General features: G+C 63.8%; 50 protein-coding genes and 1 pseudogene. 10 read left to right on the top strand and 41 right to left on the bottom strand.

Annotated elements, in window-relative coordinates; genetic code table 11:
• Positions 1–453: 453 nt before the first annotated feature.
• From P5705_RS17620 to P5705_RS17610, 3 genes are all read right to left on the bottom strand, one after another.
• Complete coding sequence (locus P5705_RS17620) at positions 454–1,677, bottom strand: amidohydrolase family protein (protein WP_277462151.1); 1,224 nt, start codon at positions 1,675–1,677, stop codon at positions 454–456.
• Between the two features lie 183 nt (positions 1,678–1,860).
• Complete coding sequence (gene cynS, locus P5705_RS17615) at positions 1,861–2,331, bottom strand: cyanase (RefSeq protein WP_277462150.1); 471 nt, start codon at positions 2,329–2,331, stop codon at positions 1,861–1,863.
• A 29-nt stretch (positions 2,332–2,360) separates the two neighbouring features.
• The gene (locus P5705_RS17610; protein ID WP_277462148.1) at positions 2,361–3,020 is read right to left on the bottom strand and encodes a carbonic anhydrase; all 660 of its coding nucleotides are present in this window, start codon (positions 3,018–3,020) and stop codon (positions 2,361–2,363) included.
• Between the two features lie 110 nt (positions 3,021–3,130).
• Between P5705_RS17610 and cynR the strand changes: the two genes are divergently transcribed.
• Positions 3,131–4,021: a transcriptional regulator CynR gene (gene cynR / locus P5705_RS17605; protein WP_277462147.1), complete on the top strand. Its 891-nt coding sequence runs from the start codon at positions 3,131–3,133 to the stop codon at positions 4,019–4,021.
• Positions 4,022–4,024: 3 nt separating this feature from the next.
• Here the strand turns inward: cynR and P5705_RS17600 are convergent, their stop codons facing one another.
• Entirely contained in the window at positions 4,025–4,363 is a 339-nt protein-coding gene (locus P5705_RS17600; protein ID WP_277462146.1) for a hypothetical protein, read from the bottom strand.
• 79 nt (positions 4,364–4,442) lie between these two features.
• Positions 4,443–5,357 carry a LysR family transcriptional regulator gene (locus P5705_RS17595; protein ID WP_277462145.1) on the bottom strand — a complete coding sequence of 305 codons (915 nt, stop codon included), beginning with the start codon at positions 5,355–5,357 and terminating at the stop codon, positions 4,443–4,445.
• Positions 5,358–5,585: 228 nt separating this feature from the next.
• On the opposite strand from P5705_RS17595, the gene lysA reads away from it, so the two are divergent.
• Positions 5,586–6,815 carry a diaminopimelate decarboxylase gene (lysA, locus tag P5705_RS17590; RefSeq protein WP_277462144.1) on the top strand — a complete coding sequence of 410 codons (1,230 nt, stop codon included), beginning with the start codon at positions 5,586–5,588 and terminating at the stop codon, positions 6,813–6,815.
• Between the two features lie 86 nt (positions 6,816–6,901).
• Here the strand turns inward: lysA and P5705_RS17585 are convergent, their stop codons facing one another.
• The 14 genes from P5705_RS17585 to P5705_RS17520 form a co-directional block, all read right to left on the bottom strand.
• Entirely contained in the window at positions 6,902–7,597 is a 696-nt protein-coding gene (locus P5705_RS17585) for a response regulator (RefSeq protein WP_277462143.1), read from the bottom strand.
• Complete coding sequence (locus tag P5705_RS17580; protein ID WP_277462142.1) at positions 7,594–10,248, bottom strand: sensor histidine kinase; 2,655 nt, start codon at positions 10,246–10,248, stop codon at positions 7,594–7,596. The genes P5705_RS17585 and P5705_RS17580 overlap by 4 nt, the downstream gene beginning before the upstream one ends.
• Before the next feature lie 132 nt (positions 10,249–10,380).
• Entirely contained in the window at positions 10,381–10,938 is a 558-nt protein-coding gene (kdpC, locus tag P5705_RS17575) for a potassium-transporting ATPase subunit KdpC (RefSeq protein WP_277462141.1), read from the bottom strand.
• Positions 10,939–10,950: 12 nt separating this feature from the next.
• Positions 10,951–13,005: a potassium-transporting ATPase subunit KdpB gene (gene kdpB / locus P5705_RS17570; RefSeq protein WP_277462140.1), complete on the bottom strand. Its 2,055-nt coding sequence runs from the start codon at positions 13,003–13,005 to the stop codon at positions 10,951–10,953.
• A gap of 10 nt (positions 13,006–13,015) precedes the next feature.
• Entirely contained in the window at positions 13,016–14,710 is a 1,695-nt protein-coding gene (kdpA, locus tag P5705_RS17565; RefSeq protein WP_277462139.1) for a potassium-transporting ATPase subunit KdpA, read from the bottom strand.
• A gap of 9 nt (positions 14,711–14,719) precedes the next feature.
• Entirely contained in the window at positions 14,720–14,809 is a 90-nt protein-coding gene (gene kdpF, locus P5705_RS17560; RefSeq protein ID WP_011534724.1) for a K(+)-transporting ATPase subunit F, read from the bottom strand.
• Positions 14,810–15,011: 202 nt separating this feature from the next.
• Positions 15,012–16,064, bottom strand: a complete 1,053-nt coding sequence (locus tag P5705_RS17555) for an AI-2E family transporter (protein WP_277462138.1) — start codon at positions 16,062–16,064, stop codon at positions 15,012–15,014.
• Between the two features lie 10 nt (positions 16,065–16,074).
• Entirely contained in the window at positions 16,075–16,869 is a 795-nt protein-coding gene (locus tag P5705_RS17550) for a DUF4892 domain-containing protein (protein WP_277462137.1), read from the bottom strand.
• Between the two features lie 102 nt (positions 16,870–16,971).
• Positions 16,972–17,826 carry an alpha/beta fold hydrolase gene (locus P5705_RS17545; RefSeq protein ID WP_277462136.1) on the bottom strand — a complete coding sequence of 285 codons (855 nt, stop codon included), beginning with the start codon at positions 17,824–17,826 and terminating at the stop codon, positions 16,972–16,974.
• Entirely contained in the window at positions 17,823–18,614 is a 792-nt protein-coding gene (locus tag P5705_RS17540; RefSeq protein WP_277462135.1) for an alpha/beta fold hydrolase, read from the bottom strand. Before P5705_RS17540 ends, P5705_RS17545 begins: the two co-directional genes overlap by 4 nt.
• A 98-nt stretch (positions 18,615–18,712) precedes the next feature.
• The gene (locus tag P5705_RS17535) at positions 18,713–19,096 is read right to left on the bottom strand and encodes a hypothetical protein (protein WP_277462134.1); all 384 of its coding nucleotides are present in this window, start codon (positions 19,094–19,096) and stop codon (positions 18,713–18,715) included.
• 98 nt (positions 19,097–19,194) lie between these two features.
• Complete coding sequence (gene sixA / locus P5705_RS17530) at positions 19,195–19,653, bottom strand: phosphohistidine phosphatase SixA (protein WP_277462133.1); 459 nt, start codon at positions 19,651–19,653, stop codon at positions 19,195–19,197.
• The gene (locus tag P5705_RS17525) at positions 19,650–19,997 is read right to left on the bottom strand and encodes a DUF4389 domain-containing protein (protein ID WP_213657585.1); all 348 of its coding nucleotides are present in this window, start codon (positions 19,995–19,997) and stop codon (positions 19,650–19,652) included. Before P5705_RS17525 ends, sixA begins: the two co-directional genes overlap by 4 nt.
• Positions 19,998–20,008: 11 nt before the next feature.
• Positions 20,009–21,034 carry an NAD(P)H-dependent glycerol-3-phosphate dehydrogenase gene (locus P5705_RS17520; RefSeq protein WP_277462132.1) on the bottom strand — a complete coding sequence of 342 codons (1,026 nt, stop codon included), beginning with the start codon at positions 21,032–21,034 and terminating at the stop codon, positions 20,009–20,011.
• A 161-nt stretch (positions 21,035–21,195) separates the two neighbouring features.
• On the opposite strand from P5705_RS17520, the gene P5705_RS17515 reads away from it, so the two are divergent.
• From P5705_RS17515 to fabB, 5 genes are all read left to right on the top strand, one after another.
• The gene (locus tag P5705_RS17515; RefSeq protein ID WP_277462131.1) at positions 21,196–23,343 is read left to right on the top strand and encodes a TonB-dependent receptor plug domain-containing protein; all 2,148 of its coding nucleotides are present in this window, start codon (positions 21,196–21,198) and stop codon (positions 23,341–23,343) included.
• A complete protein-coding gene (locus P5705_RS17510) occupies positions 23,343–24,233 on the top strand; it encodes an ABC transporter substrate-binding protein (RefSeq protein WP_277462129.1) in 891 nt (296 codons plus the stop codon). Before P5705_RS17515 ends, P5705_RS17510 begins: the two co-directional genes overlap by 1 nt.
• Positions 24,230–26,158 (top strand): response regulator, encoded by a 1,929-nt coding sequence (locus tag P5705_RS17505; RefSeq protein ID WP_277462127.1) that lies wholly within the window; start codon positions 24,230–24,232, stop codon positions 26,156–26,158. The genes P5705_RS17510 and P5705_RS17505 overlap by 4 nt, the downstream gene beginning before the upstream one ends.
• Before the next feature lie 206 nt (positions 26,159–26,364).
• Positions 26,365–26,880 (top strand): 3-hydroxyacyl-[acyl-carrier-protein] dehydratase FabA, encoded by a 516-nt coding sequence (gene fabA, locus P5705_RS17500; protein ID WP_023631260.1) that lies wholly within the window; start codon positions 26,365–26,367, stop codon positions 26,878–26,880.
• 11 nt (positions 26,881–26,891) lie between these two features.
• Positions 26,892–28,109, top strand: coding sequence for a beta-ketoacyl-ACP synthase I (fabB, locus tag P5705_RS17495; protein WP_277462124.1), 1,218 nt, complete (start codon positions 26,892–26,894; stop codon positions 28,107–28,109).
• 166 nt (positions 28,110–28,275) lie between these two features.
• Here fabB and P5705_RS26460 read toward each other — a convergent pair whose 3' ends face one another.
• Complete coding sequence (locus tag P5705_RS26460) at positions 28,276–29,139, bottom strand: methyl-accepting chemotaxis protein (protein ID WP_431196956.1); 864 nt, start codon at positions 29,137–29,139, stop codon at positions 28,276–28,278.
• Positions 29,134–29,901, bottom strand: a pseudogene (locus P5705_RS26455) (MCP four helix bundle domain-containing protein); the annotation flags it as partial. The pseudogene P5705_RS26455 and the gene P5705_RS26460, both read right to left, overlap by 6 nt.
• A 262-nt stretch (positions 29,902–30,163) precedes the next feature.
• Here P5705_RS26455 and P5705_RS17485 point away from each other — a divergent pair.
• Complete coding sequence (locus P5705_RS17485; protein ID WP_277462122.1) at positions 30,164–31,027, top strand: pirin family protein; 864 nt, start codon at positions 30,164–30,166, stop codon at positions 31,025–31,027.
• A 77-nt stretch (positions 31,028–31,104) separates the two neighbouring features.
• Here the strand turns inward: P5705_RS17485 and P5705_RS17480 are convergent, their stop codons facing one another.
• From P5705_RS17480 to P5705_RS17465, 4 genes are all read right to left on the bottom strand, one after another.
• Complete coding sequence (locus tag P5705_RS17480) at positions 31,105–31,830, bottom strand: dienelactone hydrolase family protein (protein ID WP_277462121.1); 726 nt, start codon at positions 31,828–31,830, stop codon at positions 31,105–31,107.
• A gap of 134 nt (positions 31,831–31,964) precedes the next feature.
• On the bottom strand, positions 31,965–33,872 hold the full coding sequence (htpG, locus tag P5705_RS17475; RefSeq protein ID WP_277462120.1) for a molecular chaperone HtpG: 1,908 nt from the start codon (positions 33,870–33,872) through the stop codon (positions 31,965–31,967).
• Between the two features lie 93 nt (positions 33,873–33,965).
• Positions 33,966–34,424, bottom strand: coding sequence for a PaaI family thioesterase (locus P5705_RS17470; protein WP_277462119.1), 459 nt, complete (start codon positions 34,422–34,424; stop codon positions 33,966–33,968).
• Entirely contained in the window at positions 34,421–34,897 is a 477-nt protein-coding gene (locus P5705_RS17465; protein WP_213657595.1) for a PaaI family thioesterase, read from the bottom strand. The genes P5705_RS17470 and P5705_RS17465 overlap by 4 nt, the downstream gene beginning before the upstream one ends.
• 136 nt (positions 34,898–35,033) lie before the next feature.
• Here P5705_RS17465 and P5705_RS17460 point away from each other — a divergent pair, with 136 nt between their 5' ends.
• A complete protein-coding gene (locus tag P5705_RS17460; protein ID WP_011534745.1) occupies positions 35,034–35,300 on the top strand; it encodes a hypothetical protein in 267 nt (88 codons plus the stop codon).
• Positions 35,301–35,367: 67 nt separating this feature from the next.
• Here the strand turns inward: P5705_RS17460 and P5705_RS17455 are convergent, their stop codons facing one another.
• The 11 genes from P5705_RS17455 to sdhC all read right to left on the bottom strand — a co-directional run bounded on the left by P5705_RS17455 (position 35,368) and on the right by sdhC (position 49,401).
• A complete protein-coding gene (locus tag P5705_RS17455) occupies positions 35,368–36,117 on the bottom strand; it encodes a DUF599 domain-containing protein (RefSeq protein WP_011534746.1) in 750 nt (249 codons plus the stop codon).
• Positions 36,118–36,312: 195 nt separating this feature from the next.
• Entirely contained in the window at positions 36,313–37,626 is a 1,314-nt protein-coding gene (gene brnQ, locus P5705_RS17450; protein ID WP_277462116.1) for a branched-chain amino acid transport system II carrier protein, read from the bottom strand.
• A gap of 461 nt (positions 37,627–38,087) precedes the next feature.
• Positions 38,088–38,972, bottom strand: coding sequence for a succinate--CoA ligase subunit alpha (sucD, locus tag P5705_RS17445; protein ID WP_004376004.1), 885 nt, complete (start codon positions 38,970–38,972; stop codon positions 38,088–38,090).
• Entirely contained in the window at positions 38,972–40,138 is a 1,167-nt protein-coding gene (sucC, locus tag P5705_RS17440; protein WP_011534748.1) for an ADP-forming succinate--CoA ligase subunit beta, read from the bottom strand. The genes sucD and sucC overlap by 1 nt, the downstream gene beginning before the upstream one ends.
• A 172-nt stretch (positions 40,139–40,310) precedes the next feature.
• Positions 40,311–41,747, bottom strand: a complete 1,437-nt coding sequence (lpdA, locus tag P5705_RS17435) for a dihydrolipoyl dehydrogenase (RefSeq protein ID WP_240065199.1) — start codon at positions 41,745–41,747, stop codon at positions 40,311–40,313.
• 93 nt (positions 41,748–41,840) lie between these two features.
• On the bottom strand, positions 41,841–43,043 hold the full coding sequence (gene odhB / locus P5705_RS17430; protein ID WP_277462111.1) for a 2-oxoglutarate dehydrogenase complex dihydrolipoyllysine-residue succinyltransferase: 1,203 nt from the start codon (positions 43,041–43,043) through the stop codon (positions 41,841–41,843).
• A 42-nt stretch (positions 43,044–43,085) separates the two neighbouring features.
• Positions 43,086–45,917 carry a 2-oxoglutarate dehydrogenase E1 component gene (locus P5705_RS17425; protein ID WP_277462110.1) on the bottom strand — a complete coding sequence of 944 codons (2,832 nt, stop codon included), beginning with the start codon at positions 45,915–45,917 and terminating at the stop codon, positions 43,086–43,088.
• Between the two features lie 243 nt (positions 45,918–46,160).
• The gene (locus P5705_RS17420; RefSeq protein WP_012315348.1) at positions 46,161–46,865 is read right to left on the bottom strand and encodes a succinate dehydrogenase iron-sulfur subunit; all 705 of its coding nucleotides are present in this window, start codon (positions 46,863–46,865) and stop codon (positions 46,161–46,163) included.
• 11 nt (positions 46,866–46,876) lie between these two features.
• Complete coding sequence (gene sdhA, locus P5705_RS17415) at positions 46,877–48,649, bottom strand: succinate dehydrogenase flavoprotein subunit (protein WP_277462109.1); 1,773 nt, start codon at positions 48,647–48,649, stop codon at positions 46,877–46,879.
• 3 nt (positions 48,650–48,652) lie between these two features.
• Complete coding sequence (gene sdhD, locus P5705_RS17410; RefSeq protein ID WP_277462108.1) at positions 48,653–49,021, bottom strand: succinate dehydrogenase, hydrophobic membrane anchor protein; 369 nt, start codon at positions 49,019–49,021, stop codon at positions 48,653–48,655.
• Entirely contained in the window at positions 49,015–49,401 is a 387-nt protein-coding gene (sdhC, locus tag P5705_RS17405; RefSeq protein WP_011534755.1) for a succinate dehydrogenase, cytochrome b556 subunit, read from the bottom strand. The genes sdhD and sdhC overlap by 7 nt, the downstream gene beginning before the upstream one ends.
• A gap of 352 nt (positions 49,402–49,753) precedes the next feature.
• Between sdhC and gltA the strand changes: the two genes are divergently transcribed.
• Positions 49,754–51,043: a citrate synthase gene (gene gltA, locus P5705_RS17400; RefSeq protein ID WP_011534756.1), complete on the top strand. Its 1,290-nt coding sequence runs from the start codon at positions 49,754–49,756 to the stop codon at positions 51,041–51,043.
• Between the two features lie 159 nt (positions 51,044–51,202).
• On the opposite strand, the gene P5705_RS17395 is transcribed toward gltA, so the two are convergent.
• The 5 genes from P5705_RS17395 to P5705_RS17375 all read right to left on the bottom strand — a co-directional run.
• On the bottom strand, positions 51,203–51,808 hold the full coding sequence (locus P5705_RS17395; protein ID WP_431196955.1) for an START domain-containing protein: 606 nt from the start codon (positions 51,806–51,808) through the stop codon (positions 51,203–51,205).
• Positions 51,809–51,841: 33 nt separating this feature from the next.
• On the bottom strand, positions 51,842–52,096 hold the full coding sequence (locus P5705_RS17390) for a YkgJ family cysteine cluster protein (RefSeq protein ID WP_277462106.1): 255 nt from the start codon (positions 52,094–52,096) through the stop codon (positions 51,842–51,844).
• A 107-nt stretch (positions 52,097–52,203) separates the two neighbouring features.
• Positions 52,204–52,653 (bottom strand): hypothetical protein, encoded by a 450-nt coding sequence (locus P5705_RS17385; protein ID WP_277462105.1) that lies wholly within the window; start codon positions 52,651–52,653, stop codon positions 52,204–52,206.
• A 61-nt stretch (positions 52,654–52,714) separates the two neighbouring features.
• On the bottom strand, positions 52,715–54,157 hold the full coding sequence (locus P5705_RS17380; protein WP_213657603.1) for a PLP-dependent aminotransferase family protein: 1,443 nt from the start codon (positions 54,155–54,157) through the stop codon (positions 52,715–52,717).
• A gap of 105 nt (positions 54,158–54,262) precedes the next feature.
• Positions 54,263–54,480, bottom strand: a 218-nt coding sequence (locus P5705_RS17375; protein WP_277462101.1) for a hypothetical protein, incomplete at its 5' end; no start/stop codon positions are given.

Below are 54,480 nucleotides of genomic sequence, written 5' to 3'. Positions count from 1 at the left end.
ACGGCCATGTAGGCGGGAGTTGCCATGTGTTGCTCTCCTTGCTTGAAAAATCGCCCGACGGCAATCGTATGCCGATTAGGGGAACGTCCATAAATACAAACACCATGCCACTGATTCTCCATGCTTCTAATTCAGCAAACTAAATATCAATATCACCCAATCGAGTGCACAGCGACAGATAAATAACTCATATGCTGTGCAGTTTCTTGTGTAATTGATCTTTGAATCAGAAGCATGATTTACAACACGGGAACCATAGGGAATCGGCGCCTAATTGAAAAGCCCGGTATCTTCTCGAAAACTTGAGAGAAATTTCTGGCGTCGACCATTTATCAGCAAACACCCGCCTATTCTTTCAAACTGCCCGACGACTGTCGTTACATGATTTCTGAACCTGCGCTTACCCCGAAACGGCAGTGGTACTTCGCCTGGCGCGGGAACCGTAGCCACCACTCAGAACACCACCGACCGGCGATGCTCGGCCGTCGCCACCACCCTCCCCCGCTTGAGCACCGCCAACCGCGCCGGCAGGTCGAGGATCACGTCGCTGACGCGCTGGGTATCCACCAACACCAGGTCCGCATCCTTGCCCACGGCCAGGCCATGGTCGCGCAAACCCAAGGCCATGGCCGGGTTCGTCGTGAGCATCGCCAACACCGTGGCCTGGTCATCCGCCCCGCCCAGGTGGCAGGCAGGAATGGCCAGTTGCGCGATGTTCAGCAGGTCACCCGTGCCATAGGGGGTGAATGCGTTGCGGATGTTGTTGGTGGCCAGGCACACGTTCACCCCGCCATCGCGCAAGGCGCGCACCGGTGTCAGGGTGCGGCGCACGTTGTGGCGGTCGCCACGGGCGCCCAGGTGCAGGTCGGTGGCCGGCAGGCACATCACGCTGATACCGGCCTCGCGCAGCCGCGCGACGATACGCGCCTGCCGTTCGGGCTCGACGGCCGCCAGGCTGGTGAGATGGCCGACGCACACCCGCCCCTGGTAACCCTCGGCGAGGGTCCGGCGGACCACGTATTCGATGGTCATCTGCTCGGCGTCATCGGCGAAGTCCTGGTGCAGGTCGATGTCCTTGTCATAGCGCCTGGCCAGGTCGAAGACGAAATCGATGTGCTCCAGGGGCGATACGTCGTTGTAGGGAATGCCGCCGACCACATCGGCGCCCTTCTCCATCGCCTCGACCATCATCGCCTTCATGCCGGGCAACTTGAGGATGCCTTCCTGGGGAAAGGCAACCACCTGGATATCGATGACATCGCGGAATCTTTCCCGCAACTCCAGCACCACTTCCAGGCCAGTGAAACCCTGGGCGGGGTCGAATTCGGCGTGGGCACGGACATGGGTGGTGCCGGCCTGCACCAGCGCGCGCAACACCTGGGTCGAGCGCTCGAGGATGTCTTCGCGGGTAAGCGTGGGCTTGAGCTCGGCGGTGACGGCGATCGCTTCCTTCAAGGTGCCGGAGCGGTTGGCCTTGCGCTGCATGACGTTGGCTTTTTCCAGGTGCAGGTGGCCTTCGACGAAGCCTGGGATCAGGACATTGCCGTTGCCTTGGATTTCCTGGGTTGCCGTTGCGGTGATCGTTGGGGCGATTTCAGTGATCTTGCCGTTGTGCACGGCCACATCCATCAAGGGTTTTGCATCGTCGATGCGGACATTTCTGATGATCAGGTCCATGCCGTCGTTCCTCGTAATCAGTCATTACGGTCGACACCCTGTGCTCGCGATGTCGGACAACGCGGTGGATGGCACCGGCCTTGCCGGTGTTCGCGGGGCAAGCCCGCTCCTACAGGGGTCAATAGCGTCCATGGGAATGGCCCGGCCACCCTGCTGCGGTCGGGCCATGTCCCTACGAGCGAATCAGAACGGCTTGGTCGGCAGGTACTTGCCATCCAGGGTGATCACGGCGCGGGAACCGCCTTCCGGATCGTCGACTTTCTTCACGTCCAGCTTGAAGTTGATGGCGCTGATGATGCCGTCGCCGAACTTCTCGTGGACCAGCGCCTTGAGCGTGGTGCCGTACACCTGGAGCATTTCGTAGAAGCGGTAGATGGTTGGGTCGGTCGGTATGCCACCCGCGATGCTGCCGCGCAGCGGGATGGTCTGCAGCAGGGCGATGCCGTCGGCATCCAGGCCAAGCTTGTCACCCACCACCTGGGCGGCACTGGCCGGCAGCGGGTGCTGGCCCAGCAGCGCGGCGGTGACGAAGGCTTCGGACAGGCCGGTGCCGTCAGTGATCTGGGCGAACGACAGGTCCTTGCGGGCCTTGGCCAGGAGGATGACCTCGCTCAGGGCAAGACGGGCGTTCTGGCTGATTTGCGACTGGATCATGGGGTGTCTCCTTGGGTTGAAAAACGGGTTCAGGCAACGTGCCGGGAAGGTTGGGAAACAGCACGGACTTCCGGGTTGTCCGCCAGGGGTACGAACTGGCCGGTGCGTCCGTCGAAGGCGTCGATGCGGCCGCTCTCGATGTCGTATATCCAGCCGTGCAGGGCCACGCGGCCCTCTTCCAGGGCCAGGCGCACCGAGGGATGGGTCTGGATGTTGGCCAGTTGGGCGATCACGTTCTCGCGCACCATGGCCTCGACCTTGGCGTGGGGGTTTTGATGCGGGCGGGCTTCGTTCACCACCCGGGCCGAGTCGGCGTAGCGCAGCCAACCGGCTACGGCGGGCATGTGGTCCAGGCACTTGCAGGTGGCGATGGCGGTCATGGCGCCGCAGTCGGAGTGGCCGCAGATGACGATGTCGGCCACTTGCAGCGCGGCGACGGCGTACTCGACCGAGGCCGACACCCCGCCTGGCTCAGGGCCGTAGGACGGCACGATGTTGCCGGCGTTGCGGATGACGAACAGGTCGCCCGGCTCGCGCTGGGTGACCAGTTCGGGCACCAGGCGGCTGTCGGAACAGGAGATGAACAGCGCCCGTGGGCTTTGCTGGGTGGCCAGGTCCTTGAACAGCTTGACCCGCTCAGGGAAGGCGTCGCGCTGGAACTTCAGGAAGCCGTCGATGATGTCTTGCATGGCTGATGCCTCAGTGTCGCGGTGTGTGAGGCAAAGGTTAGGCGCCGCGTAACATAAGGTAAAAGTCTCATTTATAATGCATAGCATCTGATTTTCTTATGAGATACGAAATGCTCGCCCGACATATCCAGTACTTTCTCGCGGTCGCGCAACACCACAGCTTCACCCGGGCGGCGGCAGCCCTGCACGTCTCCCAGCCCGCCCTTTCGCAACAGGTCAGGCAACTGGAGGAAAGCCTCGGGGCGCAGTTGTTCGATCGTTCGGGGCGCACGACACGCCTGACCGATGCCGGCGAGGTGTATCTGCGCTATGCGAAACGGGCGTCGCAGGAACTGCAGGCGGCCAGGCGTGCGATCCATGACGTGGGCGACCTGAGCCGTGGATCATTGCGGGTGGCGGTGACGCCCACCTTTACCAGCTATCTGGTCGGCCCCCTGGTCGAGGCCTTCCACAGCCGGTACCCGAACATCACCCTGAACCTGCGCGAAATCGCCCAGGAGCGCATGGAAGAACTGCTGCTGGCGGACGAACTGGATGTCGGTATCGCCTTCGACGAGCTCCACGCCCAGGACCTCGACACCTACCCGCTGCTGGTCGAAACCCTGGCGCTGGTGGTCGGCAGCCGGCACCCGTTGGCCCAGGCAAGCGCCATCGGACCGCAGGCTTTGAACGATGAGTCGATGATCCTGCTCAGCGCCGAATTCGCCACCCGCGAGCAGATCGAGCGCTACTGCCGCCAGCACGGTATTCGCCCGCAGGTGAAGATGGAGGCCAATGCCATTGGCGCGGTCATCGAAGTGGTGCGCAGGACAACGCTGTCGACCCTGCTGCCCGCCACCCTCGCCCTGGCGCATGCTGACCTGGCCGCCATCGCCCTCGACCCTTTGCGCCTGCAACGTACGGCCGTGCTGATGCAGCGCAGGGGTGTCTACCAGACAGCGGCGGCGCAGGCCTTCATGGCGCTGGCCAAAGAGGTGGCCGCACAGTTGGAGCGCAGCTGATGCTCAGCTCAACTGCGCAATCAGCACCGCATTGGTGTAGATCAGGCTGCCGTCGCTGGCCCGATGGCCGACCAGGTGAAACTGGCCACGCTCGTCGTTGCTCAGGTAAACACGCAGGCGACAGTCGGCCAGCGGGCCGTAGCCCTCAGGCAGGATGAGATTCAACGTGTCCATGTCGACATCCACCATCGCTTCGGGCTCGTGGCTTTGCTGCAGGCGCTCTTCGGCCTGCTCCAGCGCCGTATGGGTCGAGCCCTGGATGTCGAAGTGGATATCGCCCACCGGGGTGGATCGGCGATCGCCATTGCTTTTGCACCAGCCTTCGATCGTCAGGGTACTCATGGCCACTCCTCGTTTGATCACTGTCAAAGGGGTTGACTTCAGCGCTCCCGGAATCGTTCCAACTGGCTGCAGGGTGGCCTCAGACGCCCACTGCCAATGCGCGCTCCATCTCCCTGGCCTGCACCCGTAGCGCCTGACAGAACGGTTCCAGCACCGCCGACGCCGGGCGCAGCTCCGGTCGGATCAGCATCACCTGATACGGTACCGAGAGCCTCAAGCGCCGCATGGGCAGCCCACCCTGCCCGGCCTCCAGCCCGCTCAGCGGGTTGATGATCGCCACGCCCAGCCCCTGGCGGACCATGGCGCACACCGAGGCGGCGCTGGTGGTCTCGATCACCGTGCGCCGGTTCACCCCAGCCTCGCGAAAGTGTCGGTCCAGCTGTTGCCGGTAGCTGTCCAGGCTGGCCAGGTTGATGAAGTCGACCTCATGGAAGTCGTGCAGCTCGAGCACCGGCTTGGCCAGCAACGGATGCTGCTCGGGCAACACGCAGACCATGTCGGCGCTGAACAGCAGTTCCCCGACCGCGCCCCTTGGCACCTGCGCGGTTTCGGTCAGGCCGAGGTCGTGCTGCTGGGCGACCAGTGACTCTTCCAGCAGCGGCGATTCCTGCGCGGTGATGCTCACGCTGACGCCCGGGTGTTGCTGGTGGAACGCTTTGCAGGCCTTGGGCAGCAAGGTTTGCGAGAACAGCGGCAAGCAGGTGATGGCCAGCCGGCCCTGTTCGAAATTGCGGATGGCCTGGGCGAAGCGGTCGATGCGTTCGAGGCCGACGAAGGCGCGCTCGACTTCCTCGATCAGCAGCAAGGCCTGGGCCGTGGGCACCAGCCGTCCGCCTTCGCGCTCGAACAGGGTCAGGCCGGTGACCTGCTCCATGCGCGCCAGTTCGCGGCTGACCGTGGGCTGCGAGGTGAACAGCAGGCGGGCGGCGCCGGTGACGCTGCCGGCGGCCATGATGGCGCGGAACACTTCGATGTGGCGGATGGTGAGTTTCATGGGGGCATGCAACACCTGAACGTTTGGCAGGGACCTGTAGGAGCGGGCTTGTCCCGCGAACACCGGCAAAGCCGGTGCCATCCACCGCGTTGCCGGTGTTCGCGGGACAAGCCCGCTCCTACCGCAGTCGAATGTATATCAAATACGGATGACCTTCTGAAAATTAGCTATTTTTATGAATCATCCAACTCGCTCAAGATCGGTGTATCCATTACAAGGAACACCACCATGACCACCCCCCTCCTGGCCCAGGCCGTTCGCCAGCACGGCTCCCCGCTGTGGGCCTACGACGCCCAGACCATCCACCAGCGCATCGACCAGCTCCTGCAGCACTTCGACACGGTGCGTTTCGCGCAGAAGGCCAACCCGAACCTGCACATCCTGCGCCTGATGCGCGAACGTGGCCTGGTGCTCGATGCCGTGTCGCTGGGGGAGATGGAGCGGGCCTTCGCGGCCGGGGCAGTGGTGGATGGCGAACCGGCTGGCGTGGTGCTGACCTGCGATGTGCTGGACCAACCGACCCTGGCGCGGGTGGTCGACACCAAGATCGAGGTGAACGCCGGCTCCATCGACATGCTCCGCCAGCTGGGCGAACGTTCCCCCGGGCACCGCGTATGGCTGCGCATCAACCCCGGTTTCGGCCACGGCCACAGCCGCAAGACCAACACCGGCGGCGAGAACAGCAAGCACGGTATCTGGCACGAGCAGTTGCCCGAGGCGCTGGCCTGCGTGAAACAGTTCGGCCTGCACCTGGTGGGCGTGCACATGCACATCGGCTCAGGGGTGGACTACCAGCACCTGGAACAGGTGGCCGGCGCCATGGTCGAGCTGATCGGCAAGCTGGGCATGGACATCGAGGCCTTCTCCATCGGTGGCGGGCTGTCCACGCCTTACCGTAGCGACGACCAGCCGGTGGACCTGCAACGCTACGCCCGCACCTGGGCGGTGGCACGGGCGGAGGTCGAAGCCATGCTCGGCCACCCCGTGCGCATGGAGATCGAGCCCGGGCGCTACCTGGTGGCGGAGTCGGGGTATCTGGTGGCCGAGGTGCGCGCCGTCAAGCAGATGGGCGGCAAGCACTACATCCTGGTCGATGCGGGCTTCAACGACCTGATGCGTCCGGCGATGTATGGGGCGTACCACCGCATGAGCCTGTTCGATGCCGTGGGCCGGCCTGTGAGTCGCCCGCTGCAACCGACCGTGGTGGCCGGGCCGCTGTGCGAATCAGGAGACGTATTCACTCAGAACGATGAGGAGCTGACGCCCCAGGAGCTGCCCGAGGCCAAGGTGGGCGACCTGCTGGTGATTCACGATGCGGGAGCTTATGGCGCGTCCATGTCGTCGAACTACAACAGCCGGCCGTTGTTGCCTGAGTTCCTGATCGAGAACGACAGCTTGCGCATGATCCGCCGGCGACAGACCGTTCAGGAGCTGCTGGCACTGGAGCTGAATCTATAAGGCCTGTAGGAGCCGGCTTGCCGGCGAACCCAGGCACCGCTGTGGATGGCACCGGCTGAGCCGGTGTTCGCCGGCAAAGCCGGCTCCTACACAGAGGGTGCCACCAGTCGGTACCCCACGCCCGCCTCAGTGACGATGAACCGTGGTGCCGTGGGGTCATCCCCCAGCTTCTGGCGCAGATGCCCCACCACGATACGCAGGTAGTGGGTGTCGTCCACGTGGGTCGGCCCCCAGATATCCTTGAGCAGTTGCTGCTGGGTGATCACCCGCCCCGGGTGCCCGGCCAGCTGCGCCAGCAGCGCGTACTCCTTGCGCGTCAGCGCCACCTCGACGCCCTCCAGCGTCACCTTGCGAAAGGCGAAATCCACTACCAACGGCCCGAAGCTCGCGGTAGATGTCGCGCTGCCGACCTGCGGCGCCTGGCGCAGCAATGCGCGCACCCGGGCGAGGAACTCCTGGATACCAAACGGCTTGGTCACGTAATCGTTGGCCCCGCCATCCAGCGCATCGACCTTCTGCACCTCGCTGGCGCGCACCGACAGCACCATCACCGGCACCGTGCTCCACTCGCGCAGCTCGCGCAGTACCTGCTGGCCGTCCATGTCCGGCAACCCGAGGTCGAGCACCACCAGGTCGGGCTTGTTCAGGGCGGCCTGGGTCAGGCCCTCGGTGCCGGTGGCGGCCTCGATGACCTTGTAGCCTTGAGATGCCAGGCTGATGCGCAGGAACTTGCGGATCTGCGGCTCGTCGTCGATGACCAGCAGGGTGGCGGCTTGGCTCATGGGGCTTCACTTTCGCTGTCGGGTTGGGTCGGCAGCGGCAAGCATAGAGTGATGCAGGTGCCGTGGCCATCGATGCCGTCGCCGACCAGGATGCGCCCGCCATGGGCGCCGATCATGCCCTGGCAGATCGCCAGGCCCAGGCCGGTGCCCTGCCCGCCCCGGTCGCCGCGAGCGGCGGTGTAGAACATGTCGAAGATCTTCTCGCGCTCGTCCTGGGGGATCCCGGGGCCTTCATCGGCGACGGCGAAGCACAGTTGCTCGTCGCGCACCGAGACCTGCAACTCAAGGCGGCCCTGCGGTGGCGAGAAGCGGGCGGCGTTCTCCAGTACGTTGATCAACGCCTGCTCGATCAACGCCGCGTGCACGAACAGCAGCGGCAGCTCGGGCGGTACTTCGGTATGCACGCGCAAAGGCGCCAGTACCACGCGCAGGCGGTTGAGGGCGCTGCCGACGATATCGGCCGGGGATACCCAGTCGCGGGCCAGCTTGAGCGTGCCGTGGCCCAGGCGGGTCATGTCCAGCAGATTCTGGATGTAGCGGTCCAGGCGCTCGGCCTCGTTGCGGGTGCCTTCGAGCAGTTCGCGGCGGTCGTCCGGCGGGATCGCGTCGCCCAGGGCCAGCAGGCTGTCGATGCTGCCGCGCATGGAGGTCAATGGGGTACGCAGGTCATGGGACACGGAGGCGAGCAAGGCACTGCGCAGTTGCTCGGTTTCACCGTGCAGCCGGGCGGCTTCCAGCTGCTCGCCCAAGCGGGCGCGGGCCAGGGCCTGGGCCAAGGGTTGCGCCAGGGCCATCAACAGGCGGCGCCGTTGGGCGCTCAACGGTTCGCCATTGCGTGGGCGTATGCCAAGCAGCGCCAGGGGTTGCTCCTCCACGGCCAGCGGCCACCACCACCAGCGACCGTGGGGCAAGGTGTCGCTGCCAAAACCGGCGGCCTGGCCGTGTTGCCAGGCCCATTCGGCAGCGGCGCGCTCATTGTCGGTGAAAGCATGGCCGCCACCACTGGCGACCTGCAGCAGGCCGTCGCTGCTGCGCTCCATCAGGCACACCTGCACGTCCTGCCAACCGTCCATATGCTGGCCGGCGGCGCTGAACACGGCCTGGCGGTCGGTGGCCACCGTGAGGCGACGCGACAGGTCGAGCAGCTGGTTGGTCTGCGCCTGGGTTTCACGCAGCGCCTGCAACTGGCGGCGCTGGCGGGCGGCGAGGTTGCCAGTGAGCGCGGCCATCAACAGGAAGAACACCAGGGTCAGCACATCCTCTTCACGCTGGATGGCGAAGGAGAAGTTCGGTGGGATGAACAGGAAGTCGTAGGTGAGGAACGACAGCGCCGCGCAGGCCAGCGCCGGGCCCAGGCTGCTGCGCACCGCTACCAGCAGCACGGCGGCGAGGAACACCAGGGAGATGTTGGGCAGCGCCAGCACGCTCGACACGGCCCAGGCGAGGCCGGCGGCCAGCAGCGTGGCGACCAGCGCCAGCAGGTAGTGGCGCCACACCCATACGCGCTGGACTGCCGCCCGGGCCGGTTGCGGCTGGGCGTCGCGGTCGAGCACGTTGATTTCCAGGCCGTGGCTCTCGCGCAGCAGGCGGGCGGCGACGCCGGCGCCGAAGAAGCGCCGACGCAGCAGGTCGCGGGACTGGCCCACCAGCACCAGGCTGGCACGGCGCTCGGCAGCGTGCTGGATCAGCGTGCGCGCCACCTCACCGGCACGCAACAACACCACTTCACCGCCAAGGCGCTCGGCCAGTTGCTGGGCCGCCTGCAGGCGATGACGGGCGGTTTCATCGCGCAAGCGGCCGTTGTCGACATGGACCACGCTCCACGGCAGGTGGCGGCGCTGGGCGACGCGGCTGGCGTGGCGTACCAGCCGTTCGGCCTGATCGTCGCCATCGATGCCCACCAGCAGGCGACCGCGCAGGGCCGGCGCTTCCTGGCCGCGCTGGCGGTAGCCGCTGGCAAGGTCGGCATCCACCTGGGCGGCGGCGGTCTGCATGGCCAGCTCGCGCAGGGCGGTGAGGTTGGTCTGGGAGAAATAGGCTTCGATGGCCGCCCTCGCCTGCTCGGGCACATAGACCTTGCCTTCGCGCAGGCGCTCGAGCAGCTCGCGGGGCGGCAGGTCAATCAAGACCAGTTCAAAGGCTTCCTGCAGCACCCAGTCGGGCAGGGTCTCGCGCACCTGCACGCCGGTGATATCGCGGACCTTGTCGTTAAGGCTTTCCAGGTGCTGGACGTTGACCGTGGTGTACACGTCGATGCCGGCGGCGAGCAGTTCCTGCACGTCCTGCCAGCGTTTGGCGTGGCGGCTGCCGGGGGCGTTGGTGTGGGCCAGTTCGTCGACCAGCACCAACGGTGGCGCGGCCTTGAGCAGGCCGTCGAGGTCCATCTCCTCGAGCATCACGCCGCGGTATTCGCTGCGCAGCAGGGGTTGCTGGGTCAGGCCGCCGAGCAGGGCCTCGGTCTCGGCGCGGCCGTGGGTCTCGACCACCCCGGCCACCACCTGCACGCCCTGGCGTTGCTGGGCGTGGGCGGCTTGCAGCATGGAGAAGGTCTTGCCGACCCCGGGCGCGGCGCCGAGAAATACCTTGAGCCTGCCGCGGCCTTCCCGGGGCAGGCCCGCCAACAGCGCGTCGGCGCGGGCGGAGTCACTCATGTTTCATCCTTCACAAGTAGCGAATTCGGGCCTGCTGCGCAGGCCATCGCGGGTAAACCCGCTCCTACAGGCTCGATGCCGTACCTGCAGGAGCGGGTTTACCCGCGATGGGTCGCAAAGCGACCCCCGGCATCAATGGCTCGGTGCGAGGTGCTCAAGCGCCTGGTTCAACGCCAGCACGTTCACTACCGGCGGCCCGATCAGTGGACGCAGGGTGGCGTCATTCACCAGCACTTGCAAGCGCTCCTCCGCTACCTGCCGCGCCGCCGCCACACGCGGCAGCTGGTAGGCGATCGCCTCGGGCGGCAGGTGCGGGTCCAGCCCGCTGCCGGACGTGGTCAACAGCGCTTGGGGCACTGGCCCCAGCTGCGCCTGGTATTGCGCGGCGGCATCGCCCTTGACCCGCTCGGCCAGCGCCGGGTTGCTCGGCGACAGGTTGCTCGCGCCACTGGCCACGGTGGCATAGGCGCCCGCCGAAGGCCGCGCCTGGAACCAGGCGTCGCCCTTGAATTCCTGGGCGATCAGCGCCGAACCACGCACCTCGCCGCGGTCATCGCGCACCAGGCTGCCATTGGCCTGCTCAGGGAAGGCGACCTGGGCAATGCCGGTCACCGCCAGGGGGTACAGCGCGCCGGTGACCACGGTCATCAGCAGGATCAGGCTCAGGGCCGGGCGTACATAAGCAGTCATGTCAGTCTCTCCTCAGACCAGGTGCAGCGCGTTGAGCAGCAGGTCGATCAGCTTGATCCCGGCGAACGGCACGACGATGCCGCCCAGCCCGTAGATCAGCAGGTTGCGCCGCAGCAGGTGGGCGGCGCTGGCGGCCTGCACCCGCACCCCGCGCAGGGCCAGGGGGATCAGCACGATGATGATCAGCGCGTTGAACACGATGGCCGAGAGGATCGCGCTCTGCGGGCTGGCCAGGTGCATCAGGTTGAGCACGCCCAATTGCGGGTAGATGGCGGCGAACAGCGCCGGCAGGATGGCGAAGTACTTGGCCACGTCGTTGGCGATGGAGAAGGTGGTCAGCGCGCCACGGGTGACCAGCAGCTCCTTGCCCACCTGGACCACGTCCAGCAGCTTGGTCGGGTCACTGTCCAGGTCGACCATGTTGGCGGCCTCGCGGGCGGCCTGGGTGCCGTCGTTCATGGCCATGCCCACGTCGGCCTGGGCCAGGGCCGGGGCGTCGTTGGCGCCATCACCGCACATGGCCACCAGGCGGCCGTCGTTCTGCTCCTGGCGGATGCGCGCCAGCTTCTTCTCCGGGGTGGCTTCGGCGAGCACGTCGTCCACGCCGGCCTCGGCAGCGATGGCGGCGGCGGTCAGCGGGTTGTCGCCGGTGACCATCACGGTGCGGATACCGAGCTTGCGCAGTTCGGCGAAACGCTCGCGGATACCGGGCTTGACCACGTCCTTGAGGTGGATCACGCCCAGCAGACGCTTGTCGACACACACCAGCAACGGCGTGCCGCCGCTCTGGGCGATGCGTTCCACTTCACGGGCCAGGGCGGCGGGCAACTCCAGGCGTTGCAGGCCGCAGAAGGCCAGCACCGCATCGACGGCGCCCTTGCGGTAGCGACGCTGCTGGAAGTCGATACCCGACAGGCGGGTCTCGGCGCTGAAGGCGATGGCTTCGTACTGGGTGCTCGAGGGCTCGTCGAAATCGTGCAGTTGGCGCAGGTACTCGACGATCGACTTGCCTTCGGCGGTGTCGTCGGCCAGGGAGGCGAGCAAGGCGCCCTCCCCCAGCTCCTTGGCGGTCACGCCCGAGGCTGCGTGCAGGGCGCTGCAACGGCGGTTGCCGAAGGTGATGGTGCCGGTCTTGTCGAGCATCAGGGTGTGCACGTCGCCGGCCGCCTCCACCGCACGGCCGGAACGGGCGATCACGTTGAGGCGCACCAGCCGGTCCATGCCGGCGATACCGATGGCCGACAGCAGGCCGCCGATGGTGGTGGGGATCAAGGTCACCAGCAGCGCGGCGAGGAAGATCAGCGGCAGCTCGCCGCCGGCGAAGCGGGCGAACGGCTGCAGGGTCACCACCACGATCAGGAAGATCAGGGTGAGGCCGATCAGCAGGATGTCCAGGGCGATCTCGTTGGGGGTCTTCTGCCGCTTGGCGCCTTCGACCAGGGCGATCATGCGGTCCAGGGTCGACTCGCCCGGGTTGCTGGTGATGCGGATCAGCAGCCAGTCGGAGACCAGGCGGGTGTTGCCGGTGACGGCCGAGCGGTCGCCGCCGGACTCGCGGATCACCGGGGCGGATTCGCCGGTGATGGCCGCCTCGTTGACGGCAGCGATGCCTTCGAGCACCTCGCCGTCACCGGGGATCAGTTCACCAGCCACCACGCGCACCACATCATCCTTGCGCAATTGAGTGGCGACGACGGTCTCGAAACTGCCGTCGTGCTTGCGACGCTTGGCAGTCAGGCCCTGGCTGCCGGCCTTGAGGCTGTCGGCGCGGGCCTTGCCGCGGCCTTCGGCCAGGGCTTCGGCGAAGTTGGCGAACAGCACGGTGAACCACAGCCAGACGGCGATCTGTACCGCCACGCCGGTGCTCACGCCGCTGCCGGGGGCGAAGCACAGCACGGTGGTCAGCACGGCGGTGAGGGCCACCACCAGCATCACCGGCGAGCGCTTGAGCTGACGCGGGTCGAGCTTGACGAAAGCCTGCACCAGCGCCGGACGCCACAGGGCGGCGAAGCGGGTCTGGTCCTTGGCGCTATGGCGCGCCTTCACTTCGGGAATGGGCATGTTCATGGTCGGTTCCTCAGAAACCCAGGCTCAGGTGTTCGGCGATCGGCCCAAGGGCCAGGGTCGGCAGGAAGGTCAGGCCACCGACCAGCAGGATGGTCACCAGCAGCAGCGTGGTGAACAGCGGGCCGTGGGTGGGGAAGCTGTTGAGGCCTTGCGGCGCGCTCTTCTTCGCCGCCAGGCTGCCGGCCAGGGCCAGCACCGGCAGGATGTAGCCGAAGCGGCCGATCAGCATGGCCAGGCCGATCATCACGTTGTGGAACGTGGTGTTGGCGCCGAAGCCGGCGAAGGCCGAGCCGTTGTTGGCGGTGCCGGAGGTGTAGGCGTACAGCAGTTGACTGAAACCGTGGGCACCGGGGTTGGTCACTGCGCCGGCCGGCCCGGGCAGGCTGGCGGCGATGGCACCAAGCACCAGCACACCCACCGGCATCACCAGCAGGGTGGCCACCAGCAACTGCACTTCACGGGCCTGGAGCTTCTTGCCCAGGTACTCCGGGGTGCGGCCGATCATCAGGCCGGCCAGGAACACGGCGATCAGCACGAACAGCAGCATGCCGTACAGGCCGGCGCCGACACCGCCGAAGATCACCTCACCCAGCATCATGTTGACCATCGCCACCATGCCGGTCAGCGGGTTGAGGCTGTCGTGCATGGCGTTGACCGAACCGTTGGAAGCGGAGGTGGTGGTCACCGTCCACAGCACGGAACCGGTGGTGCCGAAGCGGCTCTCCTTGCCTTCCAATGGCGCGCTCTGTTGCACCTGGGCGCTTTCCAGGGCCGGGTTGGGCTGGTATTCCGACCACAGCGCGGCGCTGCCGCCGATCAGGAACAGCGCCAGCATGCAGGCGATGATCGCGCGGCTCTGGCGCAGGTCCTTCACGTAATGGCCGAAGGTGAACACCAGAGCCACCGGGATCAGGATGATCGAGGCCACCTCGAACAGGTTGCTCCAGGCCGTGGGGTTCTCGAACGGGTGCGCCGAGTTGACGCCGAAGAAGCCACCGCCGTTGGTGCCCAGCTGCTTGATGGCGATCTGGCTGGCGGCCGGGCCCAGCGGGATGGTCTGGTCGGTGCCTTGCAGGGTCACGGCGTGGACATAGTCGGCGAAGGTCTGTGGCACACCCTGCCATACCAGCAGCAGCGCCAGCACCAGGCACAGCGGCAGCAAGCCGTAGAGGGTGGCGCGGGTCAGGTCGACCCAGAAGTTGCCCAGGGTGCCGACCGAACGACGGGCAATACCCCGGCTCAGGGCGACCAGCACGGCCAGGCCGGTGGCGGCGCTGACGAAGTTCTGCACGGTCAGGCCGATCATCTGGGTCAAGTAGCTGACCGAGGCCTCACCACTGTAGGACTGCCAGTTGGTGTTGGTCATGAAACTGACCGCGGTATTGAACGCCTGCGACCACTCCTGGCCGGGCAGGTGCTGCGGGTTGAGCGGCAGCGAGCCTTGCAGCAACAGCACGGCGAACAGCAGCAGGAAGCCGGCCAGGTTGAAGGCCAGCAGGGCCAGGGTGTACTGCTTCCAGTTCTGCTCCTGGTCGGCGTTCACGCCAGACAGGCGATAGCAGCCCCGCTCCAGCGGGCCGAGGATCGGCGACAGCCAGGTACGCTGGCCTTCCATCACCTTGTAGTAGAAGCGCCCGAGCCAGGGCGCCGGCAGCAGCACGATGGCGAAGAACGCCAGCAGCAGCAGGTAATCGTAACTGTGCATGGTCGCCCCTTAGCCGCGATCGGCGCGCAGCAGCGCCACCAGCAGGTAAACCGCCAACGCCACCGCCAGAAGCAGTGACAGCCCGTCGAGCATGTACATGAGTGAATCTCCCCAGATTGCGGCGTGAGGGCCGCTTTGGGGAAATTGTCCGAGGGAGGGGCGTAAAGGGGCGAGACCAGGTGTGGGGCCGGGGCATAAAGAATGCGTAAAGATCAGGTATTGCGGTGCCTGTACCGGCCTGTTCGCCGGCAAGCCGGCTCCTATCTTCTCTGTAGGAGCCGGCTTGCCGGCGAACCGGTCTTCAATGCTGCGGCGATTGCTGCCCGGAATTACGGCTCCAGTCCAGCAGCAGGCTGTAACCCACCGCCAGCAAGGTCGGCCCGATGAACAACCCGATGAAGCCGAACGCGAGCAGGCCGCCGAACACCCCCAGCAGCACGATCACCAGCGGCAGGTTGCCGCCCCGGCTGATGAGATAAGGTTTGAGTACGTTGTCCACGCCACTGATGACGAAGGTGCCCCAGATGCCCAGGAACACCGCCATGCCATAGTCGCCCTTCGACACCAGCCAGGCCGTGGCTGGTATCCAGGCCAGCGGTGGCCCCATGGGGATCAGGCTGAGCATGAACGTCACCAGGCCGAGCACGATGGCCCCCGGCACACCGGCGATCAGGAAGCCGATCAGCGCCAACAGCGCTTGCGCGGCGGCGGTGCCGATCACGCCGTTGACCACCCGCTGCACGGTGCCGGCGACCAGGTCGACGTAGTACTCGGCGCGCTCACCCACCAGCCGCTGCAGCAGCCGGTGCACGAACGCCGCCAGGCGCGGGCCGTCGCGGTAGAAGAAGAACACGAACACCAGGCTGAGCGTGAGCTCCAGCACCCCACTGCCGATCTGCGCGCTGCGCGCCAGCAACCAGTTGCCCACCTGGCCGAGATAGGGCTTGGCGGAGGCCAGCAAGGCCGCGCCTTGCTGGTCGAGGGACTGCCACCAACTGACCAGCCGACCACCGACGAAGGGAATGCCGCCGACCCACGCCGGCGCATCGGGCAGGCCGTCGACCTGCACGTCCCGCACAAAAGCGGTGGCGTCGCGGATATGGTCGGCGAGGTTGAAGCCCAGCCACACCAGCGGCAACGCGACCAGCAGGATCCACACCGTGGTCAGCAGGCTCGCGGCCAGCGTCTCGCGCCCGCCGAGCAGGCGGGTGAGCAGGCGCATCAGTGGCCAGCTGGCGAAGGCGAGAATCGCGCCCCACAGCAACGCCGAGATGAACGGGGCCATCACCCACAGCGCCGCGCCAAGCAGCGCGAGCAGCAGGATCTGGATCAACAGGCGGTCATTGTTGGCCATGGGCGCTCACTCAACGGATCAATTCCAGGTGCAAGCCTTCGGTCGGCGCATCGCCCACTTCCAGCCGGGCACTGCGCACGCCGGCCTGGACCAGCTGCTCGCGCCAGGCCTCGGCGCCGCTGCCGCTGAGGCTGGCGCGTAGCGTGCTGTCGAGGTTGAGGCTGCGGGCCAGCAAGGCGGCCCAGGTGGCCTGGGGCTTGGCAAGGTCAGGGTAGTCGAGTTTGCCGGTGTCGCGCAGTTCGCGAAGTACCGTGGCCGGGGTGGGCAGCAACTCGCCCAGCGGGCTGGCGGCGACGAACTCCTCGACATGCAGGTAGGCGCGACGGTTGCCGCGAGTCACGCTGTACAGCGCCACCAATGTATCGGCTTCTTCAGCGGAGCGGCGCAACAGGATGAACGCCTGCTGTTCATCACCGCCATTGAGACGGGCATTGGCGAACACATCGTTGGCCCACAGGCTGGCTTCGCCGCAATCGCGGCCCTGGCACCAGAACAGGGGATAGCCGCCATCGTGCTGCAGCGCTTCGCGGGCGCTGGTGAAGGCTTCGCGAGCGCTTCGCTCGACCGGCAGTTCATAGGTGACCGAACTGACCTGGCCGCGGCTCTCGACCTTGTCATCGACCCGCAGGCGGCCACTGATCTTGCGCAGCGGGCCCATCGGGTAAACCCGCTCCTGCTCCACGGCCGGACGCTGGTCGACCACCTTGGCATCGACGGGAACTGGCAGGTTATCTGCAAGCAGCAGCGGGCTGACGGCGGCGAGGCAAGCGGCGATGGTGCCGCGAATGAAAACAGGTGCGCTCATCGGCCGCCCTCGCAGAGGCCGGGGCAAAGCGCGTGAATGTCTGGCAAGTACATGGTTGTCTCCCTTTCAACCCGCCAAGCCTCGACACTTGCCCGGTGCAAGTCAAGGAATGCCAAAGAAGCGATTGAAACAGTCTGCGACAAGGGTCGCGCCCTGGGCGTCGTTCAGGTGCAGGTGATGCCCGCCTGGCAGGATCGTCTGCTCGAAGGGTAGCTGCTCCAGCAGTTCCGTGTGACGCGCCAGCATGCCATCGGCCGCGACCACCAGGCAGGCCGGGCAGGCGACGCGCTGGACGAAGGCCATGGCCTGGGCCTGGTTCAGGCGTGTTGGCGACGGCAGTGTCAGGCGCGTGTCACTGCGCCAGCTGTAACCGCCGGGCACCGGCATCAGGCCACGCTGGGCCAGCAGTTCGGCGGCTTCGCGGCTGACCGCGACCATGCCCTTCATGCGCGCCTCGACGCCCTCCTCCAGGCTCGCGTACACCGTCTTGCGCTTGCCCTCCAGGCGCAACTGCGCCTGCAACGCCATCCCCAGGCGCTCGGCGGCGTCCTGCTCGGCAATCGTGGGCGGGATGACACCGTCGATGAGCGCGAGGTGGCTGATGCGCTCGGGCAAGGCCCCGGCCAGTTGCACCGAGATGATCGCGCCCAGCGAGTGGCCGAGCAGGCCGAAACGCTGCCAGCCCAGCTGTTCGGCGACCCGCAGCACGTCATGGGCGTAGTCGGCCAGGGCGTAGCCGGCACCGATTGGGCGATGTTCCGAGTAACCATGCCCGGCCAGGTCCAGGGCGACGATGCGCAGCCCTTTCAGTTGCGGCGCCAGGCGGGCGAAGCTGTTGGCGTTGTCCAGCCAGCCATGCAGGGCGATCACCGGCAGGCCATCAGCCGGCCCGAACAGGTGCGCGGCCAGCTCGATATGACCGAGCGCCAGGCGTACTTCCTCGACGTGGGCACTCATGGCTGCTGGCTCCAGCGGTCGAACAGGCCCTTGATCAGGCTCGCGGTGTCGCCGGGGCGCTCCAACGGGAACATGTGCCCACCCGGCAGGCTGTGGTACTCGCCCTTGGCCATGCCGCGCACCGCCAGCCCATGGTGCTTGCGGATCACCCGGCTCTGGGCACCGCGCACCATGGCCAACGGCACCTGCAACTGGCGGGGTGGCGCCGGGCTGACATGGGGGATGCTGCGGTAGATGCTGATCTCGGTGGCGGGGTCGAAACGCAGGCGCAGGCCGCCCTCGGTGCTCACCAGGCCGTGTTCGAGATACGCCTCGAGGCATTCAGGGTCGAAATGGCGGAACAGGGTCTTGCCCGAGAAATACTGGCGGGCGCTGTCACGGTCGGGAAACGCCTCACGCCGCCCCAATGTGCGCCCAGCCGGGGTGATGCGGTCGATGAAACCCAGGCGCTTGGCCGCCTGGATAAGCCATTCGTCGACACGGGTCAGCACCGGCGAGTCGAGCATCACCACACCCCGGTAGTACTCAGGACGGCGCAGCGCCGCATGCAGGTGCAGCACGCCCCCCAGCGAATGCCCGACACCCCAGACCGGGGCTGACTGTTGCTCCAGATGGTGCAAGAGTTCATCGACCAGGCTCTGCCAGTTCTCGTTCACCGGAAAACGCGGATCATGGGCGTGCTGCGCCAGGTGCCGAACCTCGTAGTCCGGTGCCAGCGCGGCGAACAGCTTGCCGTAGGTGGCCGACGGGAAGCCGTTGGCGTGGGCGAAGAAGATCTGTTGCGACATGGCCGCCTGCTCTGCACGGGGAAGGTCGGGCCATTGTCGACAAGGCGCCGGTTGCCGGCAACGTCCGGAAAGGTCATCGCCAAGGGCGATCAGGTCATTCAGAACTCACCGAAGCTCTGCATCGAGCGGCGCAAGCAGGCTTGCACGTAGGCCAGTTGCTGCTCCAGGGCCTCACGCGCGAGGCGCTTGTCCTGGGGCCCCAGGCCCAGTCTGCGCAAGGCCAGGCAGCTGCTTTGCAACAGGTGCGCCATGCGGATGCTGGCATCCTGCAGGCGCCGCAAGTCTTCCTCACCCTCGAACATCGAACCCTGATCGACGCCCCGCGCCTTACGCACCTTGCCCATCAACTGGTAGAACTTGGCATCGGCCGACTCACGCAAAAGGCTGTATTCGGCAAAATCCAGCACGCTGTCCCGCTGCACCTTTTCCAGTGTGGGCTGTAGATCAACCGAACACACCAGCTCCAACCTTCGGTTTTTCATCCCACGCTCCGGGGTCCTGCCGCACGGTCATATCCTGGCGAGGACGCTAGCAAGGCCTTGGAGCGCGCGACAACTGGCAAAAATGCCAGTTGTCGATTTCATGCCGAATGATGGAGGTCGCGCAGGGTCATCAGCCCTGCCAGCGGCCAGTCGCCTTCCAGCTCAGCCAGGCTGGCCGTGCTCATGGGCGCAGGCTGCTGCTGATGACCCTGCTCGAGCAGACTGACCAAGGTGCCCACCAGCGGCTGGTGGCTGACCAGCAGGACATGCTCGAGCCCCAGCCGCTCGATTTCACCGACCACCGCCTGCGCATCGCTGTCCGGAGTGAGCCAGGGCACGGTGCGCACCGGGTCGGCAAAGCCAAGGGCCCCATGCACCAGTGCTGCGGTCTGCTGAGCTCGCACGTAGGGGCTGGCGATGATCGCCTGCAGTGGTTGCCCCAGCAAGCGGGCGGCGCTGCGCAGCACCTGCTCACGGCCGTGGGCGGTCAGGCGCCTTTCGGCGTCGCTGTTGGCGCGCGGTTCGGCCTCGCCATGGCGCAGTACCCAGAGCTTCACAGCTTGGGTTCCTCGTCACGCACCGGGTGCGGTGCCGGGGCCACGGCGTGGGGCGCTTCACCTTCAGGCGCACGCGGCGCCGGCCAGTCGGCGAACGGCCAGGGCTTGCTGTCGGTGTGGAAACTGCCGAAACGACCGATCTGCGCCAGGTACTGGCTGAGGCTGTCACCGAAGTTCATCAGGCTGGCGCTGGGGGCGCCGTAGATCAGCCGGTAAATCAACTGGACCAGCACCAGGCCGCCCAGCAGCAGCTCGGCCAGTTGCCAGACCACCAGGAACACCAGCATCCACAGCACCCGCAGGATGATCGATTCGCGCTGGGCGCGCTCCGGGGTATCGTTCATAGGTCGCTCCTTCAATTGAAACCGCTGGTGGAAATGAAATCGACATCGGTCTTGGGCTCGGCGCGCATCAGGTGCTCGATCACCTGGTTGAGCGTGCGCCCCTCGAACAGGATGGCATGCAAGCCTGCTACCAGCGGCATGTACACCTGCACTTCCTGGGCCTTGGCCTTGAGCACCTTCAGCGTGTTGACGCCTTCGGCCACCTCGCCCAGGCGGTTGACCGCCTCCTCCAGGCTCAGCCCCTGGCCCAGGGCGTGGCCGACCTGATAGTTGCGGCTCTTGGGCGAGGAACAGGTAACGATCAGGTCACCCACACCCGCCAGGCCCAGGAAGGTCATTGGATTGGCTCCCTGGCTCACGGCGAAGCGGGTCATCTCGGCCAAGGCGCGGGTGATCAGCATGCTCTTGGTGTTCTCGCCCATCCCCAAGGCCACGGCCATGCCAGCAATGATGGCGTAGACGTTCTTCAGCGCACCGCCCAGTTCGACACCGAAACGGTCGCTGCTGGCGTAGACGCGGAACGTGCGGCCATGCAGCACCTCCTGCACGCGCTTGCAGAGCGCTTCGTCCTCACTGGCCACCACGGTGGCCGTCAACGCGTGCTCGGCGATCTCGCGGGCCAGGTTGGGGCCCGACAGCACACCGATGTGCGCCCCGGGGGCGATCTCCTCGAGGATCTGGCTCATCAGCTTGAAGGTGTGCGCCTCGATGCCCTTGGTGAGGCTGACCAGGCCCTTGCCGCGCAACAGTTCGGCGTGGGGCGCCAGCACGCTGCGCAAGGCACTCGAAGGCAAGGCGACGAAGATCAGCGCGCAGCCCTGTAGCGTGGCGAGCAGGTCGTTGACCGGCTGCACGCCGTCGTGCAGGCGGATGCCCTTGAGATAGCGTGGGTTCTCGCGATTGACGCGCATTGCTTCGGCCTGGGCCGGATCACGCATCCACTGGCGAACCGGATGGCCATTCTCCGCCAGCAGGTTCGCCACGGCGGTGCCGAAGCTGCCGCCTCCAAGAACCGCAACAGGTTGCTGTTCAGTCATATCCAATCCGTTAACCAATAAAGTAAATGGCGACCTGCGCATTATACGGGGCGCATGCGACAGAACCAGTGTCGCGTCACAGGGCCTGGGAGCGGGCTCGCCCGGCGATGCGGCAATTCGCCAGCCACCGATCACTGGCAAAAGCCACGCGGTCGGTTAACATGCCTGATTCATCTCTGAAACAAGGCCGTTTCGTGTTCCCTGGCACGCCCCCTTACCCACGCCTGTTGCTGCTGACCGCCCTGCTCGGCGGCCCGGCCATGGCCGACGATCTGTTCATCGACAATCAAGACCTGCCCCAGGTTCTGACCGCCACGCGCCTCAAGCAATCCCCGGCGGCAGTGCCGGGCAGCATGACCGTGCTCGACAGCGAGCTGATCCGCGCCAGCGGTGCCCGTGACATCCCCGAGCTGCTGCGCCTGGTACCCGGCATGATGATCGGCTACGGCGCCGGCAACCAGCCAACGGTCAACTACCATGGCAGCAACGTCAGCGACGCCCGGCGCATGCAGGTACTGATCGACGGCCGCTCGGTGTACCGCGCGGGCCTCGCCACGGTGGACTGGAGCGACATCCCCGTGGCCATGGAAGACATCGAGCGCATCGAAGTGTTCCGCGGCCCGAACACGGTCAGCTACGGCGCCAACGCGCTGATGGCGGTGGTCAACATCCTTACCCGCAACCCCGCCGACAGCCATGGCACCCGCGTGAAGATGACCCGAGGCCAGGATGGCATCAACGACTACTACGCCAGCCAGGGCTTTGGCTGGGACAGTGGCGACTTGCGCTTGTCGCTGTCGGGCCAGCAGGACGACGGCTTCGACGAGGACCAGTTCGGCCGCGACTACCGCGACAGCCGCCGGGCCAACCGCATCAACATCAATGCCGTGCACAGCCTGGCACCGAACCAAACGCTGGATTGGCAGTTGGCGGCGAAGGAAGGCAGCAACCAGCGGCCATATACCTATCAACCGGTGTTCGGCAACTACCGGGCCGGCGACAACGCCGACGTCAACGCCAAGGACTATGCCGGCTCGGTGCGCTGGAACATTGACTTTGACCCAGAGCACAGCCTGTACATCCAAGGCTCCGCCCAGCACTTCGACCGCCAGCAGGTGTGGGGGGCCTGCGATGCCGCCATCGCCTTCAGCCCGGAGCTGACCCAGATGTGGCGACTGGACCCTAACTTCACGGAAAAGGTCGCGCGCAACCTGTACACCGGCAACCTGCCCACCACCAGCGACCCGACGCTCGCCACACTGATGGGCCAGGTGCGGGACCAGTGGTCCAACGGCGGTCGCAACACCATCTGCGGCGATGTCGACCAGAGCACCCGCGAGACCCGCTACGACCTGGAGATCCAGGACACCCTGAGCCTGACCGACAGCCTGCGTCTGGTCAGCGGCCTGAACTACCGCTACGACCGCGCCGACTCGCAGACCTACTTCAACGGCAGCCTCGACGACCAGACCTGGCGCCTGTTCGGCCAGCTCGAATGGCGCGCCGACGAACACTGGATCCTCCAGGGTGGCGCGATGTACGAGCATTCCCAGCTGTCGGGCAACTCGCTTACCCCACGGGTCGCGGTGAACTACCTGATCACCCCGCGCCACGGCTTGCGCGCGGTGTACTCCGAGGCGATCCGCTCGCCGGACATGTTCGAGAACAACGTCAACTGGAGCTACACGGTCAAGAACCTCACGCCCAACCTCTACGGCCTGCAGAACGGCGAATACTTCGTCAAGACCCGCGGCCCCGGCAACCTCGACCAGGAGCGCATGCGCTCGCGCGAACTGGGCTACAACGGCAACTTCACCGACCTCGACCTGAGCATGGACGTGAAGCTGTTCTACGACGAGATCACCGGGATGATCAGCGAGCCGTTGAAAAACAACCAGTTCATCGCCAGCAACGCCAACAAGGCGCGCTTCACCGGCAGCGAGGCACAGTTCGACTGGCGCGCCACCCAGCGCGACCGCCTGCGCGTCACCTACGCCTACGTCGACGCCTGGGCCAGCAACCCCAACGACCGGCGCCTGAGCGCACGCAACAGCGGCTCGGCCGGCTGGCTGCGCGAGTGGGGCCAGGGTTGGTCCAGCGCACTGTTCTACTACGGGGACGACGCGCTCAACCAGTACCGCTACGAACGTGTCGACCTGCGCCTGGCCAAGCGCTTCAAGATCCAGGGCAGCAACCTGGAACTGGCGGCCCTGTGGCAACAGCGCCTGGATGACGAGCCGGTCACGCTGGGGCAGAACCGTTATGACAGCCGCCACCGCCTGAGCGTCAGCGCGGAGCTGGACTTCTGATGATCGGCCTGCTGCGCTTGCTGCTGCTCTGCCTGCTGCCACTGGGATCGCTGTCCGCCAGCGAAATCCTGCTGGTGGGCGCGGAAGATCAGCCAGGCATCCGCAGCTTCGCAGCCGCCCTGGAAAAACGCCGGCCGCAGGACCAGGTCCGCTTCCAGACCGTGGCGCAGATGCCACGCCCTGGCCAGCTGAAGAGCGACACCCGGTTGATCCTGCTTGACGGCCCGGCACTGGAATGGCGACTGGGCGATAGCGCCGGGCCGCCGGCGCTGGCCCTGCGGGTCAGCCGGGTTCAAGCCGAACAACGCCTGGGGGCCTCACGCCCGGCATTCCTCAGCCTGCTGTGGAGCGATCCGCCGCTTTCGCGGCAACTGCGCCTGGCCCGCTACCTGTTGCCGCAGGCACGGCGAATCGGCGTGCTGTACGGTCAGCACAGCCGATTCCTGCTCGATGAGCTGCGCCAGGCCGCTGCGGCGCAAGGGTTGGAGATCGTCGCGCAGGACTGGCCCGACCTGCGCGACAGCCGCCCGCTGCAGCACCTGCTGGGCAACAGCGATATCCTGCTCGGGCTCGACGACCCTGAACTGTACAACTCCAAGTCCGCGAAGAATGTGCTGCTCAGCAGCTACGCACGGCAGATGGCGCTGATCGGTCCGAACGTCGGTTTCGTGCGCGCCGGCGCCCTGGCCAGCACCTTCAGTGACCAGGATGACTGGTTGACCGTGCTCGGCCACCTGCTCGACCAACCGCCGGCCCGCTGGCCGCGCAGCCTCTACCCCACCCACTTCGGCGTCAGCGGCAACCAGCAGGTCGCCCGCGCCCTTGGCCTGGAAGCGATCGACCCGGACGCCGCCGCCCTGGCCGTGGCCGAAGGAGAAACCACGCCATGAGCAAACGCCTGAGCTGGGACATTCATACCCGTACCCAGATCATCAGCCTGGGCCCTGCCCTGCTGCTCACCTTGCTGCTGATCAGCTTCTTTACCTTCGTGCGCATCCAGGACTTGCGCCAGGAGCTCAACCACACCGGGCAACTGATCGCCAACCAATTGGCCCCGGCCTCTGAATACGGGGTGATCTCGGGCAACAACGAAGTGCTCGACAGCCTGATGCGCGCCACCCTGAGCATCCCCCATGTGCGTTTCCTCGAAGTGCAGGACAGCCGCAATCACATCCTGGTGTACGTGGAGCAGCCGGAAGAAAGCCTCAATCGCGCGCAACGGGTGGAGGTGTTCCAGGCCCCCATCCGCCTGCAGCAGATCCGCCTGGACAATGATTTCCTGCTCGGCAAGGCACCGCCACCGACCATCGGCGACGATTACCTGGGGCGGGTGATCGTTGGCATGTCCGACGATGCCTTCAGCCAGCGCCAGCAGGAAATCGTGATCAAGGCTGCCATCCTGGCGCTGTTCGCGCTGTTGTTCACCTTCCTGCTCGCAAGGCGCCTGGCCATGAGCCTGTCGAAGCCGATCAGCGACATGGGGCACGCGGTGCGGGCGATCCAGCAGGGTGACTTCAATGCGCCGTTGCCGGTGGTCGACGACAGCGAACTGGGCCATCTGGCTCGGCACATCAACAACCTGGCCAGCGCCCTGGACCAGGCCGCCGACGAACAGCAACAAGCCATGGGCCAGTTGATCCAGGCCCGCGAGGAAGCGGAACAAGCCAACCGCGCCAAGTCGGACTTCCTGGCCATGATGAGCCATGAGCTGCGCACGCCCATGAACGGCGTGCTGGGCATGCTGCAACTGCTCGAGACCACCGAGCTGACCAGCGAGCAGACCGAATACACCGCAGTGGCCAGCGAGTCCACCGGGCATCTGCTCAAGGTGATCAACGACATCCTCGATTTCTCGCGGATCGAGCGCACCACGCTGGAGCTCGAACATATCGACTTCAACCTGGGCGAACTGATCAGCAGCAGCGTCCAGTCGTTCCAGCACACCGCCCAGCAACGCGGCCTGGACCTTCACCTGCAACTGCCACCGGACGTCGACCACCTGCAGGTGGTGGGCGACCCGACGCGGATCCGCCAGATCCTGTTGAACCTGGTGGGCAATGCCCTGAAGTTCACCGAGCGTGGCGAAGTGGCAGTGGAGGCACGCTGGCAAGTACTCGACCGCCAACTGCTGTGGTTTACCTGCACCGTACGCGACACTGGCATCGGCATCGACAGCAACCGCCTGGAAATGATGTTCGTGGCCTTCCAGCAGGCCGACAGCTCGATCTCGAGACGCTATGGCGGCACCGGCCTGGGCCTGTCGATCGCGCGCACCTTGGCCGAGCGCATGGGCGGCCAGTTGCGCGGCGAAAGTCGCGAAGGGCTTGGCTCGACATTCACCCTGGAAATGCCATTGGCCCTGGCCGCCGTACCGGCCAGCAGGTTGCCCGGCACGGCGCTGGATGCGCCTGGCGGCAGCGAAGGTGGGCGGATCCTGCTGGTGGAGGACAATCCGGTCAATCAGAGCGTCATCGAAGCCATGTTGCGCAGCCTGGGCTACGAGGTCAGCCTGGCCATCGATGGCGCCCAGGCGGTCGAGCAGGTAGGCCAGCAACGTTTTGTCGCAGTCCTGATGGATTGCCGCCTGCCGCACGTGGATGGCTACGAGGCGACCCGGCGCATCCGCCTGCTGCCACAACACGCCGGCCTGCCGATCATCGCCCTGACCGCCAGCGCCCAGCAGGGCGACCGTGAGCGTTGCCTGGCAGCGGGCATGAACGATTACCTGAGCAAGCCGTTCAAACGTACCGACCTGCAGCGCATCCTGCACCGCTGGTTGCCCGGTCAGACAGCCGCGACTGGCGATAAATGCTAAAGTGCGGCAGTCTTAGGGACTGGACAGGACCGCCGCTGGGCCTGAAAATAACATTTCAGTGCACACCTGTACTCTTTTTGCCAGGTGCGCTGTGACTTTCACCACAACGCAATAGTCTACCTGTAGGCTGCCGCCCCAGATGCAAAGCGCTTCGGGCCGGCCGGGAAGATTCATCCCCTGCCACAGGGGGTTATTGAGGAGCTCGCATGACCAAACAAAACGCCTTTACCCGGGAAGACCTGCTGCGCTGCAGTCGCGGTGAGCTGTTCGGCCCCGGTAATGCGCAACTGCCCGCCCCGAACATGCTGATGGTCGATCGCATCACCCATATCAGCGAGGAAGGCGGCAAGTTCGGCAAAGGTGAATTGGTCGCCGAGCTGGATATCAATCCGGACCTGTGGTTCTTCGCCTGCCACTTCGAAGGCGACCCGGTGATGCCGGGCTGCCTGGGCCTCGACGCCATGTGGCAGCTGGTCGGTTTCTTCCTCGGCTGGCAAGGCCTGCCGGGCCGTGGCCGTGCGCTGGGTTCGGGCGAAGTGAAATTCTTCGGCCAGGTACTACCCACCGCCAAGAAAGTCACCTACAACATTCACATCAAGCGCGTCCTCAAGGGCAAGCTGAACATGGCCATCGCCGATGGCTCGGTCAGCGTCGACGGTCGCGAGATCTACACCGCCGAAGGCCTGCGGGTCGGCGTGTTCACCTCCACTGACAATTTCTAAGGGTTATTCGCATGCGCCGCGTCGTGATCACTGGTCTGGGCATCGTATCGTGCCTGGGCAATGACAAAGCTACCGTCACCGAAAACCTGCGCAACAGCCGTCCGGGTATCCGTTACAACCCGGAATACAAGGAAATGGGGCTGCGTAGCCAGGTTTCCGGTTCCATCGACCTGAATCTGGAAGAGCTGATCGACCGCAAGGTCTATCGCTTCGTCGGCCACGCCGCCGCCTACGCGTACCTCGCCATGCAGGACGCGATCAAGGATGCCGGCCTGACCGAAGAGCAGATCTCCAACCCGCGCACCGGCCTGGTCGCCGGTTCCGGTGGCGCCTCCACGCTGAACCAGATGGAAGCCCTGGACACCCTGCGCGAGAAAGGCGTCAAGCGTGTCGGCCCGTACCGTGTCACCCGTACCATGGGCAGCACCGTGTCGGCGTGCCTGGCCACCCCGTTCAAGATCAAGGGCATCAACTACTCGATCTCGTCGGCCTGCGCCACCTCGGCACACTGCATTGGCACCGCCCTCGAGCAGATCCAGTGGGGCAAGCAGGACATCGTCTTCGCCGGTGGTGGTGAAGAAGAGCACTGGAGCCAGTCATTCCTGTTCGATGCCATGGGCGCCCTGTCGACCAAGCGCAACGAAACCCCCGAACTGGCCTCGCGTGCCTACGACGCCGACCGTGACGGCTTCGTCATCGCTGGCGGTGGCGGCATGGTGGTAGTCGAGGAGCTGGAGCACGCCCTGGCCCGTGGCGCCAAGATCTACGCCGAGATCGTCGGCTACGGCGCGACCTCCGACGGCTACGACATGGTCGCCCCAAGCGGCGAAGGCGCGATCCGCTGCATGCAGCAGGCGCTGTCCACCGTCGACACCCCGATCGACTACCTGAACACCCACGGCACCTCCACTCCCGTCGGCGACGTCGCCGAAATGAAGGGCGTGCGTGAAGTGTTCGGCGACAAGGCACCGAAGATCAGCTCGACCAAGAGCCTCTCGGGCCACTCGCTGGGCGCCGCAGGCGTGCACGAGGCGATCTACTGCCTGCTGATGATGGAGAACGACTTCATTGCCGGCTCCGCCAACATCGACGAGCTGGACCCGGAAGTGGCCGACCTGCCGATCGTGCGCAAGACCGAAGACGCCAAGCTCACCACCGTGATGAGCAACAGCTTCGGCTTCGGCGGCACCAACGCCACCCTGGTGCTCAAGCGCTGGGAAGGCAAGTGATCGCTTGATCCGCTGAACAAAAAGCCCCGGCCTTGGCCGGGGCTTTTTGTTTCTACGCCCCCCTTGTAGGAGCCGGCGTTGCCGACGAACCAGGCACCACAATGCATGGCACCGACTACGTCGGTGTTCGCCGGCAAAGCCGGCTCCTACAGGGAGCGTGTCGTCTTCAGACCGAAAACCGCTGCACCAGGGTGTTGAGGTCCACCGCCAGCCGCGACAGCGCCTGGCTGGCCGCCGAGGTCTCCTCGGCCCCCGCCGACGACTGGTGCGCCAGGTCGCGGATGGTGGTCAGGTTACGGTCCACCTCCCGCGCCACTTGGGCCTGCTGCTCCGACGCGCTGGCGATCACCAGGTTGCGCTCGTTGATCTGGCCAATGGCGCCAGCGATTGCCTCCAGCGCCGCTCCCGCCGCATGGGCGCCATCAAGCGTGGAGCGGGCCTGGGCATCGCTCTGCTGCATGCCCTGCACCGCACGCTCGGCGCCACCACGAATGGCGACAATCATCTGTTCTATTTCATGGGTGGACGTCTGCGTGCGATGAGCCAGCGCTCGCACTTCGTCGGCGACCACGGCGAACCCGCGCCCGGCCTCACCGGCCCGGGCCGCCTCGATGGCTGCGTTGAGCGCCAACAGGTTGGTCTGTTCGGCGATCGAACCGATCACATCCAGCACCTTGCTGATGTCGTGCACCTGCTGGGCCAGCCGACCAACTTCCTCGGCATTGCCCGCCACGCCACTGGCCAGCGCCTCGATGGCGATCACTGTGGCCTGCACCTGCTGACGCCCCTCCCGGGCGATGCGATCGGACGCCTGGGACGCCTCTGACGTCGCCACGGCATTGCTGGCCACCTCCTCCACCGCGGCGGTCATCTGGTTGACGGCCGTCGCCGCCTGCTCGATCTCGTGGCTCTGCTGCTGCAAGCCACGCGTGGCGTCCTCGGTCACCGCGCTGAGCTCCTCGGACGCCGAGGCCAGCTGGCTGGCCGAATCGGAAATCTGCCCGATGGTGCTACGCAGGCTTTGCTGCATGCTCTTGAGCGCTGCCAGCAGACGCGCGGGCTCGTCATCGCCCTGCACGACGATCTGTGGCGTCAGGTCACCCGTGGCCACTGTCTCGGCCACTTGCAGCGACTGCCCCAGCGGGCGCACGATGCTGCGGGTCAGGGCCAGCGCCAACACCACCGTGAGGGTCAGGGCGATCACCAACAGCACCCCGACCCAGACCTTCGCGCCGTTGTACACCGCCTCGGCAAGGTCGGTGGCGGTGTTGGCATGGTGGTTGTTCAGCTCTATCAGCTCGTTGAGCGCCGCAGTCATCTGGTCGGCGATCTGGTTGATCTCGCCATTGACCAGTGTGGCCGCCGCGTCGATGCGACCTTCGCTGGCCAACTGCACCACCTGGCCCTGCAGGGTCATGTATTGGCGCTCCAGCCCCTGGTAGCGGTCGAACAGCGCACGCTCCTCAGGCAGCACGATCAACGCATCGTAGTGCTGCTGGGCCTGGACCAGGCCAGTCTTGATCTCGTCGATGCGGGCACGGTTCTGCTGTTGCGCGACCGGGTCGGTGTTGACCAGCAGCCTCAGGGTGAGGGCGCGGATGCGCAGCATGTCCTGGGTCATCCGGCCCACCGAGATCACGCTGGGCAGCCAGTTGTCATCCACCTGCTCGGACTGCTGGCGCATGCTGGTCATCTGCTGCAGCGCGAAACCGCCCAGCGCCACCACCAACAAGGCCATCAGACCAAAGCCCAGGCCCGCGCGGGGGGCGATGTTCAAGCGTCTAAGGCTCATTCCAGGCTCCTTCCCGAAGTGTGTAGATCCGTTGCTTATAGAAGGTATCGGGCCGCCGTGAATTTGCGTAAGACAAAAACGCGATATCAAAGAGCCATATCACGTGTATTCGCACTATTTTGCGACTTTTTGCAGCACGACATGGAAGTTGCCCTGCAGTTTCCACATGCAAGACGCCCACCCACGAAGACAATCCCGAAGGTTCAGCAGCAGTCCGTGAACCGTTATGCTTGGTCTATCCTCCCGCCGCCCGGAGTTTCCCATGAGCAGCCCCCTGGTCATCCGCCCACGCGCCGAATCGGTCGAGGGCCAGCCGATCCTGCGCCCACTGCCCTCGGCCCAATGCCGCAGCGTCGGCCCATTCGTGTTCTTCGACCATATGCTCCAGACCGAGTACGCCCCCGGCAGCGGCATGGATATCCGCCAGCATCCGCACATCGGCCTGTCGACCCTCACCTACCTGTTCGAGGGTGAAATCCAGCACAAGGACAGCCTGGGTTCGAACCAGCGCGTGCTGCCGGGCGAAGTCAGCTGGATGACCGCGGGCGCCGGGGTGGCCCATGTCGAGCGCACGCCCGCCGAAGTGTTGCGCAAGGGCTCGCGATTGCATGGCCTGCAGGTCTGGCTGGCCTCGCCCCGCGACGCGGAGCAGGGGCCGGCCAGTTACAGCCACCACCCTGAGACCAGCCTGCCGACCAGCGACAACCTGGGCGTGCGCATCCGCATGATCGCCGGCAATGGCTTCTGCCTGGAATCACCGGTGCCAGTGCTCTCCCCTACCCTTTATGCCCACGTGCGCATGCAGGCGGCTACTACCCTGGTTGTGCCGACCGAGCACGCGCAACGCGCGCTGTACCTGCTTGAAGGCGTATTGATGCTTGAAGATCAGGAAGTCGAGCCTTGTAGCCTGGTCGTGCTGCCTGAGGGCGAAGAAGTGGCCTTGTTTGCCGAGGAAGAATGCCAGCTGGTGCTGATTGGTGGCGCCGCACTGGATGGGCCACGGCGGATGAACTGGAATTTCGTCGCCAGTGATCCGGCACTGATCGAGCAGGCGCGGGCACGCTGGGCGGCAGGGGATTGGCCGACGGTGCCTGGCGAGTACGAACGGATCGAATTGCCGCGCTAGCACCGTGGTTCGCCGGCAAGCCGGCTCCTACAGGTTTTTGCGCACCTACCGTAGGAGACGGCTTGCCGGCGAAGAGACTAGCCTTGGAACACTTCCCTGAGCAGGTTGTGCATCGAGCGGAACGCCCGCTCAGATGTGCGCCGGTCGTACTGCATCTTGCCCGGCACGTTGGCGCTCGGGTCAGTGAACGAATGCACCGCCCCGCCATAGCTGAGCAACTGCCAGTCGACCTTGGCGGCATTCATCTCGTCTTCAAAAGCTGGCAACTGCGCCTTCGGCACCAGCGGGTCGGACGCACCATGCAGCACCAGGACAGAGCCCTTGATACGCTTGGCGTCTTCTGGGTTCGGGGTGTCCAGCGTGCCATGGAACGACACTGCCGCCTTGAGATCAGCACCAGTACGTGCCAACTCAAGCGCGCAGCAGCCGCCAAAACAGAAGCCGAAGGTTGCCACCTTGCCCGGTGCCAACAGCGCCTTCGACTGGCCCACCAGTTGGGCCAGCGCTTCCTGCATGCGCTTGCGCAGTTCGCCGCGATCGTTCTTCAGCGGCATCATCGCCGCGCCTGCCTCGTCGGCATTGGAGGGGCGTACCGACTGCCCATAGAGGTCGGCGATCAGCACCACATAGCCTTGCTCGGCCACCTCCTTGGCGATACGTTCGGCGCCCTCGCCAATACCCATCCAGTTCGGCGCCATCACCAGGCCCGGTTGTGGCAGCGCGCCTGGGGTGTGGACCAGGCGACTTTCATAGGCCTTACCGGACAGGTGATAAACCAGCGACTCGACGATGACCTTGCTCATTCAACACTCCTTGGCTTGCACGGTTGTGCGAATTCTAGACCGTATTGCCCTTTTCGCGTGGCAAGCCCGCCTTTGCAGGCCGACTGTGCGCAGAAATGAAAAAGCCCGCCGAAGCGGGCTTTGTTTGCATCAACTCAAGCAGACAGCTCGACCAACAGCTTGTTCAGGCGACGAACGTAGGCTGCCGGGTCCTTCAGGCTGTCACCGGCCGCCAGCGCCGCCTGGTCGAACAGGATGTGCGAAAGCTCGGTGAAGCGGTCTTCGCTCTGCTCGCCATCGAGTTTCTCGATCAGCGGGTGGGTCGGGTTGAACTCGAAGATCGGCTTCGAATCCGGCACCTTCTGCCCGCTGGCCTCGAGGATCTGGCGCATCTGCAGGCCCAGGTCCTGCTCGCCGATGGCCAGGATCGCCGGGGAGTCGGTCAGGCGGTGCGACACGCGAACTTCAGCAACGCTGTCACCCAGCGCGCCCTTCAGGCGCTCGACCAGGCCTTCTTTGTCCTTGGCGACTTCTTCCTGGGCTTTCTTGTCTTCCTCGGAATCCAGCTTGCCCAGATCGAGGTCGCCACGGGCGACGTCGACGAACGCCTTGCCGTCGAACTCATTGAGGTAGCTCATCAGCCACTCGTCGATGCGGTCGGTCAGCAGCAGCACTTCGATGCCTTTCTTGCGGAAGACTTCCAGGTGCGGGCTGTTCTTGACCTGGGCATGGGATTCGCCGGTCAGGAAGTAGATCTTGTCCTGCCCTTCCTTGGCGCGTGCCAGATAGTCGGCCAGGGCGACGCTCTGCTCGCCGCTGTCGTCCTGGGTGGAGGCGAAGCGCAGCAGGCCGGCGATCTTCTCCTTGTTGGCGAAGTCCTCGGCCGGGCCTTCTTTCATGACTTGGCCGAAGTTCTTCCAGAAGCCCTTGTACTCCTCGGGTTTGTCCTTCGCCAGCTTCTCCAGCATGTCCAGCACGCGCTTGGTCAGCGCATTCTTCATCGAGTCGATGATCGGATCTTTCTGCAGGATCTCGCGGGAGACGTTCAACGACAGGTCGTTGGAGTCGACCACGCCCTTGATGAAGCGCAGGTACAACGGCAGGAACGATTCGGCCTGATCCATGATGAACACACGTTGCACGTACAGCTTCAGGCCACGTGGCGCTTCACGCTGGTACAGGTCGAACGGCGCACGGGCCGGCACATACAGCAACGAGCTGTACTCGAGCTTGCCCTCGACCTTGTTGTGGCTCCAGGACAGCGGGTTCTCGAAGTCATGGCCGATGTGCTTGTAGAACTCCTGGTACTCCTCGTCCTTCACGTCGGTGCGCGGACGGGTCCACAGGGCGCTGGCGCGGTTGACGGTTTCCCACTCCTGCGCCGGCTGCTCCTCGCCTTCGGCGGCCGCAGGTTGTTCCTTCGGCAGTTCGATCGGCAGGGCGATGTGGTCGGAGTACTTCTTGACGATGTTGCGCAGGCGCCAGCCATCGGCGAACTCGTCCTCGCCCTTCTTCAGGTGCAGGACGATGCGGGTGCCACGCGCTGGCTTGTCGACGGTGGCAACTTCGAACTCGCCCTCGCCTTGCGACGACCAGTGCACGCCTTCGGCAGCCGGCAGCCCGGCGCGGCGGCTGAACACATCGACCTTGTCGGCGACGATGAACGCGGAGTAGAAGCCCACACCGAACTGACCGATCAGGTGCGAATCCTTCTTCTGGTCACCGGTGAGGTTCTTCATGAAGTCGGCGGTGCCGGACTTGGCGATGGTGCCCAGGTGCGCGATGACGTCTTCGCGGCTCATGCCGATGCCGTTGTCTTCAAGCGTGACGGTATTGGCGGCCTTGTCGAAGCTCACACGGATCTTCAGCTCGGCGTCGCCCTCGAGCAGCTCGGGCTTGGCCAGGGCCTCGAAGCGCAGCTTGTCGGCGGCGTCGGAGGCATTGGAGATCAGCTCGCGCAGGAAGATCTCCTTGTTCGAATACAGGGAATGGATCATGAGGTGCAGCAGTTGCTTCACCTCGGTCTGGAAGCCCAGGGTTTCTTTTTGAGTCTCCACACTCATGGTCTTCAAACTCCAATCTGTTGGTTGGTGACGCCCGGCGGACAAAAGGCCTGCTTTCAATGGCGGATGACCAGCAGATGGGGGCATGGCCGACTATTTCAAGGGCTTTTCAGGTTCTATCTTGAAATGCGCGCGCGCCGTGGCGATGGGCGCCTCGCGATCCCCCTGCCAGGCGGTGATGGCGACATTGGTCACGCGCCGGCCCTGGCGCCACAGTTGGCACTTGGCATAGGTGTCGCGAAAGTGCCCGGCCCGCAGGTAGTCGATGGAGAAATCGATGATCTTGGGAATGCTCGCGCTTTCGCTGTAGATCAACAGGTACAGCGCCGCGGACAGCTCCATGAAACCGGCGATCACGCCGCCATGAATGGCCGGTAGCAACGGGTTGCCGATATTGTCCGGGTTGGCCGGCAGGCGGAACAACAGGTCGTCGCCCTGACGCTCGCACTCGATGCCGATCAACCCGGCATAGGGAATCAGCGCCAGCAAGGGCTGGTAGTCACCGCGCGCGTGGGCGGCGTTCAACTGCTGACGGACGTCTGCGGGAATCATTCGCGCGGCTCCTTGAGGCTGTTGCCGAACCGAATACCGCCCTTTACCTCGGCCCCCAGGCGCATGAAGGTACCCACCACCTGGCAGATAGGCTGATCAGGATCGTCCTGATAGGCACTGCCCCGGGTGAAGATCACATCGCGGGTGACCCGGTAGCACTGGGCATGGCCATAGATGTCCTTGCCCGCTTCGGCCGGGTGCATGTAGTCGATGCGCAGGTCCAGGGTCGGGCACACCTCGAAACGCGGCAACGCGCACAAGGTGGCCATGCCGCAGGTGGTGTCCATCAGGGTGGTCAAGGCGCCCCCATGCACGGCCCCCGTCTGCGGGTTGCCGACAATGGCCGGCGACCAGGGCAGCACCAGGGTCATGCCCTGCGCGTCGGCATGGTGCACGCGCATCTGCAGTAACTGGCAATGTTTCAAGGCTGAGAGAAAACGCTCGGCCATTGCCGTCAATGGAGTCTCGTTCATTGTCCACCGCTGCATAAATTCAGTAAAAAGTCTATATAGGTCGGGCAGTTATATATCTGTAACCTTTGTGGAACTTATTCACCCGGGGTGAGCTCGAAGGTACAAGTAAAGTTATTCCACCCAGGAGATACACCCCATGCGTAAACCTTTTGCTTTTGCTCTGATGCTGGCCGCTGCCATGGGCCTGGCTGCTTGCGACAAGGCGAGCGAAGACAAAGCCCAGGACGCACAGCAACACGCCGAGCAAGCCCAGGAAAAAATGGGCGAAGCTCAGGATAAGATGAACGAAGCCGCCAAGGAAAACGCCGAAGCCGCCAAAGATCAGGCCGAAGCGCAGCAGAAAGCCGCCGAGGAAGCCGCTCCGGCCGCGCCAACTGCCCCTGCCGAGCCAGCCAAGCAGTAATCGGCCCCATAAAAAAACCCGACGCGCGTCGGGTTTTTTTATGCCTGTTACTTTTGATTGAAACGTTTCAGTTGGTCGCCCCCGAAGTGTCCCTGGGCAACTCGGTGGGGACATTTTCCGTTGGCGTGAACACCATGACTTCCAGCACACGGGAATGGAACTCGCGGCGATAAAGGATAAACACCACGGCCACGCTCATGACCATGAACAACCAGGGGCTGATGAACCAGCACAACATGACCATGCCGAAGTAATAGGAACGCAGCCCAAGGTTGAACTGGTTGGCCGCCAGCGACAGCACCCCCGCCGCTCGCGAGGCAAATGCCCTGCGCTCCTGCTCGCTGACCTGACGCTCGCCGATCATCGGCGCCGACCCTACCAGCACCGCGGCGAAGTTGTATTGGCGCATGCACCAGCTGAAGGTGAAGAAGGCATAGACGAACACCATTGCCAGGCATAGCAGCTTGATCTCCGACATGCCCTGTGAGGCCTGCTGCACCAACGGCAGGTCGGCCAGCAGCGACAAGGCGCGATCGGACGCACCCAGTACAGTGAGAATGCCGGCCAGGATGATCAGCGTGCTGGACGCGAAGAACGAAGCATTGCGCTCGAGGTTGCCGATCACGCTGGCATCGGCGATGCGGTTGTCGCGCAACAGCATGCGGCGCATCCAGTCCTCGCGATACAGGTGCAGCACGCTGGCCAGGCAGGCCGTGTCGCGGCCCTTCCAGATGGCGTAGCGGGTGTAGCCGCCCCAGCAGATGGCGAACCACAACGCAGCCAGCAGGTTGCCCAGGTTGTTTTGGATGAAGGTCATGCAAGCATCCCGTAGAAAGAGAAACAGACCGGCTTTCGACGCCTGGTAGCGGTAAAAGACACGCCATCGAGTAAAAATCGCGAGGCACAGGCAACAAAAAACCCCGTTCCTTTACGGAAGCGGGGTTTCGATATCCACCGTTGGTGGGCGCCCTTCGGCTTGTGGCCAGCGCCCTACCCTTCAGGTTTCAATCCATCAGGCCAGCGCTTCGCGTGGCTTGCCCAGCATGCGGTCGCAGACCACGGCAGCAGCAAGGGTGACCACCGAAGGCACCAGCCAGGCCATGCCTTCGTTGCTGAATGGCAGGTGGGCCAAGGCATCAGGCAGCACATGGGCAAAGCTGCTGCCCTTGATCGCGTCGACAACGCCGAATACCAGCGACACCAGCATGACCGGCGCCAGGATGCGGGTTGGCGAATTCCACAGGTCCTTCACGAAGCTCAGGCCTACCACCACGATGCAAGGCGGGTAGATCGCCGTCAGCACGGGAATCGAGAACATGATCAGCTTGGTCAGGCCCAGGTTGGAGATCAGCAGCGAGAAGCCTGCGAGGATCACCACCAGGGTGCGGTACGACAGCGGCAGGATCTGGCTGAAGTATTCGGCGCAGGCGCAGGTCAGGCCAACAGCGGTCACCAGGCAAGCCAGCGCGATCAGCACGGCCAGGAAGCCGCTGCCCAGGGAACCGAAGGTGTGCTGCACATAGGCATGCAAGACCATCGCGCCGTTGGTGGCGTCGGCTGCGATGTCATGGCTGCCCGCCCCGAGACGGAACAGGCTGACATAAACCAGGACCAGCCCCACGCCTGCAATCAGGCCCGCGATAATGGCATAGCGGGTGATCAGCTTCGGTGACTCGACCCCACGCGAACGAATGGCGTTGACGATGACGATACCGAAGACCAGGGCCCCCAGCGTGTCCATGGTCAGGTAACCATCGGAGAAACCTTTGGAGAACGCAGCGGCGGCATAGGCAGGCTGAGCCTCGCCAATCGTGCCGGCCGGCAGTGCGAACGCCGCGATACCCAGCACAGCCAGGGCGATGATCTTCAATGGCGCGAGGAAACGGCCCACGGTGTCGAGCAGCTTGCCCGGGTACATGGACACGGCCAGTACCACGGCGAAGTACACGACGCTGTAGATGAGCAGCGCCACGGGGCTCTCACCGGTCAGCGGCGCCACGCCCACTTCGAACGAGACGGTCGCGGTGCGCGGAGTGGCGAACAGCGGGCCGACCGAGAGGTAGCACACGGCCGCCAGCAGGCCACCGAAGAACTTGCCGATCGGGCTGCTCAGGGCATCCATGCCGCCACCGACCTTGGCCAGGGCGACTACGGTGATGACCGGCAGGCCCACGGCGGTGACCAGGAAACCAAGCGCAGCCATCCACACGTGCGGACCTGACTGCAGGCCGACGATGGGCGGGAAGATGATGTTGCCGGCGCCTACGAAAAGCGCAAACGTCATAAAGCCAAGCGCCAGGATATCCTGGCCTTTTAACACTTTCATTTAAGGAAATACCACACTGCTGAAATCGGGAGTCGGAGGGGATTTCCCACAGGATTAAGGGAAATGCTGCCCGGCTTGGTGAGCCAGACCCGTTTAGCGTGTCGTTCCCTTTTGGGGTACGGGCACAGAGTGAACGCGTAGCCTACCTGTTTTGCCCGACAAACGCACTGGCACAGTGCTGCTTGTCCGATGTGCGTATGTGTTTGTCGTCTTGTTGAATGTGTCTGGCGACAATTTATTGCGTATTTGAGTGATTGTCTGGTTGAAAACACTGATTGAAGTGATCGAATTTTCCGTAGGAGCCGGCCCTGCCGGCGAACACCGGCTAAGCCGGTGCCTCCCTGCGCGTCGCCTATGTTCGCCGGCAAGGCCGGCTCCTACACCAGACCGTGCACAGCCACGGAAACGACAAAGGCCACCCGAAGGTGGCCTTTGTGCGCGTGGGGGGTACTACGTGTTGCTTACTTCTTGACTTCCCAGCCAGTCAGCTCGGCCAGGGCCTTGCCGATGTCAGCCAGGGAACGCACGGTCTTCACACCAGCGTCCTGCAGAGCAGCGAACTTCTCGTCCGCAGTGCCCTTGCCACCGGAGATGATGGCGCCAGCGTGGCCCATGCGCTTGCCCGCAGGTGCGGTAACACCGGCGATGTAAGAGACGACAGGCTTGGTCACGTTGGCCTTGATGTAGGCCGCGGCCTCTTCTTCAGCGGAACCGCCGATCTCACCGATCATGACGATCGCTTCGGTCTTCGGGTCTTCCTGGAACAGCTTCAGGATATCGATGAAGTTGGAGCCCGGGATCGGGTCACCGCCAATGCCGACGCAGGTCGACTGGCCGAAGCCGGCGTCGGTGGTCTGCTTGACAGCTTCGTAGGTCAGGGTGCCGGAACGCGAAACGATACCGACCTTGCCTGGCAGGTGGATGTGGCCTGGCATGATGCCGATCTTGCACTCGCCCGGCGTGATCACGCCTGGGCAGTTAGGGCCGATGAGCGTTACGCCCAGCTCGTCGCACTTGACCTTGGCGTCCAGCATGTCGAGGGTAGGGATACCCTCGGTGATGCAGACGATCAGCTTGATGCCACCGAAGGCGGCTTCCAGGATCGAGTCCTTGCAGAAAGGAGCCGGTACGTAGATGACCGACGCGTCAGCGCCGGTGGCTTCCACGGCTTCTTTCACGGTGTTGAACACCGGCAGGCCCAGGTGGGTGGTGCCACCCTTGCCTGGGGTGACGCCGCCGACCATCTTGGTGCCGTAGGCGATGGCTTGTTCGGAGTGGAAAGTACCCTGCGAGCCGGTGAAGCCCTGGCAGATGACTTTGGTGTCTTTATTGATCAGGACGCTCATTACTTGCCCTCCGCAGCTTTGACAACTTGTTGAGCAGCGTCGGTCAGGCTGGTTGCCGCAATGATGTTCAAACCGCTTTCTGCCAGTACTTTAGCGCCCAGTTCGGCGTTGTTGCCTTCGAGGCGAACGACGACCGGTACTTTGACGCCGACTTCTTTCACTGCACCGATGATGCCTTCGGCAATCATGTCGCAGCGAACGATGCCGCCGAAGATGTTGACCAGAACGGCCGCGACATTGCTGTCGGACAGAATGATCTTGAACGCTTCGGTAACGCGCTCTTTGGTAGCGCCGCCGCCCACGTCGAGGAAGTTGGCTGGCTTGCCGCCGTGCAGGTTGACGATGTCCATGGTACCCATGGCCAGGCCGGCACCGTTTACCATGCAGCCGATGTTGCCTTCCAGCGCCACGTAGTTCAGTTCGAACTTGGCAGCGTGGGCTTCACGAGCGTCGTCCTGCGACGGGTCGTGGAAGGTCTTCAGCTTCGGTTGACGGTACATGGCGTTGGCGTCGATGTTGATCTTGGCATCGAGGCAGTGCAGGTCGCCGTCAGCCTTGATCACCAGCGGGTTCACTTCCAGCAGGGCCAGGTCGTGATCCTTGAACAGCTTGGCCAGGCCTACGAAGATCTTGGCGAACTGTTGGACTTGCTTGCCTTCCAGGCCCAGCTGGAACGCCAGTTCACGACCCTGGAACGGCTGAGCGCCGACCAGCGGATCGATGGTGGCCTTGAGGATCTTCTCAGGCGTTTCGTGAGCGACTTTCTCGATGTCCACGCCACCTTCGGTGGAAGCCATGAACACGATACGGCGGCTCGAACGATCGACTACAGCGCCCAGGTACAGCTCTTTGGCGATGTCAGTGCAGGATTCGACCAGAATCTTGGAGACGGGTTGACCGTTGGCATCGGTCTGGTAGGTGACCAGATTCTTGCCCAACCACTGTGCAGCGAACGCCTTGGCGTCTTCCTTGCTGCGAACCAGCTTTACGCCGCCCGCTTTACCGCGACCACCAGCGTGGACCTGGGCTTTGACGACCCACTCCGAACCGCCGATCTTGTCGCAGGCTTCTGCCGCTTGCTCAGGGGTATCGACTGCGAAACCCTTGGAAACTGGCAGGCCGTATTCAGCGAACAGCTGCTTACCCTGATACTCGTGAAGATTCATGCTTTTTACCGTCTTCGTTAGGTACTGCGCTTCGGCGCTGCGCCATTACTGGCGCCGCACCACCTGTGACCGTTGACCCCGGGTTTTCCCGTGTGATCCGGTCCGGCGGACGTTCCGCGGTGAGTCTTGCACGCAAGACCCACGACGGGCAGACCGCCGTGGTTTCTTATAATTAACGCTTCTTACGGTTGGCGACGTGAATGGCACCGCCATTCACCGCCAGCGCTGCTTCATGCAGCGCTTCGGACAGGGTCGGATGGCTGAAGACCATCATGCCCAGGTCCTCGGCACTGGTGCCGAATTCCATTGCGATCGCGCCCTGCTGCACCAGTTCAGCGGCCGATGGGCCGATCACATGCACGCCCAGTACGCGGTCGGTCTTCGCGTCGGCGATGACCTTGACGAAACCACCGGTATCGTTGGCTGCCATCGCACGGCCGCTGGCCGCGAACGGGAAGGTGCCCACGTTAACCTCAACGCCTTCGGCTTTCAACGCCTGTTCGGTCTTGCCGACCCACGCGATTTCCGGGTGGGTGTAGATGACCGACGGGATCAGGTCGTAGTTCATCTGGGCTTTGTGGCCCTTGATGCGCTCGACGACCATGATGCCCTCTTCCGAGGCCTTGTGCGCCAGCATCATGCCGCGCACCACGTCACCGATGGCGAACACGCCCGGTACGCTGGTGGCGCAGTGATCGTCGACGAAGATGTAGCCACGCTCGTCGATGGTCACGCCGCTGTCGGCGGCCAGCAGGTCGGTGGTCACCGGACGACGGCCGACCGCGACGATCAGCTTGTCGAAGGTGATCTTCTGCTCGCCTTCGGCGTTGGTGTAGGTGACTTCGACTTCGTTGCCGTTGACTTTCGAGCCGGTGACGCGAGCGCCCAGCTTGATGTCCAGGCCTTGCTTGGTCAGGGTCTTCTGGGCTTCTTTCGACACGGCGGTGTCGGCAGCCATCAGGAAGGTGTCCAGGGCTTCCAGGACAGTGACTTCGGCACCCAGGCGAGCCCAGACCGAACCCAGCTCCAGGCCGATCACGCCGGCACCGATGACGCCCAGGCGCTTCGGAACCGATTGGAATTCCAGGGCACCGGTGGAGTCGACGATGACGTTCTGGTCGACCGGAGCTGGTGGAATGTCGATCGGACGCGAGCCGGAGGCCAGGATCACGTTCTCGGCTTCGATGATTTCAGTCGTGCCGTCAGCCTTGGTGACTTCGACTTTCTTGCCGGCCAGCAGCTTGCCGTGGCCCTGGATCGAAGTGACACCGTTGGCCTTGAACAGGGTGGCGACGCCACCGGTCAGGTTCTTGACGATGCCAGCCTTGCGGCCAACCATCGCGGCAACGTCCATCTTCACTTCGCCAGTGGAGATACCGTGCACATTGAAGCTCTCTTTGGCTTCCTTGTACTTCCAGGAACTGTCCAGCAGAGCCTTGGAAGGAATGCAACCCACGTTCAGGCAGGTACCGCCCAGGGCCAGCTTGCCCTCGGCGTCGGTGTATTTCTCGATGCAGGCGGTGCTGAAGCCGAGTTGTGCGGCCTTGATCGCGGCCACATAGCCGCCAGGACCTGCACCAATCACTACCACGTCGAATTTCTGGGTCATAAACGATTCCTTTTTAGCTTCAAGCTACGAGCGGCAAGCCGCCAGGCGCACGTGCTTCGGGAGAAGCGCGGCGCCCGCGGCTTGCGCTGCGATTTAGATGTCCAGCAGCAGGCGAGACGGATCTTCCAGCAGGTTCTTGATGGTCACCAGGAAGGTTACCGCTTCCTTGCCGTCGATCAGGCGGTGGTCGTAGGACAGCGCCAGGTACATCATCGGGCGGATCACCACTTGGCCGTTGATGGCCATCGGGCGCTGGATGATGTTGTGCATGCCCAGGATCGCGGCCTGCGGCGGGTTGACGATCGGGGTCGACATCATCGAGCCGAAGGTACCACCGTTGGTGATGGTGAAGGTACCGCCAGTCATCTCTTCGATGGCCAGCTTGCCGTCACGGGCCTTCTTGCCGAAGGTGGCGATGCCGTTCTCGATCTCGGCCAGCGACATCGACTCGGCGTTGCGCAGGACTGGAACCACCAGGCCGCGGTCGCTGGAAACAGCGACGCCAACGTCAGCGAAACCGTGGTAGACGATGTCGTTGCCGTCGATCGAGGCGTTGACTGCCGGGAAGCGCTTCAGCGCTTCGGTGGCCGCCTTGACGAAGAACGACATGAAGCCCAGGCGCACGCCGTTGTGGGTCTTCTCGAACAGGTCCTTGTACTTCGAACGCAGGGCCATGACTTCGGTCATGTCGACTTCGTTGAAGGTGGTCAGCATGGCCATGTTCGACTGTGCTTCGACCAGACGCTCGGCGATCTTGGCGCGCAGGCGGGTCATCGGTACGCGCTTCTCGGTGCGGTCGCCAGCGGCAACGACAACCGGGGCAGCGGCGGCTGCGGCAGGCTTGGCGGCCGGAGCAGGTGCCGACTTCTTGTTGGCGACTGCAGCAACGACGTCTTCCTTGGTGATGCGACCGCCCTTGCCGGTGCCAGCAACGGTAGCCAGGTCGATACCGTTCTCTTCAGCCAGCTTGCGCGCGGCTGGAGCGGCGACCGGGTCGTCTTCGCCAGCGTCGGCGGCAACGGCAGCCGGAGCGGCAGCGGCCGGAGCGGCGGCAGCGCCACCTTCAACGATCGAACCCAGGACTTCGTCGGACAGGACGGTGTCGCCCTCGCCCTTGACGATGGCGCCCAGCACGCCGTCGGCGGTGGCCAGGACTTCCAGGACGACCTTGTCGGTCTCGATGTCGACGATCAGCTCGTCACGCTTGACGGCGTCGCCCGGCTGCTTGTGCCAGGTGGCAACGGTGCCATCGGCAACCGATTCCGGGAAGGTTGGGGCTTTGATCTCGATAGCCATTATCTGTGTTTCCTTAAATTCGGTTTCAGGTGCGCGAAGGCGTTAGACAGTGAACGCGTCTTGCAGCAGTTTTTCCTGCTGTTCGGCGTGCTTCGATGCGTAACCACAGGCTGGCGCGGCGGAAGCGTCGCGTCCGGCGTATTCCAGGACCAGCGCCTTGTTGTGGCGGCCCAGGATACGGCGCATGTGGTGCTGGCTGCTGTACCAGGCGCCCTGGTTCATCGGCTCTTCCTGACACCAGACCGCATGCTTGAGGTTGGTGTAAGGCGCGAGGATTTCGACCAGGTCGTCCTCTGGGAACGGATACAGCTGCTCGATACGCACGATGGCGATGTCTTCGCGGCCTTCGGCACGGCGTTTTTCCAGCAGGTCGTAGTAGACCTTGCCGCTGGCCAGCACCAGACGCTCGACCTTGGCCGGATCGAGGGTGTCAATTTCCGGGATCACGGTCTGGAACGAGCCTTCGGCCAGGTCTTCCAAGGTCGAGATGGCCAGCTTGTGGCGCAGCAGCGACTTCGGTGTGAGCACGACCAGCGGCTTGCGCAGCGGGCGGATCACCTGGCGACGCAGCAGGTGGTAGATCTGTGCCGGCGTGGTCGGTACGCAAACCTGGATGTTGTGCTCGGCGCACAGCTGCAGGTAACGCTCCAGACGCGCGGAGGAGTGCTCCGGGCCCTGCCCTTCATAACCGTGCGGCAGCAGCATGGTCAGGCCGCACAGGCGACCCCACTTGTGCTCGCCACTGGTGATGAACTGGTCGATCACCACTTGCGCACCGTTGGCGAAGTCGCCGAACTGGGCTTCCCAGATCACCAACGCGTTCGGCGTGGTGGTCGAGTAACCGTATTCGAAGGCCAGTACCGCTTCCTCGGACAGGAACGAATCGTACAGGTCGAAACGTGGCTGGCCCGGGAACAGGTTCTGCAGCGGGATGTAGGTGCTGGCGTCCTTCTGGTTGTGCAGCACCGCGTGACGGTGCGAGAAGGTGCCGCGGCCGATGTCCTGGCCGGTCATGCGGATCGGGTGACCTTCGAACTGCAGAGTGGCGTAGGCCATGGTCTCCGCGTAACCCCAGTTGATCGGCAAGCCACCGGCCTGCATCTTCTGGCGGTCTTCGTAGATCTTCGCCACCTGGCGCTGGACGACGAAGCCTTCCGGCAGTTCCAGCAGCTTGGCCGACAGGTCCTGAAGGGTCTTGAGGTCGAAGCGGGTGTCGTGGCGCGCGGTCCAGGCATGGCCCAGGTATGGACGCCAGTCGACGAACAGCTCGCGGTTGGGTTCCTTGACCAGGCTCTTCACTACGTGCAGGCCGTTGTCCAGCGCGTTGCGGTACTCGTCGATCTTGGCCTGGGCGCGCTCGGCATCGATGCGGCCGGCCTGGATCAGCGCGTCGGCGTACAGCTCACGGGTGGTGCGCTGCTTGCTGATCTGCTGATACATCAGCGGCTGGGTGCCGTTGGGTTCGTCGGCCTCGTTGTGGCCGCGACGACGGTAGCAGACCAGGTCGATGACCACGTCGCGCTTGAACTGCATGCGGTAGTCGACGGCCAGCTGGGTGACGAACAGCACCGCTTCAGGATCGTCGCCGTTCACGTGCAGGATCGGCGCCTGGATCATCTTGGCAACGTCGGTGGCGTACTCGGTGGAGCGCGAGTCCAGCGGGTTGCTGATGGTGAAACCGACCTGGTTGTTGATCACGATGTGCACGGTGCCGCCGGTCTTGAAACCGCGGGTCTGCGACATCTGGAAGGTTTCCATGACCACGCCCTGGCCGGCGAACGCAGCGTCACCGTGGATCGAGATCGGCAGGACCTTGTCACCCACGGTGTCGTTGCGGCGGTCCTGACGGGCGCGAACCGAGCCTTCCACCACTGGCGAGACGATTTCCAGGTGGGAGGGGTTGAACGCCATGGCCAGGTGAACTTCGCCACCGGGGGTCATCACGTTGGAGGAGAAGCCCTGGTGATACTTCACGTCACCGGAGCCCAGCTCGTTCATCTTCTTGCCTTCGAACTCGTCGAACAGCTCGCGCGGGTTCTTGCCGAAGGTGTTGACGAGCACGTTCAGGCGGCCACGGTGGGCCATGCCAATCACGACTTCCTTGGTGCCGTAGCTGCCGGAGCGCTGGATCATTTCGTCCAGCATCGGGATCAGGCTTTCGCCACCTTCAAGACCAAAGCGCTTGGTGCCTGGGTACTTGGTGCCCAGGTACTTCTCCAGGCCCTCACCGGCGGTGACACGCTCGAGCAGATGGGTCTGCACGTCGGCGGAGAATTCCGGACGGCCACGCACGCTTTCCAGACGCTGCTGGAACCAGCTGCGCTGCTCGGAATCGACGATGTGGGTGAACTCGGCGCCAATGGTGCGACAATATGTCTTCTGCAGCGCCTCGAAGATTTCGCGTAGGCTCGCTTCCTCTTTGCCGATGAACAGGTCGCCGGCACGGAAGGTCGTATCAAGGTCGGCATTGGTCAAGCCGTAGTGATTGATCGACAGGTCTACGGGCGCAGGACGCTGCCACAACCCCAACGGGTCGAGCTTGGCAGCCTGATGGCCGCGCATACGATAGGCCTGGATCAGTCGCAGCACTTCAACCTGCTTCTTCTCGTGTTCACTGCTCACGCTCCCGGCGGAAACCGGTTGGGCGCGGCGCTGGTTCTTTGCCAGCAGTACGAAATGGTCGCGGATCGTCGAGTGCGATACATCGGTAGCGGTGCTGCCGTCAGCGGGCAACTTCTGGAAGTAAGTGCGCCACTCTTCTGGCACAGCGTTAGGGTCGTGCAGGTAGAGCTCATAAAGCTCTTCCACATATGCAGCGTTACCACCTGAAAGGTGGGCGCTATCCCACATGCGCTGCATCACGCTTTCTTGCATGCTTGGTCACCCTCGGTTAGGGGACTGATCGGCGAGAGCCACAGCAAACCTGGAAAAGTCCGAACACAGCGACTGAACCACGCCACCTGGATCCTGCTGATTTTCCGGGTACCAGCCCGGAAGCCCCTGCTGGTCTCATATCTTCATAGGTAATGAGCGCGGGCTTTGTGGGCCCTTGCTCGGGTTTACCTCAGTGCGGGCACAGCGCCCACACCGAGGTTTACTGCAGGTACAACGTTTGAATCAGGTGCCGCTTTGCAGCAGCATGTTACGTACGTGGCCGATTGCCTTGGTCGGGTTCAGCCCCTTCGGGCAGACGTTCACGCAGTTCATGATCCCGCGGCAGCGGAATACGCTGAACGGGTCATCCAGGGACGCCAGGCGCTCCTGGGTCTTGGTGTCACGGCTGTCGGCCAGGAAACGATAGGCCTGCAGCAGGGCGGCGGGGCCCAGGAACTTGTCCGGGTTCCACCAGAACGATGGGCAGGAGGTCGAGCAGCAGGCGCACAGGATGCACTCGTACAGACCGTCCAGCTTGTCGCGATCTTCCGGCGACTGCAGACGCTCGATGGCCGGGGCCGGGGTGTCGTTCTGCAGGAACGGCTTCACCTTCTCGTACTGCTTGTAGAAGATGCTCATATCGACGACCAGGTCACGAATGACCGGCAGGCCCGGCAGCGGGCGCAGCACCAGCTTGTTGCCCTTGACCACGCCCGACAGCGGGGTGATGCAGGCCAGGCCGTTCTTGCCGTTCATGTTCATGCCATCGGAACCGCAAACGCCTTCACGGCAGGAGCGACGGTACGAGAAGCCCTCGTCCTTCTCCTTGATCAGCGCCAGCACGTCCAGCACCATCAGGTCCTTGCCGCCGGTATCGACGTCGAACGACTCCATCTTGGGCGCCGAGTCGGTGTCCGGGTTGTAACGATAAACTTCGACTTTCAACATAGCGGCCACCCTTAGTAAGTCCGGACTTTTGGTTCGAAGGCAGGAACTGTCTTCGGCGCAAAGTTGACGCCACGCTTGGCGACGCGCTTCTCACCCGGGTAGTACAGGGTGTGGCACAGCCAGTTCTCGTCGTCACGGTCTTCGAAGTCTTCACGGGCGTGCGCGCCGCGGGACTCTTTACGGGCTTCGGCCGCAATGGCGGTAGCTTCGGCGACTTCCAGCAGGTTCTGCAGCTCCAGCGCTTCGATACGCGCGGTATTGAAGGCCTGGGACTTGTCGTTGATCTTGACGTTGGCGATGCGGTCACGCAGGCCGGCCAACTGCTCGATACCCTTCTGCATGTATTCGCCGGTACGGAATACACCGAAGTAGTTCTGCATGCAGCTCTGCAGCTCGCGCTTCAGGCTGGCAACGTCTTCGCCGGTGGTGCGCTCGTTGAGCTTGTTCAGGCGGTTCAGGGCAACCTCGACGTCGGTGTCGCTGGCATCGCGGTACTCGACGCCATCGCTCAGCGCCTTTTCCAGGTGCAGGCCGGCGGCGCGACCGAAGACCACCAGGTCGAGCAGCGAGTTGCCGCCCAGGCGGTTGGCACCGTGAACCGATACACACGCCACTTCACCCACGGCGAACAGACCCGGAATGATGTGATCCTTGCCTTCGGCGTCCATGGTGATGGCCTGGCCATGAATGTTGGTGGCAACGCCGCCCATCATGTAGTGGCAGGTTGGAACGACCGGAACCGGCGCGACCACAGGGTCGACGTGGGCGAAGGTCTTGGACAGCTCGCAGATACCTGGCAGGCGGCTGTGCAGCACTTCCTCGCCGAGGTGGTCCAGTTTCAGCAGCACGTGGTCCTTGTTCGGGCCCACGCCGTTGCCGGCGATGATTTCCTTGACCATGGAACGGGCAACCACGTCGCGGCCGGCCAGGTCTTTGGCGTTTGGAGCGTAACGCTCCATGAAGCGCTCGCCGTGGGCGTTGATCAGGTAGCCACCCTCACCGCGGCAACCCTCGGTGACCAGTACACCGGCGCCGGCGATGCCGGTCGGGTGGAACTGCCACATCTCGATGTCCTGCACCGGCACGCCGGCACGCAGGGCCATGCCGATACCGTCGCCGGTATTGATCAGGGCGTTGGTGGTGGAGGCGTAGATACGGCCGGCACCGCCAGTGGCCAGTACGGTGGCCTTCGATTTGATGTACATGGTTTCGCCGGTTTCGATGCAGATCGCGATCACACCGACGAAAGCGCCGTCCTGGTTCTTCACCAGGTCAACGGCGTAGTACTCGTTGAGGAAGGTGGTGCCTGCCTTCAGGTTGCCCTGGTACAGGGTGTGCAGCAGCGCGTGACCGGTACGGTCGGAGGCTGCGCAGGTACGGGCGGCCTGGCCACCTTTACCGAAGTCCTTGGACTGGCCACCGAACGGACGCTGGTAGATACGGCCAGTTTCGGTACGCGAGAACGGCAGGCCCATGTGGTCCAGCTCGAAGACCGCGGCCGGGCCTTCCTGACACATGTATTCGATCGCGTCCTGGTCACCGATGTAGTCGGAGCCCTTGACGGTATCGTACATGTGCCAGCGCCAGTCGTCGTTCGGGTCGGCCGAAGCGATGGCGCAGGTGATGCCGCCCTGGGCGGAAACGGTGTGCGAACGGGTCGGGAACACCTTGGTGACTACGGCGGTCTTGTGGCCGCCTTGAGCCAGTTGCAGCGCTGCGCGCATGCCTGCCCCGCCGCCACCGATGATGATGGCGTCGAAGGAAATCGTTGGAATGTTAGCCATGAATCAGATACCCCAGAGAATCTGCACACCCCAGACGAAGTAAGCGAACATCGCTACGCCGCATACCGCCTGGAACAGGAAACGAATCGCAGTCGCCGACTTGCCGAACGCCATCGGCGTCAGGTAGTCGGTGGCAATGGTCCACATGCCGACCCAGGCGTGGGCGCCCAGGGCAACGAGGGCCAGCAGACTGAAGATACGCATCGCGTTGTTGGAGAACAGACCGTGCCACTGGGCATAGTCGATGCCCGGGTGCGCGGCGAGGTAGCCGATCAGGAAAATGAAGTAAGCCGCGAGAACGACCGCCGAGACGCGCTGCGCCATCCAGTCGTAGAGGCCCGAACGCGAGAGGTTCGTGACGTTAGTTACCATACCCAAACTCCTGCCAGAACGATCAGCACCACGGAGATGACGATCACGATTTTCGAGCCCAGCTTGCCGCCTTCCAGCGTCTCACCGATGCCCATGTCCATGATCAGGTGGCGCACACCTGCCACGAGGTGATACAGCAGGCCGGACAGCAGGCCCCAGGTCACCAGTTTGGCCAGCGGACTGGTCAGACACGCCTTCACCTCGGCAAAGCCTTCCTCGCTACCCAGCGACTTGCCCAATGCGTACAGCATGATGGCAAGGCCGAGGAACAGGATGACGCCGGAGATACGGTGAAGAATGGACGTGTACGCGGTGATCGGGAGTTTGATGGTCCTTAGGTCTAGGTTTACAGGTCGTTGGCTTTTCACGGCTTTTTTCACACTGAAGAGCCCCTAGCTAACAGGGCAAAGTTGTTGGTAAGTGTACTGGTCAGGTACCCACCACCCAGGAGAGCGACGACACCCAGCAGGACGGGCTTGAAAGCCCCTGGGAGTCGGCTGCCGAGTATAGACAGTTAGGCTGCTCATGACAACGTGAGGGACTCGCCCGAATAGCGCATTGCCTTTAATGAACAAAAGGCGTAAACGGGCGGGAATTTCGCGAAAAACCAGGCTCCAGAGGGCGTTTCAACCAGCCTTTAGGCAAATTGACATTCGAATTTATCCCTCTATAGTGGTGCGGGCCCTGCGTGGGGGGTCTGTCTGATGATTTCAAGCATTAATAGGAGGCCACATGGCTGACAAAAAAGCGCAGTTGGTCATCGAGGGCAATGCCCCCGTCGAGCTGCCCATTTTAACCGGCACCGTTGGTCCCGATGTTATCGACGTCCGCGGGTTGGGGGCATCCGGCCACTTCACCTTCGACCCCGGCTTCATGGCGACCGCCTCGTGCGAGTCGAAGATCACCTACATCGACGGTGACAAGGGCATCCTGCTGCATCGCGGCTACCCCATCGAGCAACTGGCCGAACAATCGGACTACCTCGAAACCTGCTACCTGCTGCTGAACGGCGAACTTCCCAACGCCGAACAGAAAGCCCAGTTCGTCAGCACCGTGAAGAACCACACCATGGTTCACGAGCAGCTGAAGTCCTTCTTCAACGGCTTCCGCCGCGACGCCCACCCGATGGCGGTGATGTGCGGCGTGGTCGGCGCCCTGTCGGCGTTCTATCACGACTCGCTGGACATCAATAACGCGCAGCACCGCGAAATCTCCGCCGTGCGCCTGGTCGCGAAAATGCCGACCCTGGCGGCGATGGTCTACAAGTACTCCATGGGCCAGCCCATGATGTACCCGCGCAACGACCTGTCGTACGCGGAAAACTTCCTGCACATGATGTTCAACACCCCGTGCGAGATCAAACCGATCAGCCCGGTGCTGGCCAAGGCGATGGACCGGATCTTCATCCTCCACGCCGACCACGAGCAGAACGCCTCCACCTCCACCGTGCGCCTGGCCGGCTCCTCGGGTGCCAACCCGTTCGCCTGTATCGCCGCCGGCATCGCCGCACTGTGGGGCCCGGCCCACGGCGGTGCGAACGAAGCCGTACTGACCATGCTCGATGAAATTGGCGATGTCTCGAACATCGACAAGTACATCGCCAAGGCCAAGGACAAGAACGACCCGTTCAAGCTCATGGGCTTCGGTCACCGCGTGTACAAGAACCGCGACCCGCGCGCCACCGTGATGAAGAAGACCTGCGACGAAGTCCTGGGCGAGCTGGGCATCAAGAACGACCCGCAGCTCGAACTGGCCATGCGCCTGGAAGAGATCGCCCTCACCGATCCGTACTTCATCGAGCGTTCGCTTTATCCGAACGTCGACTTCTACTCGGGTATCATTCTGAAAGCCATCGGCATTCCGACCAGCATGTTCACCGTGATCTTCGCCCTGGCGCGTACCGTGGGCTGGATCTCGCACTGGAAAGAGATGCTCTCCGGCCCGTACAAGATCGGCCGCCCACGCCAGCTGTACACCGGTTACGAGCAGCGCGACATCGTCGAGCTGAAGGACCGCAAGTAAGCGCCCGTCGCTGAAACGAAAAAGCCCCGGCAGAGATGCCGGGGCTTTTTCGTTACATCCTGTAGGAGCCGGCCTTGCCGGCGAACCAGGCGACGCGGTGAATGCCACCGGCCATGCCGGTGTTCGCCGGCAAGGCCGGCTCCTACGGGCTTGGGACTATCACGGCCTCTCGGCTTTGGCGCGCAGCCCCTTGAGGGTATTAAACGGCGCATCCACCACGAACTTGTTGGCCACCATCGCCGGCACGCTGCCACCCGGCTCGGTGTGCACCTGGTAGATCACCTCGGTGCTGTCACCCTTGGGCACCAGTTTCCAGAAGCCCTGCACCTGAGCCACCCGCACGAAACCATCTGTCTCGGGCAGGTACTTTGGCTGCTCCTCGAGCTTGCGCGTCAGGCTGCCATCAGCCTCCTGGACCGTGGTCACGTGGAGGATCGAATCCCGCGGCGTCACCGGCCACGGCGTGTTGAACTGGGTGTAGGTCCAGCTCTGGTCACCCTCCTGCTTGAGCAGCTTCTGCGACTTGCACTCGTGAATCCAGGCACAGGCCCCCACCACATCTTCCTGCAGCGCCCTGACCTTGGCCAGCGGCGCCTTGATCACGGTCACGCCTTGGTAGGCCTTGTACTGCGAGCCCGGCACTTCGCTCAGCGATACCTTGATGCCCTCCTCGTCCTTGGCCACCTTCCAGTTCTCGGCCCAGGCCGTCGGCGCCAGCAGGACACCCATGCCACACAGCAGTGCGATACGCTTGATCGATCTCATCATCTTTTTCCTTGTTGTCGAAGATCCAACCTGTCACGCCGCCGTCATCTGCTCCAGCCACCCGATGATGCGGATGGCGTCGTCACGATCATTGCCACAGATATCCACTTCCGCCTTGAAGCCACCACACACCTTGGGCCGCTCGGGCCTGCCGAACAGCTCGCAGAGGTTTTCGATATTCAGGTGCAGGCAGCGCTCGCCCGCCGGCTTGCCTTCTGGCATGCCGGGGATCGGCGAACTGATGGACGGGGCGATGCAGCAGGCACCACAGCCCTCGCGGCATTTCATGACAACAGGACTCCCAGGAGCAAAACGGGACGAACGTCCCTGGATACTAACCGCTCAAACATACGTTTGAAATTGCCGAACGGATGAATTCACCCGTGACCCGGCAGTCAGTTGCGAAATTCGAAATCGATTGCGGCGCCTTCCACGTCATGGCGCGCATCGTTGCGAAGCTGCAATTGCATTTCGTTGCTGATCAACCGGCCATTGAGCTGGAACGGGCTGTCGTCGGACTCGGGCTTGGGCTTGGTCGGAAACATGGACGGCAGCAACGCCTTGCGCGGCGGCGGCACATCACCGACATCCGGCTTGAGATGCCGGACCATGTCGGCCGGCAGGCTCAGGTCCAGCTTGGGTGCGGCCAGAGGCTTGGCGACAGCCTTGCTGACTGGCTTCGCCTTGGGCTTGGGCCTGGGCTTCGCAGCAGGCTTCGCCGGCTTGGCGGCCTTGCCTGTTGCAGCCTGCGCCTTGGCCGCAGGCTCCGCAGCCTGGGCCATGCCCACTGACAACCAGGGCACTGCACAGCACAGGATGAGGGCAAATGGTCGAAGCGCTTTCATAGGTACCGGGAACAGGCTGGAAAAGCGCGTATGCTCCCTGTTCCACACGCGTCTGACAAGCCTACAAAAGTGAGGCCGTCGATTCCCTGCACAATTGACTGGCCAGCAGCCCCAGCGCAACCACCGCGCGCTCGGCCTCTTTGTTCCACGGGAAGCCGCAATTGAGACGAATACAATGGTTGAACTGCTCGGTATTGCTGAAGATCAGGCCCGGCGCAATGCTGATGCCCTGCTCCAGCGCTCGAACATGCAGCTCTTGCGTATTGACCCGTCCAGGCAGGCTCACCCAGAGAATGAAACCACCTGTTGGTCGAGTCATCTGCGTACCTTCCGGGAAGTGCTGCTGCACAGCCAACTGGTAGGCACTCAGGTTCTTGCGGTACTCCTGGCGAATGAAACGCAGGTGGCGATCATAGCCACCGTTCTCCAGATACGCCGCCACGCCCATCTGGGTCACGCTGCAGGCCGAATGCGTAGTGAAGGTCTGCAAGCGCTGAATTTCATCCTGGTATCGCCCGGCAATCATCCAGCCAACCCGCACACCCGGTGAAAGGGTCTTGGAAAAACTCGAACAGTAGATCACCCGGTCCAGGCGATCGAACGCCTTGAGCGCCTTGGTGCGGCCTTGCTCGAACATCAGCTCGCCGTAGATATCGTCTTCGACGATCTGGATGTCGAAGTCCGAGGCCAGGCGCAGCAGTTGCTTCTGACGTTCCTCTGGAATGGTGCCACCCAGCGGGTTGCTGAGGCGCGCGGTCAGGACCAATGCCTTGATCGACCATTGGTTGGCCGCCAGCTGCAACGCTTCGAGGCTTATACCCGTGGAAGGGTCACTAGGGATCTCGATGACCTTCAATCCGAGCAGATCGGCAAGCTGCAACAGCCCATAGTAGGTCGGTGATTCCGCAGCGATCAGATCACCTGGTCGGGTCAGCACTCGCAACGACATCTGCAAGGCATCGACACAACCGTGGGTAACCACGACTTCACGCGGATCGACCAACACACCAGCGTCGCGCATGCGGATAGCAATTTGCCGGCGCAGCGGCTCAAAACCCGGGCTGAACATGTAGCTGAAAGCACGCGGGCTATGGAACCGCGTGACTTTGGCCAATTGCTGGTGCAAGGCGCGCACCGGCAGGTAGTCCACATGGGGAACCGCCGCACCGAAGGGGAACACGCCATCACGACGCGCCTCGACCAGAACCTGCTGGATGATGCTGGCGCGCGTGACCAGCCCCGGGCGCTCGACCCGGGCGATGTCCGGGGTCTGGGCAGTCAACGCCGGGGTCTGGTGCACGTAGTAGCCCGACTGCGGCCGCGCTCGGATAAGGCCCTGGTCCTCGAGGTTGGCATAGGCCTGCAGCACGGTGGCATGGCTGACATTGAGCTGCGCGCTCATCTTGCGCACCGAGGGCACGCGCTCGCCGGGCTGATAGACACCACGACGGATATCATCGGCCAGTTGCTGGGCAATGCGCTGGTACAGCAGCAGGTTGGTCATGGTGTGTTCTCGAAGCGCGGACGGGATCGTTGTTCTTGTACGACTCACTGCGGAGCCAGAATACCGTAACAGTTGAGAAGTGTACTGGGACAGATCGGAGAATAGTCAACAATACAGTTGCGTGACAGTGAAAAAGCGAGCGACTGCGTCGAAGCACCGACGAACGCGCAAAATGGCTTTGGCTTTGGCTTTGGCTTTGGCTTTGGCTTTGGCTTTGGCTTTGGCTTTGGCTTTGGCGATCAAGAGGTTAGCCACCCCGCCAGCTAGCGACAGCTGCGCTCGTCCAGGCGCCGCCCGTAACTTCGCGACTTCAGGAGGCTGAG

This window comes from Pseudomonas entomophila (assembly GCF_029478665.1).
Taxonomy (GTDB): domain Bacteria; phylum Pseudomonadota; class Gammaproteobacteria; order Pseudomonadales; family Pseudomonadaceae; genus Aquipseudomonas; species Aquipseudomonas entomophila_F.
This window is presented reverse-complemented; position numbering and strand designations above follow the sequence as displayed.

Coding starts and splice junctions, on each gene's coding strand:
- P5705_RS17620 (WP_277462151.1), bottom strand. CDS start 1,677: ATGGACCTGATCATCAGAAATGTCCGCATCGACGATGCAAAACCCTTG.
- cynS (WP_277462150.1), bottom strand. CDS start 2,331: ATGATCCAGTCGCAAATCAGCCAGAACGCCCGTCTTGCCCTGAGCGAG.
- P5705_RS17610 (WP_277462148.1), bottom strand. CDS start 3,020: ATGCAAGACATCATCGACGGCTTCCTGAAGTTCCAGCGCGACGCCTTC.
- cynR (WP_277462147.1), top strand. CDS start 3,131: ATGCTCGCCCGACATATCCAGTACTTTCTCGCGGTCGCGCAACACCAC.
- P5705_RS17600 (WP_277462146.1), bottom strand. CDS start 4,363: ATGAGTACCCTGACGATCGAAGGCTGGTGCAAAAGCAATGGCGATCGC.
- P5705_RS17595 (WP_277462145.1), bottom strand. CDS start 5,357: ATGAAACTCACCATCCGCCACATCGAAGTGTTCCGCGCCATCATGGCC.
- lysA (WP_277462144.1), top strand. CDS start 5,586: ATGACCACCCCCCTCCTGGCCCAGGCCGTTCGCCAGCACGGCTCCCCG.
- P5705_RS17585 (WP_277462143.1), bottom strand. CDS start 7,597: ATGAGCCAAGCCGCCACCCTGCTGGTCATCGACGACGAGCCGCAGATC.
- P5705_RS17580 (WP_277462142.1), bottom strand. CDS start 10,248: ATGAGTGACTCCGCCCGCGCCGACGCGCTGTTGGCGGGCCTGCCCCGG.
- kdpC (WP_277462141.1), bottom strand. CDS start 10,938: ATGACTGCTTATGTACGCCCGGCCCTGAGCCTGATCCTGCTGATGACC.
- kdpB (WP_277462140.1), bottom strand. CDS start 13,005: ATGAACATGCCCATTCCCGAAGTGAAGGCGCGCCATAGCGCCAAGGAC.
- kdpA (WP_277462139.1), bottom strand. CDS start 14,710: ATGCACAGTTACGATTACCTGCTGCTGCTGGCGTTCTTCGCCATCGTG.
- kdpF (WP_011534724.1), bottom strand. CDS start 14,809: ATGTACATGCTCGACGGGCTGTCACTGCTTCTGGCGGTGGCGTTGGCG.
- P5705_RS17555 (WP_277462138.1), bottom strand. CDS start 16,064: ATGGCCAACAATGACCGCCTGTTGATCCAGATCCTGCTGCTCGCGCTG.
- P5705_RS17550 (WP_277462137.1), bottom strand. CDS start 16,869: ATGAGCGCACCTGTTTTCATTCGCGGCACCATCGCCGCTTGCCTCGCC.
- P5705_RS17545 (WP_277462136.1), bottom strand. CDS start 17,826: ATGAGTGCCCACGTCGAGGAAGTACGCCTGGCGCTCGGTCATATCGAG.
- P5705_RS17540 (WP_277462135.1), bottom strand. CDS start 18,614: ATGTCGCAACAGATCTTCTTCGCCCACGCCAACGGCTTCCCGTCGGCC.
- P5705_RS17535 (WP_277462134.1), bottom strand. CDS start 19,096: ATGAAAAACCGAAGGTTGGAGCTGGTGTGTTCGGTTGATCTACAGCCC.
- P5705_RS17525 (WP_213657585.1), bottom strand. CDS start 19,997: ATGAACGATACCCCGGAGCGCGCCCAGCGCGAATCGATCATCCTGCGG.
- P5705_RS17520 (WP_277462132.1), bottom strand. CDS start 21,034: ATGACTGAACAGCAACCTGTTGCGGTTCTTGGAGGCGGCAGCTTCGGC.
- P5705_RS17515 (WP_277462131.1), top strand. CDS start 21,196: ATGCCTGATTCATCTCTGAAACAAGGCCGTTTCGTGTTCCCTGGCACG.
- P5705_RS17510 (WP_277462129.1), top strand. CDS start 23,343: ATGATCGGCCTGCTGCGCTTGCTGCTGCTCTGCCTGCTGCCACTGGGA.
- P5705_RS17505 (WP_277462127.1), top strand. CDS start 24,230: ATGAGCAAACGCCTGAGCTGGGACATTCATACCCGTACCCAGATCATC.
- fabA (WP_023631260.1), top strand. CDS start 26,365: ATGACCAAACAAAACGCCTTTACCCGGGAAGACCTGCTGCGCTGCAGT.
- fabB (WP_277462124.1), top strand. CDS start 26,892: ATGCGCCGCGTCGTGATCACTGGTCTGGGCATCGTATCGTGCCTGGGC.
- P5705_RS26460 (WP_431196956.1), bottom strand. CDS start 29,139: ATGCAGCAAAGCCTGCGTAGCACCATCGGGCAGATTTCCGATTCGGCC.
- P5705_RS17485 (WP_277462122.1), top strand. CDS start 30,164: ATGAGCAGCCCCCTGGTCATCCGCCCACGCGCCGAATCGGTCGAGGGC.
- P5705_RS17480 (WP_277462121.1), bottom strand. CDS start 31,830: ATGAGCAAGGTCATCGTCGAGTCGCTGGTTTATCACCTGTCCGGTAAG.
- htpG (WP_277462120.1), bottom strand. CDS start 33,872: ATGAGTGTGGAGACTCAAAAAGAAACCCTGGGCTTCCAGACCGAGGTG.
- P5705_RS17470 (WP_277462119.1), bottom strand. CDS start 34,424: ATGATTCCCGCAGACGTCCGTCAGCAGTTGAACGCCGCCCACGCGCGC.
- P5705_RS17465 (WP_213657595.1), bottom strand. CDS start 34,897: ATGAACGAGACTCCATTGACGGCAATGGCCGAGCGTTTTCTCTCAGCC.
- P5705_RS17460 (WP_011534745.1), top strand. CDS start 35,034: ATGCGTAAACCTTTTGCTTTTGCTCTGATGCTGGCCGCTGCCATGGGC.
- P5705_RS17455 (WP_011534746.1), bottom strand. CDS start 36,117: ATGACCTTCATCCAAAACAACCTGGGCAACCTGCTGGCTGCGTTGTGG.
- brnQ (WP_277462116.1), bottom strand. CDS start 37,626: ATGAAAGTGTTAAAAGGCCAGGATATCCTGGCGCTTGGCTTTATGACG.
- sucD (WP_004376004.1), bottom strand. CDS start 38,972: ATGAGCGTCCTGATCAATAAAGACACCAAAGTCATCTGCCAGGGCTTC.
- sucC (WP_011534748.1), bottom strand. CDS start 40,138: ATGAATCTTCACGAGTATCAGGGTAAGCAGCTGTTCGCTGAATACGGC.
- lpdA (WP_240065199.1), bottom strand. CDS start 41,747: ATGACCCAGAAATTCGACGTGGTAGTGATTGGTGCAGGTCCTGGCGGC.
- odhB (WP_277462111.1), bottom strand. CDS start 43,043: ATGGCTATCGAGATCAAAGCCCCAACCTTCCCGGAATCGGTTGCCGAT.
- P5705_RS17425 (WP_277462110.1), bottom strand. CDS start 45,917: ATGCAAGAAAGCGTGATGCAGCGCATGTGGGATAGCGCCCACCTTTCA.
- P5705_RS17420 (WP_012315348.1), bottom strand. CDS start 46,865: ATGTTGAAAGTCGAAGTTTATCGTTACAACCCGGACACCGACTCGGCG.
- sdhA (WP_277462109.1), bottom strand. CDS start 48,649: ATGGCTAACATTCCAACGATTTCCTTCGACGCCATCATCATCGGTGGC.
- sdhD (WP_277462108.1), bottom strand. CDS start 49,021: ATGGTAACTAACGTCACGAACCTCTCGCGTTCGGGCCTCTACGACTGG.
- gltA (WP_011534756.1), top strand. CDS start 49,754: ATGGCTGACAAAAAAGCGCAGTTGGTCATCGAGGGCAATGCCCCCGTC.
- P5705_RS17395 (WP_431196955.1), bottom strand. CDS start 51,808: ATGAGATCGATCAAGCGTATCGCACTGCTGTGTGGCATGGGTGTCCTG.
- P5705_RS17390 (WP_277462106.1), bottom strand. CDS start 52,096: ATGAAATGCCGCGAGGGCTGTGGTGCCTGCTGCATCGCCCCGTCCATC.
- P5705_RS17385 (WP_277462105.1), bottom strand. CDS start 52,653: ATGAAAGCGCTTCGACCATTTGCCCTCATCCTGTGCTGTGCAGTGCCC.
- P5705_RS17380 (WP_213657603.1), bottom strand. CDS start 54,157: ATGACCAACCTGCTGCTGTACCAGCGCATTGCCCAGCAACTGGCCGAT.